General features: G+C 40.3%; 49 protein-coding genes, 3 tRNA genes and 4 rRNA genes (2 of these 56 cut by a window edge). 22 read left to right on the forward strand and 34 right to left on the reverse strand.

The features are described 5' to 3' along the window. The 4 genes from HQQ94_RS21810 to HQQ94_RS21825 form a co-directional block, all read left to right on the forward strand. On the forward strand, window positions 1–131 hold the 3' portion of the coding sequence (locus HQQ94_RS21810) for a transporter substrate-binding domain-containing protein (RefSeq protein ID WP_309247267.1). 598 nt of this gene lie to the left of the window's left edge; only the last 131 of its 729 coding nucleotides appear in the window; its start codon lies off the left edge, out of view; the stop codon is at window positions 129–131. A 156-nt stretch (window positions 132–287) separates the two neighbouring features. Beyond that, complete coding sequence (locus HQQ94_RS21815; RefSeq protein ID WP_173296382.1) at window positions 288–1,898, forward strand: M91 family zinc metallopeptidase; 1,611 nt, start codon at window positions 288–290, stop codon at window positions 1,896–1,898. Between the two features lie 2 nt (window positions 1,899–1,900). Next, window positions 1,901–4,054 (forward strand): hypothetical protein, encoded by a 2,154-nt coding sequence (locus HQQ94_RS21820; protein ID WP_173296383.1) that lies wholly within the window; start codon window positions 1,901–1,903, stop codon window positions 4,052–4,054. A gap of 339 nt (window positions 4,055–4,393) precedes the next feature. Continuing rightward, window positions 4,394–5,203 carry a DUF1460 domain-containing protein gene (locus HQQ94_RS21825; RefSeq protein WP_217274091.1) on the forward strand — a complete coding sequence of 270 codons (810 nt, stop codon included), beginning with the start codon at window positions 4,394–4,396 and terminating at the stop codon, window positions 5,201–5,203. Between the two features lie 50 nt (window positions 5,204–5,253). Here HQQ94_RS21825 and HQQ94_RS21830 read toward each other — a convergent pair whose 3' ends face one another. Beyond that, the gene (locus HQQ94_RS21830; RefSeq protein WP_173296384.1) at window positions 5,254–6,885 is read right to left on the reverse strand and encodes a leukocidin family pore-forming toxin; all 1,632 of its coding nucleotides are present in this window, start codon (window positions 6,883–6,885) and stop codon (window positions 5,254–5,256) included. Between the two features lie 293 nt (window positions 6,886–7,178). Further along, the gene (locus tag HQQ94_RS21835; RefSeq protein ID WP_173296385.1) at window positions 7,179–7,568 is read right to left on the reverse strand and encodes a cupin domain-containing protein; all 390 of its coding nucleotides are present in this window, start codon (window positions 7,566–7,568) and stop codon (window positions 7,179–7,181) included. A 33-nt stretch (window positions 7,569–7,601) separates the two neighbouring features. Between HQQ94_RS21835 and HQQ94_RS21840 the strand changes: the two genes are divergently transcribed. Continuing rightward, window positions 7,602–8,480 (forward strand): AraC family transcriptional regulator, encoded by an 879-nt coding sequence (locus tag HQQ94_RS21840; RefSeq protein ID WP_217274092.1) that lies wholly within the window; start codon window positions 7,602–7,604, stop codon window positions 8,478–8,480. Window positions 8,481–8,507: 27 nt separating this feature from the next. On the opposite strand, the gene HQQ94_RS21845 is transcribed toward HQQ94_RS21840, so the two are convergent. After that, a complete protein-coding gene (locus tag HQQ94_RS21845) occupies window positions 8,508–8,831 on the reverse strand; it encodes a hypothetical protein (RefSeq protein ID WP_173296386.1) in 324 nt (107 codons plus the stop codon). A 411-nt stretch (window positions 8,832–9,242) separates the two neighbouring features. On the opposite strand from HQQ94_RS21845, the gene HQQ94_RS22790 reads away from it, so the two are divergent. Continuing rightward, complete coding sequence (locus HQQ94_RS22790) at window positions 9,243–11,687, forward strand: immunoglobulin-like domain-containing protein (RefSeq protein ID WP_173296387.1); 2,445 nt, start codon at window positions 9,243–9,245, stop codon at window positions 11,685–11,687. A 73-nt stretch (window positions 11,688–11,760) separates the two neighbouring features. Further along, window positions 11,761–12,006: an excalibur calcium-binding domain-containing protein gene (locus HQQ94_RS23175; protein WP_173296388.1), complete on the forward strand. Its 246-nt coding sequence runs from the start codon at window positions 11,761–11,763 to the stop codon at window positions 12,004–12,006. 22 nt (window positions 12,007–12,028) lie between these two features. Here HQQ94_RS23175 and HQQ94_RS21860 read toward each other — a convergent pair whose 3' ends face one another. From HQQ94_RS21860 to HQQ94_RS21870, 3 genes are all read right to left on the reverse strand, one after another. After that, window positions 12,029–12,382, reverse strand: coding sequence for a hypothetical protein (locus tag HQQ94_RS21860; RefSeq protein WP_173296389.1), 354 nt, complete (start codon window positions 12,380–12,382; stop codon window positions 12,029–12,031). Window positions 12,383–12,533: 151 nt separating this feature from the next. Further along, window positions 12,534–12,857, reverse strand: coding sequence for a hypothetical protein (locus HQQ94_RS21865; RefSeq protein WP_173296390.1), 324 nt, complete (start codon window positions 12,855–12,857; stop codon window positions 12,534–12,536). A 237-nt stretch (window positions 12,858–13,094) separates the two neighbouring features. Then, window positions 13,095–15,143 carry a S9 family peptidase gene (locus HQQ94_RS21870; RefSeq protein ID WP_173296391.1) on the reverse strand — a complete coding sequence of 683 codons (2,049 nt, stop codon included), beginning with the start codon at window positions 15,141–15,143 and terminating at the stop codon, window positions 13,095–13,097. Window positions 15,144–15,336: 193 nt separating this feature from the next. Here HQQ94_RS21870 and HQQ94_RS21875 point away from each other — a divergent pair, with 193 nt between their 5' ends. Then, window positions 15,337–15,852, forward strand: coding sequence for a DUF2975 domain-containing protein (locus HQQ94_RS21875; protein ID WP_173296392.1), 516 nt, complete (start codon window positions 15,337–15,339; stop codon window positions 15,850–15,852). A gap of 18 nt (window positions 15,853–15,870) precedes the next feature. Beyond that, on the forward strand, window positions 15,871–16,089 hold the full coding sequence (locus tag HQQ94_RS21880; RefSeq protein WP_173296393.1) for a helix-turn-helix transcriptional regulator: 219 nt from the start codon (window positions 15,871–15,873) through the stop codon (window positions 16,087–16,089). A 58-nt stretch (window positions 16,090–16,147) separates the two neighbouring features. On the opposite strand, the gene HQQ94_RS21885 is transcribed toward HQQ94_RS21880, so the two are convergent. From HQQ94_RS21885 to HQQ94_RS21895, 3 genes are all read right to left on the reverse strand, one after another. Next, window positions 16,148–17,131, reverse strand: coding sequence for a hypothetical protein (locus tag HQQ94_RS21885; RefSeq protein ID WP_173296394.1), 984 nt, complete (start codon window positions 17,129–17,131; stop codon window positions 16,148–16,150). Between the two features lie 16 nt (window positions 17,132–17,147). Beyond that, window positions 17,148–17,597, reverse strand: a complete 450-nt coding sequence (locus HQQ94_RS21890) for a type III secretion system chaperone (RefSeq protein ID WP_173296395.1) — start codon at window positions 17,595–17,597, stop codon at window positions 17,148–17,150. Window positions 17,598–17,843: 246 nt separating this feature from the next. Beyond that, a complete protein-coding gene (locus HQQ94_RS21895; RefSeq protein WP_173296396.1) occupies window positions 17,844–18,233 on the reverse strand; it encodes a cupin domain-containing protein in 390 nt (129 codons plus the stop codon). A gap of 33 nt (window positions 18,234–18,266) precedes the next feature. On the opposite strand from HQQ94_RS21895, the gene HQQ94_RS22940 reads away from it, so the two are divergent. From HQQ94_RS22940 to HQQ94_RS21905, 3 genes are all read left to right on the forward strand, one after another. Continuing rightward, complete coding sequence (locus HQQ94_RS22940; protein ID WP_302051861.1) at window positions 18,267–18,401, forward strand: hypothetical protein; 135 nt, start codon at window positions 18,267–18,269, stop codon at window positions 18,399–18,401. Beyond that, complete coding sequence (locus HQQ94_RS21900) at window positions 18,364–18,510, forward strand: helix-turn-helix domain-containing protein (protein ID WP_309247292.1); 147 nt, start codon at window positions 18,364–18,366, stop codon at window positions 18,508–18,510. Before HQQ94_RS22940 ends, HQQ94_RS21900 begins: the two co-directional genes overlap by 38 nt. A 64-nt stretch (window positions 18,511–18,574) precedes the next feature. After that, window positions 18,575–19,309 carry a metallophosphoesterase gene (locus tag HQQ94_RS21905; protein WP_173296398.1) on the forward strand — a complete coding sequence of 245 codons (735 nt, stop codon included), beginning with the start codon at window positions 18,575–18,577 and terminating at the stop codon, window positions 19,307–19,309. Window positions 19,310–19,813: 504 nt separating this feature from the next. Here the strand turns inward: HQQ94_RS21905 and HQQ94_RS21910 are convergent. The 4 genes from HQQ94_RS21910 to HQQ94_RS21925 all read right to left on the reverse strand — a co-directional run bounded on the left by HQQ94_RS21910 (window position 19,814) and on the right by HQQ94_RS21925 (window position 22,989). Then, window positions 19,814–20,104 (reverse strand): type II toxin-antitoxin system RelE/ParE family toxin, encoded by a 291-nt coding sequence (locus tag HQQ94_RS21910; RefSeq protein WP_254304126.1) that lies wholly within the window; start codon window positions 20,102–20,104, stop codon window positions 19,814–19,816. Continuing rightward, the gene (locus HQQ94_RS21915) at window positions 20,097–20,378 is read right to left on the reverse strand and encodes a type II toxin-antitoxin system ParD family antitoxin (protein ID WP_173296400.1); all 282 of its coding nucleotides are present in this window, start codon (window positions 20,376–20,378) and stop codon (window positions 20,097–20,099) included. The genes HQQ94_RS21910 and HQQ94_RS21915 overlap by 8 nt, the downstream gene beginning before the upstream one ends. 583 nt (window positions 20,379–20,961) lie before the next feature. Continuing rightward, on the reverse strand, window positions 20,962–22,614 hold the full coding sequence (gene groL, locus HQQ94_RS21920) for a chaperonin GroEL (protein ID WP_173296401.1): 1,653 nt from the start codon (window positions 22,612–22,614) through the stop codon (window positions 20,962–20,964). Between the two features lie 84 nt (window positions 22,615–22,698). Continuing rightward, a complete protein-coding gene (locus HQQ94_RS21925; protein WP_173296402.1) occupies window positions 22,699–22,989 on the reverse strand; it encodes a co-chaperone GroES in 291 nt (96 codons plus the stop codon). Between the two features lie 224 nt (window positions 22,990–23,213). On the opposite strand from HQQ94_RS21925, the gene HQQ94_RS21930 reads away from it, so the two are divergent. From HQQ94_RS21930 to HQQ94_RS21945, 4 genes are all read left to right on the forward strand, one after another. Then, a complete protein-coding gene (locus tag HQQ94_RS21930; protein ID WP_173296403.1) occupies window positions 23,214–24,554 on the forward strand; it encodes an MATE family efflux transporter in 1,341 nt (446 codons plus the stop codon). A 66-nt stretch (window positions 24,555–24,620) separates the two neighbouring features. Next, window positions 24,621–25,292, forward strand: coding sequence for a Qnr family pentapeptide repeat protein (locus tag HQQ94_RS21935; RefSeq protein WP_173296404.1), 672 nt, complete (start codon window positions 24,621–24,623; stop codon window positions 25,290–25,292). Window positions 25,293–25,360: 68 nt separating this feature from the next. Then, window positions 25,361–25,735 carry a hypothetical protein gene (locus HQQ94_RS21940; RefSeq protein WP_173292472.1) on the forward strand — a complete coding sequence of 125 codons (375 nt, stop codon included), beginning with the start codon at window positions 25,361–25,363 and terminating at the stop codon, window positions 25,733–25,735. Window positions 25,736–25,771: 36 nt separating this feature from the next. Then, the gene (locus HQQ94_RS21945; RefSeq protein ID WP_173296405.1) at window positions 25,772–26,140 is read left to right on the forward strand and encodes a hypothetical protein; all 369 of its coding nucleotides are present in this window, start codon (window positions 25,772–25,774) and stop codon (window positions 26,138–26,140) included. On the opposite strand, the gene HQQ94_RS21950 is transcribed toward HQQ94_RS21945, so the two are convergent. Together HQQ94_RS21950 and HQQ94_RS21955 are read right to left on the reverse strand one after the other, a co-directional pair. Beyond that, window positions 26,132–29,839, reverse strand: coding sequence for a response regulator (locus HQQ94_RS21950; protein ID WP_173296406.1), 3,708 nt, complete (start codon window positions 29,837–29,839; stop codon window positions 26,132–26,134). The genes HQQ94_RS21945 and HQQ94_RS21950 overlap by 9 nt on opposite strands. A gap of 403 nt (window positions 29,840–30,242) precedes the next feature. Next, complete coding sequence (locus tag HQQ94_RS21955) at window positions 30,243–31,637, reverse strand: PhoH family protein (RefSeq protein ID WP_173296407.1); 1,395 nt, start codon at window positions 31,635–31,637, stop codon at window positions 30,243–30,245. Between the two features lie 425 nt (window positions 31,638–32,062). Here HQQ94_RS21955 and rapA point away from each other — a divergent pair, with 425 nt between their 5' ends. Together rapA and HQQ94_RS21965 are read left to right on the forward strand one after the other, a co-directional pair. Further along, window positions 32,063–34,969, forward strand: coding sequence for an RNA polymerase-associated protein RapA (gene rapA / locus HQQ94_RS21960; RefSeq protein WP_173296408.1), 2,907 nt, complete (start codon window positions 32,063–32,065; stop codon window positions 34,967–34,969). 210 nt (window positions 34,970–35,179) lie between these two features. Beyond that, window positions 35,180–36,079, forward strand: a complete 900-nt coding sequence (locus tag HQQ94_RS21965) for a DUF3530 family protein (RefSeq protein WP_254304127.1) — start codon at window positions 35,180–35,182, stop codon at window positions 36,077–36,079. Between the two features lie 80 nt (window positions 36,080–36,159). Here HQQ94_RS21965 and HQQ94_RS21970 read toward each other — a convergent pair whose 3' ends face one another. Both HQQ94_RS21970 and HQQ94_RS21975 read right to left on the reverse strand, forming a co-directional pair. Beyond that, complete coding sequence (locus tag HQQ94_RS21970) at window positions 36,160–36,657, reverse strand: YqhA family protein (RefSeq protein ID WP_173296409.1); 498 nt, start codon at window positions 36,655–36,657, stop codon at window positions 36,160–36,162. A 116-nt stretch (window positions 36,658–36,773) separates the two neighbouring features. Further along, the gene (locus HQQ94_RS21975) at window positions 36,774–37,595 is read right to left on the reverse strand and encodes a crotonase/enoyl-CoA hydratase family protein (RefSeq protein WP_173296772.1); all 822 of its coding nucleotides are present in this window, start codon (window positions 37,593–37,595) and stop codon (window positions 36,774–36,776) included. A gap of 290 nt (window positions 37,596–37,885) precedes the next feature. Here HQQ94_RS21975 and HQQ94_RS21980 point away from each other — a divergent pair, with 290 nt between their 5' ends. Together HQQ94_RS21980 and HQQ94_RS21985 are read left to right on the forward strand one after the other, a co-directional pair. After that, a complete protein-coding gene (locus HQQ94_RS21980; RefSeq protein ID WP_173296410.1) occupies window positions 37,886–38,875 on the forward strand; it encodes a response regulator in 990 nt (329 codons plus the stop codon). A 13-nt stretch (window positions 38,876–38,888) separates the two neighbouring features. Further along, on the forward strand, window positions 38,889–39,851 hold the full coding sequence (locus tag HQQ94_RS21985; protein ID WP_173296411.1) for a sensor domain-containing diguanylate cyclase: 963 nt from the start codon (window positions 38,889–38,891) through the stop codon (window positions 39,849–39,851). A gap of 80 nt (window positions 39,852–39,931) precedes the next feature. Here HQQ94_RS21985 and rraB read toward each other — a convergent pair whose 3' ends face one another. The 6 genes from rraB to HQQ94_RS23180 all read right to left on the reverse strand — a co-directional run bounded on the left by rraB (window position 39,932) and on the right by HQQ94_RS23180 (window position 44,841). Next, window positions 39,932–40,360 (reverse strand): ribonuclease E inhibitor RraB, encoded by a 429-nt coding sequence (rraB, locus tag HQQ94_RS21990; RefSeq protein WP_173296412.1) that lies wholly within the window; start codon window positions 40,358–40,360, stop codon window positions 39,932–39,934. A gap of 112 nt (window positions 40,361–40,472) precedes the next feature. Then, window positions 40,473–41,195: a 1-acylglycerol-3-phosphate O-acyltransferase gene (locus HQQ94_RS21995; RefSeq protein ID WP_173296413.1), complete on the reverse strand. Its 723-nt coding sequence runs from the start codon at window positions 41,193–41,195 to the stop codon at window positions 40,473–40,475. A 190-nt stretch (window positions 41,196–41,385) separates the two neighbouring features. Continuing rightward, window positions 41,386–42,159: a metal ABC transporter permease gene (locus HQQ94_RS22000; protein WP_173296414.1), complete on the reverse strand. Its 774-nt coding sequence runs from the start codon at window positions 42,157–42,159 to the stop codon at window positions 41,386–41,388. Window positions 42,160–42,236: 77 nt separating this feature from the next. Then, window positions 42,237–43,142, reverse strand: coding sequence for a metal ABC transporter solute-binding protein, Zn/Mn family (locus HQQ94_RS22005; protein ID WP_173296415.1), 906 nt, complete (start codon window positions 43,140–43,142; stop codon window positions 42,237–42,239). After that, on the reverse strand, window positions 43,126–44,304 hold the full coding sequence (locus HQQ94_RS22010; protein WP_173296416.1) for a hypothetical protein: 1,179 nt from the start codon (window positions 44,302–44,304) through the stop codon (window positions 43,126–43,128). The genes HQQ94_RS22005 and HQQ94_RS22010 overlap by 17 nt, the downstream gene beginning before the upstream one ends. A 246-nt stretch (window positions 44,305–44,550) precedes the next feature. Beyond that, complete coding sequence (locus tag HQQ94_RS23180) at window positions 44,551–44,841, reverse strand: ABC-type zinc uptake system zinc chaperone (RefSeq protein ID WP_375335708.1); 291 nt, start codon at window positions 44,839–44,841, stop codon at window positions 44,551–44,553. Window positions 44,842–44,942: 101 nt separating this feature from the next. Here HQQ94_RS23180 and HQQ94_RS22945 point away from each other — a divergent pair, with 101 nt between their 5' ends. Continuing rightward, the gene (locus HQQ94_RS22945) at window positions 44,943–45,068 is read left to right on the forward strand and encodes a hypothetical protein (protein ID WP_302051862.1); all 126 of its coding nucleotides are present in this window, start codon (window positions 44,943–44,945) and stop codon (window positions 45,066–45,068) included. Between the two features lie 137 nt (window positions 45,069–45,205). Here HQQ94_RS22945 and HQQ94_RS22015 read toward each other — a convergent pair whose 3' ends face one another. The 10 genes from HQQ94_RS22015 to HQQ94_RS22060 form a co-directional block, all read right to left on the reverse strand. Beyond that, a complete protein-coding gene (locus tag HQQ94_RS22015; RefSeq protein WP_173296417.1) occupies window positions 45,206–45,541 on the reverse strand; it encodes a hypothetical protein in 336 nt (111 codons plus the stop codon). A 329-nt stretch (window positions 45,542–45,870) separates the two neighbouring features. Next, window positions 45,871–45,986 (reverse strand): 5S ribosomal RNA (gene rrf, locus HQQ94_RS22020). 18 nt (window positions 45,987–46,004) lie between these two features. Beyond that, window positions 46,005–46,080, reverse strand: a tRNA-Thr gene (locus HQQ94_RS22025). Between the two features lie 121 nt (window positions 46,081–46,201). Further along, window positions 46,202–46,317, reverse strand: a 5S ribosomal RNA gene (rrf, locus tag HQQ94_RS22030). 259 nt (window positions 46,318–46,576) lie between these two features. Then, window positions 46,577–49,499: ribosomal RNA gene (locus tag HQQ94_RS22035) — 23S ribosomal RNA — on the reverse strand. Window positions 49,500–49,975: 476 nt separating this feature from the next. Next, window positions 49,976–50,051, reverse strand: a tRNA-Ala gene (locus HQQ94_RS22040). A gap of 137 nt (window positions 50,052–50,188) precedes the next feature. Continuing rightward, window positions 50,189–50,265 (reverse strand) — tRNA-Ile (locus HQQ94_RS22045). 140 nt (window positions 50,266–50,405) lie between these two features. Further along, a 16S ribosomal RNA gene (locus HQQ94_RS22050) occupies window positions 50,406–51,952 on the reverse strand. Together the 16S, 23S and 5S rRNA genes with 3 tRNA genes alongside form the textbook arrangement of a ribosomal RNA operon. A 696-nt stretch (window positions 51,953–52,648) precedes the next feature. Continuing rightward, window positions 52,649–55,372 carry a preprotein translocase subunit SecA gene (secA, locus tag HQQ94_RS22055; RefSeq protein WP_173296418.1) on the reverse strand — a complete coding sequence of 908 codons (2,724 nt, stop codon included), beginning with the start codon at window positions 55,370–55,372 and terminating at the stop codon, window positions 52,649–52,651. Between the two features lie 59 nt (window positions 55,373–55,431). After that, window positions 55,432–56,331, reverse strand: coding sequence for a M23 family metallopeptidase (locus HQQ94_RS22060; protein ID WP_173296419.1), 900 nt, complete (start codon window positions 56,329–56,331; stop codon window positions 55,432–55,434). Between the two features lie 27 nt (window positions 56,332–56,358). Here HQQ94_RS22060 and HQQ94_RS22065 point away from each other — a divergent pair, with 27 nt between their 5' ends. After that, window positions 56,359–56,805, forward strand: coding sequence for a DUF721 domain-containing protein (locus HQQ94_RS22065; RefSeq protein ID WP_173296420.1), 447 nt, complete (start codon window positions 56,359–56,361; stop codon window positions 56,803–56,805). Between the two features lie 34 nt (window positions 56,806–56,839). Here HQQ94_RS22065 and lpxC read toward each other — a convergent pair whose 3' ends face one another. After that, on the reverse strand, window positions 56,840–57,671 hold the 3' portion of the coding sequence (gene lpxC, locus HQQ94_RS22070; RefSeq protein ID WP_173296421.1) for a UDP-3-O-acyl-N-acetylglucosamine deacetylase. The gene runs 86 nt beyond the window's last position; only the last 832 of its 918 coding nucleotides appear in the window; its start codon lies off the right edge, out of view; it ends in the stop codon at window positions 56,840–56,842.

Consider the following 57,671-nt stretch of genomic DNA (forward strand, 5'->3'; position numbering starts at 1 on the left):
TAGGCTTTACCGCTAAAGGAGGGGATAAATACCCATATATGGATGACTTTATTATGCAATTCAATAAAGAAATTTACATCATGAGAAGAAGTGGTGAGCTACAAAAAATTATTGATGATTTCATTAGATAACCTTTAGTATTAAAACCGCTAATCATCCATAACCCGCATCTAGATCAATTTAACAAAATCAATTAGCTGATATGTTATATCGATACTCATAATAAGTCTTAGATTTAATATTAAAAATATTATTTTTGATGACGCTTTTTTTGGATATTCGTCATTATGAACAGGTCAATACTCAGCATCTACCTATTTATTTTTTACAGTTTAATACTAATTCCTACTCATTGTTATGCCTCCTTATTTTTAACCCCCCCAGATGGAGAAAACATTATTGCAATTAATGATGCGGCTGGCGATTTATTTATTGTGACCTCTGGAGTTTACGTGCAGACCAATGATGAAGTTTTTCTACATGATATTTCAGCATTAATCAATCGATTAAAATCTTCAAAGTCTGGTCAAGCATTATTAAAACAAGTGGCGGAGTATGCTCCAATATCTCCTCCGGGAATCGAACCAGCAAAGGCTTTCGATTTTAACTCTATAAAAATGGATGTTAATGTCAATGTTATTATCAGACAAAGCACCGACGATAAAAGGTTTGTAGCAGAGCCAATATTAACCGACTTAAGTAAGATAACCAATGCTTCTAATGGTTTAGGTGTACCTACGGTTATCTACTTTGATACGCAGAACAGCATTTACCTCCCAGGAACGGATGAAGTGATGGATTTAGCTGTCGCACTAGGGCATGAACTTATTCACGCCAGAGATTACTTAAGTGGCGGAATACCTAAAGGTATTAGAACGCTTCACAATATAACATTACCACAATCACATCATGGTAGTGATGAGGTTATCAAGCTCAATGTGGATTTACAAAGAAGAGAATACGAAGCAACCGGCATCGCATATAGCAATGAGTCAGCTCTATCTTTAAATGCACTCACACCTACTCGTGAAAAATCTTTGCATATTAGACAACAATGGAAATCAGCATGGCGTAGTGCATTACAATCAAATAAAATAACGAGTGATATGTATCAACGTAACATTGCAAAAATAACCCCTTTTAAACATGAAAAACCCATCTCTGAATTCCATATTGCATCAGAGCTATCCGCGCCTAAACGTAACATGTATTGGCCTAAAGACTTGTATGATTATGAGCTCACTTCTGTGCTGAGTCCTGCAGAAAAGCTAACTCGTAAATTATTGACTAAATTTAATGGCCACGGCCAACTGAAGCATATAAAAAATAAAATAATGGAGATGGCTAGTATTGAAAAGAATACCGCAGTAACGTTTATCTCGCCTTATTTCTCAGGCATTAAACACCTAGGTTCGCTAAAAGAAACCGATAAGAAAATGCTGGCTTTTGCCGCTAAAAATAATATGAATGTAAAAATAATTTTACCACACAACTTATCAGGACAAACACTCATAGACGCACAAACCGATGTTATAAAAAGAAAAAACTTATATCATGCGTATAAAAAAGGGCTTGCGGTTAACAGGGCAGAATCTTCATTTACTACCGTATACTTTAAAGATGATCAATTCATTGATGCCGCATCTGATTTACATAAAATTCAATCTTTTACTCTAATAGGTGATAGCACTAATGATATCAGCTTAAAAATAGCGAAGGTACTACATCAAAAATTACGCAAACCTTTAATTATTTTACGCACCCCCGGAGAATACTTACCAATAGAACTGCTAAATCATTCTTTAGCCAAGGAGTGGGGGAAGCTTGCGAATAATAATGAAGTAACCTTAATCAGTTCTGCTGGTTTACCTCGATCAAAACGCTGCTGGAGATTATGATAATGGCACACTTTACCCAATATAAAACCCTCTTATGTTGTTTGGTTGTCTTCAGCTTACCTAGCTTATCAATGGATAGTTGTCAGTTTACCTCTATCTCCAGTAACAATAACTCAAATTGGCTTGAGTCAATTAACCAAGAGTTTTCTGGGTTTACAGCTAGCTCTAATTATGAAGACATTCCATCGCTATTACTGGGGACCACGAATGAATCCAGCCTCCCAAAACAATGGCAGTTAACTGAACAAATATTTACACGTGGGCCCAACCCTGATGCACTAACACCAATAGCAAATGAGCAGCTAACAGGTATTAAACAATTACTAGGTGCATATTACCCTTCTGAGCGTTTTTTAGTTGCATTAGGGGGACTGAATCTTGTTGCTGATGTGGCTATTTTAACAAGCTGGTTTGTTGATGTGATCACAGCATTTGAAGATGAAAGCTCATCAAATATACATCTACTCGCGACGTTTTTTTCTATCGTACCGATTATTGGTGATAACCTAGGTTATTATGATTACTTATCCCAAATAAAAACCTCGACTTATATTGTAAATAAAATAAATAACTTAGAGCATTACTCTTATAATATTTCCATACCAGAACTGGCCAGTTTGAGCAGTGAACAGTCAAAGCTACTGACGCATTATCAACAATTCCAACAGCATATTGAGACTCAATTTCAACGATTAGCAGATATTCAAATCTTGCATCAAGATAGCTTATACAGAGCAAAAGTGATGGAATATGAACATGTACTTGATAACCAATTCACTCACTTTGATCATGAATATTTTAAAACCAGTTTATGGATAATAAACAGTCGTCCTAATGATACATTTGGCTTTGCACATTGCCAAAATGAGTTAATAAATGTTAATGAAATCACCACTAATTTTCGCCTTTACACTACCGTTAACATCAATGAACGCATTGCTGCATTACGACTGTGCCAATACGATAATATTATATTGGCATTACAATCTCTATGGTATAAACAATCAAACCCAACGTTAGTTGAAGCTAGAAATTCATTATATTTAGCAGATTCACGCTTAGTCGACATCACGACTCTACACTTATCTCAAGCACGCGAAATTTATCAAGAAAAATTACTCTTAAATCTGCAGCAAACACGTGAACAACTATTATCACAACCCAGCATAATGCAATACCAGCAACAACTTTATACCAAGGCTCGCTATAATGCGATAACTGAGTTTTCACTGACTTATTTTAAACGCTTACCCAATGCCGAAGAGCTTTATACTGGCGAATTCTGGTTCGGTGAAGATGAATGGATTTGTGGCCTTTATACTTGCAACATATATGATAATCGTAAAAGAATTAAATTTATTGAATCACAAGACAGCACACTTAATACAATGAAACAGGATATTATCACAATAGATATTCATGCTTATTTAGCCAATAAAATCGCTCAAGGTTGGTCAGAACAAGAGCTAATGGATCCGTTAAAAAATTTGTGGAACCAATGGATATCTCGACATCAACAGCACATGAGCGATCGTCCATACAAAGGCAATATATCTTTACGCCAAACGCTCGAGCAATTTCCCAAACTGCATGAAATTTTACTGACCATAAATGAATCAATATCAGATGACGCAGCTGTAGATAAATTAACACTCCAAATGTATCAAAGCATTGGAACTAATGACTTTAGCTTAGCTTGGGATGATTTTGGTGATTTTATGTTTCCAGTATTGTATCAATTACACCAAAGCCAAACTGAAAATATGTTACCACTGTTATGGCAAAAAAAAATCTGGGAAAACACTCAACATGGAATGTTATTCAATGCCATGTTATCAAAACCTTACCTTTACTTATCCAGCGCACAGTGGGCTAAAGAACTACCTGGCCATGAAGCACGAACACAAAATAGCCTCTGGTATCTCTATCAAGGACAAACTGATGTGACCTATTTAACACAGTCATCTAATATCGACATTAACGATAATGTATATTGGAAAACGATCCTCAGTCAGCTGGCTTTTATAGCCGATTCTCCAGAGCTTCGCTGGAAACCAACGATTAGAAAAATATTACTCAATAACTTTGACCAACTCAATGAAGCACAAGCATTAATTACATTCGTTCAAGAAACGATGAATAAAAAACAGGAGTGAACACTCAAACAACCAACGCTAGACACCTTAAAGAATCAACCCTTAGGCTTAAATGCAAGTACCACTCCCAGCACGCTACAAAAGTAATGCTGATGTGGAAAAATTAAGAGCGCCTATACTTAATGTTATTGCGTTACCTTACTCAGAATGAGAGTATTTAACCAGTTAGCATTGGTGTTTTTCAAGCTAGTTGACACTCTATCGTCGTTGCAGCAAAGTGACACAAAAATTTAGGCCATGTTCCTGTATCCAGAAGCTTATGAATAATCGATACATTGTGAGTGAAAAACGATTCAGACCACCATCTAACCTTCAAAAAATTTCAGAGGGAATGGTGCAATGAAGTCTAGATTTAACCTACTACTAATAGTATCTTTACTGTCACATTTTGCCTTTGCAGGAACAAATATTCATTTGGCAAGCATTGATGAACATATACTCATCAAGCTGATGTCAGCTCACGTAGGTCAAGATGCAGGCACCTCGATAAAAAATGCGTCAGCCATATTTCTTGGTACTCCTTATGGAGCAAATCGCCTTATCGGTTCAAACACCGAAAAAGAACAATTAGTAATAGACTTAGGTCATCTCGATTGTTTTACGTACCTTGATTATGTCGAATCCTTGAGACAATCCGACAGTATGCTTACTTTTTTTGAAAACATTATTAATACACGTTATTCATCAGGGCAAATAGATTACCTTTCAAGAAAACATTTTTTCTCTGATTGGATCAGTGACGATCACCATAACATCACTGACGTGACTAGCCAAATAAGCCCCAAATTTAATACCGTTACCAAATATTTGAACCAAAAAAACAATGGTGAAACCTATATTGCAGGACTTAATATGTCACCAAGAAAAATCACCTATATTCGTGGAGTCGATGTTAATCATGCCGTGATTTCTAAGCTGAAAGACGGTGATTATATCGGCATTTACACCAATATCAATGGACTTGACGTCACTCATACAGGCATATTTATACGAGATAACAATGGCCCTGTTCTGCGGCACGCTTCCTCAAGCAGTGTTAATAGAAAAGTTGTGGACTCGCCCTTTATTGACTATGTCAAAAGTAAACCTGGGATCTTAGTTTATCGAGCGCAAGGGATTAAAAAAGCAAGCATAAATTTAGCTCCATAGTATTTGTGGTGTTAGTTTTAAAGACATAAAATTAACACCACAATAAATAGTTAATCGACATTATGTATAAATGACATATTGCGAGATAAGTACTTTCCTACATTATGCTCACCCTGCCATATCTCAACCTCAGGCACAATGTCACCTTCAATAATATATTGATTTCCATCATTGTCAGTATTAAATAATACCGAACTAAAGCGATCTTTTTGTTGCCAATTCCAAATTTGATCTAAAGATAAATGACAAAGTGAAAGATCAGGCAGTGAATCTCGTGCTAAACAATAATTCTGATGTTTTGCTGAGACATATCTTCCATATTCATCATATAAAAAGGCCTGATTTAAATCATTAATTTCACAATTCTTATATTCAAGTGTCGCAGTATCATCTCCAACTGACAAACATAAATCTTTTGCAGATGACTGTAAATTAACTGTCGTCGTGCCAAGAAAAGCAGGTGATTCCCAATTTATGTCAAATTCAATAGGAGGCAGTGTCGTCTGATAGGATAATTCATCCATTAGCATATATTCATAGTAAAAAAGAATATGACGTGATTCTGATACGGTTGCTTTATAGAAAATAGAGGTATCAATATAAAATTTACTTGTACCAACAGTACTGCCATCGACGCTAAACAGGCTATCAAGGCCAGGCGAGAAACCAGCATACAAAATTGGTGATAACTTACTGAGGTCTAATGGATTAGACCTGCTTGAAAATAATGATGTTTTATAACCACATCCCCTTAACACACTGCTTGTATACCTCAGTAAATCGCAAGCTTCTTCAAATCCCTCTTGCTGAAAACGAATATTTAAGCCGTTATAATATGGGTTACTGATCACACCTAAATCTTGTGTACTAAAGGTCATTGTCACTGAGTCACTAACTGAATATTCAGCAGAGGCACCAAAATCTTTAGGGCTTTTTAAGTTAAGACTCACCTTAAAGTTTTTTCCTATCGTATGACGTTCAGAATAATTTTTATTTTGATTTTCAGGAAAATAACTCTGTAAAGTAGGCATTTCTGATGCCGTAAGTTGTTCAGCATGAATGTCAATGTTGACGCTATCAAGATAAGCATTCGATAAATGTGACCAGACCCCCCTCACTGACTTATTAACATTTTGAAGAGAATCAAATACATTTTTACTCAAATAAATACCACTGCCAGCCCCTACACCACCATTATCTAAACTAATACGGACATACTTATTATCAATATCACTAGATAATGAGTTAAAAGGTTTGCTTCTGAAAGTAGACACTCTAAACAATAAATTAGCTTCTCCATTACATGCACTTAATGGATACAAAGATAAATGACAACCATCGAGCGTAGCAATCTGTCGCACTAAAAAATCATCATTAATAAAATTTTGTTTGTTTGTATCAACGCTAGTTAGGTTCTTTTTTATCTCATTTATTTTTTTAAAATCCACTTCATTATAAATAAGATTATAGACCACTAACCCTTTTTCTCTCGTTATCTTTACATAGGGAGAGTTAAATGAGACATCATCAGGTCTCAATTTCTTAGACTCTAGGTTGTTTGAATATTTTTTTAATTTTTCTTGATTATCGACTCTATTATAAAAAATATCATTTGATTCCGCATTAATGAGAAAGCTTAAACACAATAGTATTGTTATAATTAATGTCTGTATTATTATCATATAATTTAACCAACTTATTATTCAACCATAAAAAATCACTCACTACATTAAATCAAACCATTAAATATATGGCACAACAAAATGCATCGCGGAAGCCAAACTTAACAACAAACGACCACAAAAATCAACATAAAACGATGTTAATAAACACTAAGTGAGTATAAACGAATAAATTTATAGCTTTATATTTAAGTAAAAAATAAATATTTGATGAGATTTAGGTATTCACTTAACTCATTAATAAAAAATTACCATACCACCACCGTTAATGTCTGCATTTACTTTTATCAGCCCTATATCCAGATATCATTGGTCGCAGTTTGATCACTTACTGCCCCATCGTCTGTATTCAAGGTATTTTTAGGCTCAACCAATACCATTCTCACTTCATGTTCAGCATAAGGTTTGTGAACAACACCTTTAGGTACCACGTACATTTCACCGGCAGCAACCGTGATGTATCCATCTTCAAAATCTATTCTTAAGCTTCCTTCTAAGACAATAAATGTTTCGTCAGTGTCTTGATGGGTATGGAAAATAAAATCACCTTTAATTTTTACTATTTTGAATTGATAGTCATTCATTTCTGCAATCACTTTTGGCGCCCAGTACTCTGAGAAAAGGTTAAGCTTTTCGGTGAAATTGATTGCTTGATAATTAACAGTTGGTTCACAATTTGACATAACTAAACTCCTAAATTATTGATGAATAATGTAATGAGTAGCTATTTAACACCATTAGATTCAAACCGTATTGAACGTTTGTGCAAAACACCATTAGTCGATGCAATGCACAGCACAACACCTTTTGAAGGTGTTGAACTATTACAGGCATGGTTTGCAGCTGAAGCCTACGATAAACATAGACATGATACCTATGCGATTGGCTTAACCGATCTTGGAGTACAATCCTACGATTACCGAGGCGAAAAGCGGGTAAGTACCGCTGGCAAAGTGATGGTTTTACACCCTGACGAGTTACATAATGGCCATGCAGGATCTGATGCAGGCTTTGGTTATCGGATAGCCTATATAGATCCCGCTTGTATTTCTGATGCGGTTAATATCATTGTCGGTCGACCCTGTCCACTGCCTTTTGTAAAAGAAACAGTATCCGACAATAAAATACTCGCCAATGTTGTGCAGTTTTTATTTAACTCGGGTACCAAAATAACGGAAACGCTTGCTAAAGATGAGATAATTTTACAACTGGCAAGTGGCTTAATTGCCGCCGATCCTGACTGTGCTCGATTAACCAAAAAATACACTGTTGATGACCACGCAGTTGGTATCGCTCGCGAGTATTTATCACATAATCATCATCGGGTTATTCATTCAATCGAACTTGAGTCTATTACCGGTTTGACACGCTATGACTTAATCAGACAATTTAAAAAAGTGCTCGGTACAAGTCCATATCAATATTCTATTCACCGCCGCCTAGCAACCGCACGGGACTTACTACAACAAAACATGTCGCTAGTTGAAACCGCATTAGCAACAGGGTTTTGTGATCAAGCCCATTTTAATAGAATGTTTAAATCAACCTATGGCATAACACCAGGACGTTATACTGACATTATCAGTGCTAATTAATGCTTGGTTATTCGTGGGATCTAAGGATTACTGCTGTGGCAGTTGTGCTGCCAATTGGCTTTGATTGTCAGCAATAACCTTGGCAATTTCAGCATCGCCACCATGTAACCACTCAAAGCACCGTTGATGTAAAATAGCCATAAGATATTCATCATGTATTTTGTATGATTCTTCACCAGGATCATCAAGGCTTTTCTCTTCATTAGCCCCCATTAAGCCAGCCTGCTCTACAGCCCTATTAATTAGTAGACTGCGATTTTCTAACAACATTTTAATGTCTTGTAATAATAGTTCGCTACTCTCACTCACTAGCTCACGCCATAAATCTTGTTGCTCTGGGGTTAGTTGCATAATGAATACCTCTTTGCTGACGACCTTAATCACTGTTTGTAATAAGGTGCAATACGCAAATCTTAGTTACAAATAGTATCAATAGAACTTGTTTTTATATAATTTAAAATCAACAATTATCATTTAATCATTTACTTACAATCACTTATGAAACTGCATCTATAAGCCACATCTTAACTATAACTATTACTCATAAAAACCAACAATTTTTATTTTGATTTATCACACAATTAAACGTAAATTACTTTCGACCAATGACAGCGCTGTCAAAACGAATTACCTCCGAGTCAGCACCGCTTATATTTCATGTTTTTAGCATGAAGATTAAAGGTCACTGCTTACTCCAGTTCTTAATGCTGGGTCATCCGCTTTACTCTGTCACTTTATGTTGTATGGGAGTTTAAAATAACAATGAACAAGACAAAAATAAGTAAAATCGTACTTGCCGTATCACTCGCACTGGGAGGCGGAATTTTTTCGCAATCGGTACTTGCAAATGCAGGTCAAAACATGGTTAACCCAACAGGAAATATTCTCGAAGGTTACTGGCACAACTGGTGTAATGTAAACGGTGGTGACGGCTATCAACAAGGTGCATCTGCCTGCATGGCATTAAAAGACATACACCAAGATTACAATGTCGTTATGATCGCTTTTATGAAAGTGTTTGCAGGCCAAACAGGACATATACCAACTTTTCAACTCGATACATCTTTAATGTCAGAGCAAGAATTTAAAGACCAAATTAGCGATTTAAATGCCCAAGGACGCTCTGTATTACTCTCGTTAGGCGGCGCAGACGCACACATTGAATTCCAAAAAGGCGATGAAAGCGCATTTGCCGAGGAAATTATTCGCTTAGTTGAGTTATATGGTTTCGATGGCTTGGATATCGATCTCGAACAAGCTGCTATCACCGCCGCAGATAATGAATATGTCATCGTAGAAGCTTTGAAAACAGTAAAAGCGTATTACCAAGAACAGAGCAAAAACTTCATCATTGCTATGGCACCTGAATTTCCTCATTTAAGAGGTGTGTATAATAACTACATAGAAGGTCTGGATGGGTATTATGATTGGATCAGCCCACAGTTCTATAATCAAGGTGGTGATGGTGTAAATGGCGATGGCACAGGTAAATGTGGTTGGTGGATAGCGCAAAACAATGATGAATGTAGAGAAGAGTTTATCTATACAAGCGCCTATAATATTTCTCAAGGTCTTGATGGATTTATAAAAATCCCTCATGACAAACTAGTATATGGTATTCCTGCAAATAAAGACGCTGCTGCTACTGGTGAAGTTAAGAACCCTCAAGATTTGTTTAATGCTTTTGCACATCTAGAAAATGAAGGTTTAGCCCTACGTGGCATCATGACTTGGTCTATCAATTGGGATATGGGCAAGGATTCTGCTGAAAATGCTTACAATAGCCAGTTTGTTAACACCTACGGCCCTTTTATTCATGGCGGTAGTGGTGATACCCCCCCGGTGATATCTGGTACTCAAGATACTGAAATCTCAATTAACACCCCGTTTGATGAAATGAATGGTGTCACTGCCTCAGATAAAGAAGATGGCGACCTCACCACAAGTATTACTCATGAAGGTCAGGTTAATGAAGCACAAACGGGGACCTATACGATTCGTTATCACGTCGCTGATAGTGCTGGCAACCCTGCCGATGAAACGCGCTTAATCACAGTAATAGACAACGGCGGTATCGTCGGTACTGCACCTGAAATTCATGGCATAGAAGATACTACATCAGTTCTTGGGCAGACCTTTGACCCTAGGTTAGGCGTATCTGCCATGGATGCTGAAGATGGCAATATTACTAACCAAATAGTCATAGAAGGTGATGTTAATATTACCCTTGAAGGCGCCAATGCATTAACTTATCGTGTTACTGATAATGATGACAACGAAACTGTTGAAGTGCGTAATGTCGAAGTGATTAATGAAGCCCCTGAGCTCGATGGTATTGAAGATGTGACTCTTTCTGTCGGGGAAAGCTTTGAGCCTCGTCAAGGCGTAACGGCATCGGATTCTACCGATGGCGATTTAACCAGTGATATTGAAATCGAAGGGAATGTTGACACCAATATTGCTGATATTTACACCTTAATTTACTCTGTTGCCGATCATAACGGTTTAATTACCAGCCTAAATCGTAATATCACCGTCACTGAACAAGGTCAATGTGGCGATGTTAATGCATATCCAAATTGGACAAGCAAAGACTGGGAAGGTGGCGAATTTAATCATGCTAATACTGGTGATTTAATGAGTTATGAGAGTATTATTTATGAAGCTAAATGGTACACAACATCTATTCCTGGTAGTGATGAGAGCTGGACATTAGTTGATAATTGTCAAACCGATGGCAATCAAGCACCAACCGCTATTATTGAAGGGCCAACAACGGCCAAAGTTGACGAGACGATAGTCTTAAATGGCGAGAGTTCTTCAGATGAAGATGGCACAATTGTCAGCTATCAATGGGCTTGGAATGGTGATTCCATGACAACGGAGCCTAATTTTAGCATCGATTTTGACGCACAAAACTTAGGTGAAAATATTTTCACTCTCACTGTGACTGACGATAAAGGTACAGACAATACGGTAGAGCATATCGTCACTGTGACCTCTGACGACGGCGGTCCAGAGCCTGGAACCTGTGATGATATTCCAGCTTATCAAACTTACGATCCTGCAACTAGCAATGGTATCTACATGACTGGAGACATTGTTTCCCACGAAGGTAACAAGTACGAGTCTCTTACAGATAACTTATATAACATCGAACCAGGCACTGCTGATCACTGGTGGAAGCCACTTGGTGCTTGCCAATAACATTGATTATTAAAATCTAGTGTAAGCAAAAGCCCGATAGCAATATCGGGCTTTTACTTTTAAATATAAAGCAATGGAAGTAGAATCAAGTGCACCCACACAGATAGACAAGAAGTTAGCCGAGACACCAACCACAAAAAAAATCGAATGGATTCAAACTAAAGAACTTTTTAGTTGCGAAGAAGGAAAACAGCACTGTAGTCAAATGCGTTCCTGCAGCGAAGCTAAATACTACCTATACCTAAAAAATTGTCCCTACACTAAAATGGACGGCGATAGTGATGGCATCCACTGCGAACGGCAGCATTGCTCACATTAAAACAAGTCAGCGCTTCCCCAACTTAAGTCAGTAGCTTACTTTTAACGCCCCTATAAACAGCTAAAACTTGGTCGTGTTTAGGTTTATATTCAGCAAAAAATGACAAACAAACTAGCGCACTATCTTGGTAACCTTCAGGCAAAGCCACTTTTAAATCCTTAGCAATGATCTGCACATAAGCCAATTGTTTCTCTGTCGGCAATTTAAGAGCATCAGGAATAGCTGATTGAATCGCCTCAGTAAGTTGCATAGTAAACTCAGGCCATGTATCCAAATCAATCGTCGTTTCTTCTGTTAAATATGAAAACTTTTTTTGTTCTTCCGATAAGCTATAAGCAAAACTAACATTACCTACTGCAAACTTAACTTGAGTCATGCGCTATCCTTAATTTATATTCTCACAATCACTAATTATCTCCAAGCCTACACTTACGTTACCAGCACTTGAATTAGTAATAGACTCCAGATCCACTGTCTGCAGCCTCTTTTTTTCACCCATAGTTTATCACTCATTGAGTCGCTGCTATTTACCCCCATACATATAATTTAAAATATAACAAAGCTAACGTGGCCACAATCAAGCCTAAAAAACCTAGAAAAACAGTCACTTCTCTCGGTTGATTATCTATTATCTCAGAAAAAATAATGACGCTGAATGAGACTATAGGCACGGTACCGTAAAGGCCACCCATTCTCGAACCTAATGGAATCTCAGTATTAAAAACTAGTATTAAATAAATTCCCATCAAGAGATGAGCAGCAACCACACTTTTGGTGATATTTTTTAAGAAAAACCAATATATAACAGCCATACTGGCCGATGGAGCAAGTAGTAATAAGAACATAGACAAATTGATTAATTCCTAGAATTCAACATGACTAAAAAAGCGGAATCCGCTGGTCATGATAACATCAAATTATGTGCTAACTTAACGCTATTCTGACATCTATCTTATAGTGTACCTTGTCAGTGTAACATTTAAAAACTTGTTCCCTTAACAACTGGCTACCCTCTTTTTTATTGGTAAAAAGCACAGAAGTCACATAGATGATAAAGCAAAGCTCCTAATCATTAGGAGCTTTGGCTATTATAAACGACTCACATCAACCTTAAGAGTATCGAGATGCTCTGCCAGTGTTGGCATAACTCTCTCCCCGACATTACCACCTAAGTGTTTAGCGAAAAACTGCTCCATAGCCATTATATAAGCCAATTTATTATCACGTTTACTAAAACCATGTCCCTCATCTTTTGCCAAAATGTATTCTACTGGCAAACCGTGTTTATACATTACTCTAGCAATATTATCTGACTCAATTTGAGTCACTCTTGGATCATTGGCTCCTTGAACTAACATAAGCGGTGTCTTGATGTTATCGACAAAGTTAATGGGAGAGCGAGCCTGCATATCGACTCTATCTGTCTCTATCTCGGGATCACCCACAGCACTGTAAAACTGTCCTAGATAAGGTCTAAAATGAGCAGGAAATGACTCGAGTAAGGTAATTAAACTCGATGGTCCAACATAAGAGATTGCAGCCTTATACAATTCTGGTGTAAATGTGGCTCCCGCAAGTGCAGCGTACCCGCCATATGATGCCCCCATGATCCCTAACCTTTCTTTATCAGCTATTCCTTGATTAACTAAGTAATTAGCACCATCAGTCAGATCGTTCTGCATACTCCCTGTACCCCAATTCTTATTACCTAAATTAAGAAAACGTTTACCAAAGCCTATCGAGGCACGAAAGTTAGGCTGCAATACTGCATATCCACGGTTTGCCAGCAGTTGTGCGATTGGATGAAAGTAACCTGAGCTTAAGGTCCAATAGTCTCTGGCCCAAGGTCCACCATGAGGAAGAATAATAGTCGGTAAATTTTTGGTTAAGCCTTTCGGCAAGGTTAAATAAGCTTGAATGCTTACCCCATCTCTAGCTTGATAAGTGACAGACTGACGTTTAGATAATAACTCAGGCTTAATCATCATCTCTTGCTTCAGCAATATGCTAACCTCACCTGTTTTAACTGTATATCGGTAATCACTGCCCATATCCACATCACTAGCAACGTGAAGCTGCCATTGACCAGTTTTTTCATTTCTGTTGGTGATGGTTATCTCCACATCCGCAGGGAAATAATCATTAATTTGCTGCCAATGTTTAGCAAAAGTATTATCTAGTGGATAAGTGCGTAATCGTCCGCCGTAATACGAGACAGCTAATGGTTTACCTTTATCATTAAAGAGCACTTCATAGACATCTGACTCATCCTCAGGATCTTTATGCAAAGTAGTGAGCTTCGCTTCTATTATATCCCAACGTAGCAGTTCTTGTTTATCACGCCCATCGATATCGGCACTAATATAAATCTGATGACTGCTCTCATCAAAACTCAAAATATCAATACTTTCTCCAAACTGAGCCTTAATTAAACTCGTCCATTTCCCTGCCAAGTTAGCGTACAGCTCGGCTGTATTGTCGGGATTACTGCTAGTACCCAATACGGGATCGCCTTGCTTATTGAGCTCTACAGAGGAGAAGCCGTAGGTATTTGAAAAAATATTTGTCATCATACCGGAAGTGACATCGAGACGATAAATATCCTCCTGGTCAGCTTTATCTTGATTTGATCTTAAAATCAAGGAGTTTGAATTTTCTTTTAGCTGCTTAAGTAGCTCATATTCCACCTTCTTGTTACTGGTTAAAGCCGTTACTTTTACAGCAGGCTTAGCTTGACTGGTATCCAAAGTGAGCTTATATACCTGAGTATTTTCATTTCCAGCTGTATCTCGTAGGAAAAAAATATCATTGCTGTCAATTGACCAACGAAAACTATGAATCGGATCTTTTGATGTCGTTATTGCAAAAGCCGCATCGAGCTCGGCTCCCGCTGGCATAAGATAGATATTTTTTGCCCCCTGATACTCTTTAAAAAAAGCCAGCCATTTACCATCACTCGATACCGTAAGCTGACTGATGTCTTGTTCATTAAAAAATGATTCAATCGGAATTAACGGGACTTGCTGAACCTGTTCATTTGAATGTGATGGCGCAGATGTCTGCGAGCAACCCGTTAGCAGCAAACTCCCTGCAATTGCTGTCCATAATAAAGTCGGTATTATTTTTTTGGTAAGCATTATTTAATCCTTTAATGGCGATTGATAGCGAGGTTTCATCTGCTATCACGGCTAAAAGTATCTTTAACCCAAATGGTAAAACAAGCTTAATACAATATTAAATTATTGTAAAACGATAATTTAATATTATTTAACAATCAAAGCTTTCTGTCTGATATAATCATTATCACTCACGGATAAGGAACGGATATAAATGAATCCCAATATACAAAAGTTGATGAATATCAGTGGTTTTTTTAGAATATTTGTCTTAATTGCTACCGCCATTATGGTGGTTTATCTTGGTTATAATTATTTAATCGAAGATCAGATCCGCTTCTCCACTAGCCATCTTTTTCTCGAATTATGGAATGATGAAAGAGCCAACAAAGAGATACTACTAGCCATTCGCACACCACTATTTATCACCTTGCTTATTGGCGTTTACTGGTTACAAAAGCTGCTCGGTTATTATCAGCAAGGGCATTTTTTCGGTAGCGAGTCAATGAGTTGTTATTTGTGGTTGATATGGATAAAAGTGTTTGATTTTGTAATAGAAATAATCCAGCAACTTGTGACAGGCTATTACCATCAAACATTTTTTGAGCACACTAATATTGAACTAACCATAGATTTTGGAAAAATAACCACCGTTTTACTGATGTTGATTATCGCTTACCTACTTAAAGCAGCAAAAGAAATTGAAGCTGAAAACAAAGAGTTTATTTAGATAATGGACCATAATACTATGGAAATTATAGTTAATTTGGATGTAATGATGGCAGTCCGTAAGGTGAGTTCTAAGGAGCTCGCTAAGGCGATAGGCATTACCGAAGCAAATCTGTCTTTGCTAAAACGAGGCAAGGTCAAAGGGGTACGCTTTGAGACCTTGGCCAGTATTTGCTGCTACTTAGCCTGTCAGCCTGGGGATATCTTGGAATATCGCTCAATAGATGAGGCTTATTGACAAAATAGCTATCATTCAGCAGTTTAAAAACTGCTGAATATCGTTTAACAACAATATATTAATCGTCTAACTTATGACTGTCGAAGACAACTTCAGTCGGTGGGAACATGTTACTGATTGGCGGACGCTCTTTTGTCCCAAACATATTAGCACCGAAGGCTGTCGAAGCCCAAGGATCGACAATCGATACGTCACCCCAAGTCTTGGGGTCGCTAATATCACTGCCCTCTTCTCTCCCCACTAATACATAAAGATGAGTGCTTGAATGTCCGCCCTTGAAGGCAACGACCTCAACTTTTGGGTTAGCCGTTGGGCTACCCGATAACCCCTCTAATAACTCTGATGCTGCAGAAAAAGCGAAGGTAGAACAGCAACCTGCTTGTGCTCCTTTTACTGCATCAGCTATACCTTTAAGCATCGATTCTGAAGGTGTATTACCTCCCTTGATGGCAATAGTCATTCCAGTCGATTTCATCGCAGCTTTGTGATCTTGAGCCTGGCGTCCCTTATCAGCAGCTAAAGATGCTAACCTTGGACCGGCTTTATTTTGATAAAAACTTGATTTTTTATCACCAAATGTACCTATGTCAGTACAGGCAAAATCACCGAACTTCTTTAAATCATTCTGATGAGCCTTCACCATGTCCAAACCCGTCTTAAAAGTCTGGTTGGACTTGGAGGTTTGAGCCACTTCACTCGACTCTTGAGCCGACGGCCAACGAGATGGCGTACTTGCTAATGACTCTAAACTCTTTAAATTCCCCATCGTTATCGCTTTACTACCATTTTGTACATTCTTAAGCATGGCTTCAGCTTGAGGCTTTGGAACGCCTTGCTTAACTAATAGGTTAACAACAACCTTTTTAGCATTTGTCTGGTGCTTTAAACGTGCAGATTTCGAGGTGTTTTTAGGCAGCCCCTGTTTTACGTAAATTTCTTTTCCACTCGCTCTTAATTCCTGACTATCTGCAGCGGTAGCTGAGTGAGTCGAGAGATCTTGTGTTAGTTGGTTCAAAGAGGCCAAATTAGAGGTGTTTATCATAGTGAGATTCTCTCGGTTAGACTAAAAAGATGTTATGGTTATCATTGGCTTTGGCTGCTGGAGCCTCTTTTTTTTCCAAGATAAAATGAGACCAGCTGATAGCGAGTTCCTTTAACTGCTGTACAAGGTTGGCAAGATGACTGATATCCACATTCAGGTGAGTACTGACCTGCAGGACAACGTCACTATTATCTGGGTTCAAAGCGAATTGAACCCCACCGGTATCCTTATAGAGAAAGTTATATTCGAGCAGTAACTTAAATAATTTTTGTTCATTATCATACTCTTCAATCACCATAGCCGAAGAAATTAACAACTCCTCCTGACCGTCTAGATATTGAATATCCATTTCTTGTTCATCGTCAAAAACAAGTGTCCAAAACTCGTCTTCATGGTTAATTATCCTGTTTAGCTCTAGTGAAGGGCCAAGTTCAGATAAGAGTAGATTGATCTTGTTTACAAACATGATTGGTCCTGATGATCTCTTTATGAAATTAATAAAGTTTTATCGTTAAAATAAAGGTTAGGCGTAAATAGAATACTCAATTTCCCCTGAGCTATTGGAGTGTATTATCAGTATTTCCTAGCTACGCATCTTTATACAACAGTCACGATTTTTGTATTTTTGGTCAAAAATCATCTTCAAACCACAAAGAAAAAAGCATCAACGAGTCAAGTTCGATTATTATTAATATCAGTCTTTCATCGGCACCTATATCCAAATATCATTGATCGCTGTTTTTTCGCTTACTGCCCCATCGCCTGTATTCAAGGTATTTTTAGGCTCAACCAATACCATTCTCACTTCATGTTCAGCATAAGGTTTGTGAACAACACCTTTAGGTACCACGTACATTTCTCCAGCTGAAACTTTAATGTATCCATCTTCAAAATCTATTCTTAAGCTTCCTTCTAACACAATAAATGTTTCGTCAGTGTCTTGGTGGGTATGGAAAATAAAATCACCTTTAATTTTTACTATTTTGAATTGATAGTCATTCATTTCTGCAATCACTTTTGGCGCACAGTACTCTGAGAAAAGGTTAAGCTTTTCGGTGAAATTGATTGCTTGATAATTGACAGTTGGTTCACAATTTGACATAACTAAACTCCTAAATTGTTGATGAATAATGTAATGAGTAGCTATTTAACACCATTAAATTCAAACCGTATTGAACGTTTGTGCAAAACACCATTAGTCGATGCAATGCACAACACAACACCTTTTGAAGGTGTTGAACTATTACAGGCATGGTTTACCGCTAGTTGAAACCGCATTAGCAACAGGGTTTTGTGATCAAGCACATTTTAATAGAATGTTTAAATCAACCTATGGCATAACACCAGGACGTTATACTGACATTGTCAGTGCTAATTAAGCTTGGTTATTCTTGGGATCTAAGGATTAACGTTTATCAAACCGAGGCTGGAGTAATACCATAAGTGCAACAGACTAAAATTTATCAAGTTAGCGATTGCCACGTAACAGATAACGATGTACATCGTTTAATCGATTGCTTACACCATATAGAGCGTGCACAAGATTGTGATGTATTATTGCTCACTGGTGATATTGTTTGCAATCCCACTCTTGAACTTTACCTCTGTGTCGTAAAGGCGTTTGAAGATATTATTTCATGTGAGCATGTGTTTGCTCTCGCAGGTAACCACGATGATATTCATTTAATGAAGCAAGCCTTTAAGGGCAGTAAAATCAAAATAACCGATAAATTTAATATGGGTACTTACCAGCTAGTTTTTATCAATTCGAGTGATAAACCGATATCAAGCGAGGCCACTTTAGGCGCAGGGCGAGTGAGTAAAAAAGAGCTGTCTAAATTGAAAAAAATGACCAGGCATAAGCCATCTATCGTGATCATTCACCACCCTATTGTCGAAGTCGGTGCTTTATGGTTCAAAAATATCGCAATAGAAAATAGAGCTGAGGTATTGAAATCGATTAATAATAAGGTGTTTTCAATATTATGTGGCCACGGACACGCCTTTATGGTTAATGATTTTCATGGCGGAAAACAGTTTATGGCCCCCTCAACTTCATATGGATTTGATCATCATGTGGATGAATATAAAACAACCGATGACTACGGTCTATTATGTATAAAAATCGATGACACACTGACATCCATAAAAGCCACCCCGATTTATTTGAATAAGTAGTCGCATTCTATCGAGAGCATTTTACTTGTAAACACATCTCAATTTCGTCAACAAGTAGTGTGGCTTTAGGTCAAATAACGGTAACTGACAAAAATTACATCATGCCGCCCATATCAGGTGCGCCAACAACATCTTGAGTGACTTCACGGACCATAGCTTCGGTCGTGATCATTAGACCTGCCATAGACGCTGCAAACTATAATCCATAAAAAAACAACACAGGTAGATTTATTTATTCAAAAATGGCAACTCTACACCATTTCTCTAAATCACAAGTCATAAACAGCAAAAAGCCCCAATACCGTTAAGTATTGAGGCTTTCATCTATTTGTCTTTAAACTTTTAAGGGCTTTAGACCAGCAAGGCATTTTGCGCAGGGTAAATCGTGTTAGAGCAAGCCGCTCTTCATTTAATAATTGAAGACGAGTATCTATTTTGGCAAGTTTATTAATATGGTTTTCAGGCATGATGATAATTTACCTTAATAAAGTTTACCCAATACGGCTAGAAATGTTTCGAGGGATCCATGCGTTGATGAAGAATACGAGCAACATCAATACCGTTATCACTGATTTGATAGAAAACAATATGTTTTTCTACAGGAAAGCTTTTAGCGCCGTCATAAACGTCACTTCTTTCTCTACCAAAATCAGGGTATTGAGCTAGCTTCAATAACGCTGCATCAATAGTTTGAGCATACACCTTTGCCTGTCTGCTTCCCCAAGATTCAATCGTTGATGAAAGTATTTTGAATAAATCATCTTTGGCTAAGGGAGATAATTTATAACTAGACATTGTCATTATTACTTGCTGACTTGTTATCTACTGAAAGAGAAGCTTGTTCAAATATATCCATCACACTGTGCGTTGATACCTCGCCAGCAGCTAGCTGTTCGAATCCTTTAGCGACTTCTTCACGTAATATTTCAAGTTGCTGATTTTTAGCAACGTCTTTCTCAAATAGCATTCTTAATCCATCACGGATCACTTCACTTGCTGAGGTATATAAACCATCAGACACTTTTTCAGTAATTCTTCGTTCGAACTCTTTACCCAAAGTAATATTCATAATTAACACTCCAACTATTATCTTATCACATTATGCGCATTATATGCTCATAGTTCAAGTTCGAGTTCAAGTTCAAAGGTTAAAAAATAAACAATAAAAAGCCCTGACACCATTCGATATCAGGACTTTTTATTCGGTTTGAAGCTCTTAAGTGTTTAGGGGCTTTAGACCAGCAAGGCTGCTTGCACAGAATAAATAGTGTTAGAGCAAGGCGCTTTACCGCGACGTTTAGCTTTCTTAAACCAGCGGTAAAGGAACACTGCTACTTTAACAATAGACAGCAAAAAGCCCCAATACCGTTAGGTATCAGGGCTTTCATTTATTCGGTTTGCAGCTCTTAAGTGTTTAGGAGCTTTAGACCAGCAAGGCATTTTGCACAGGGTAAATCGTGTTAGAGCAAGGCGCTTTACCGCGACGTTTAGCTTTTCTTAAACGAGCGGTAAAGGAACGCAGCTATCACCGATTTAAACCAGCAAATTTGCGCAGGATAAATTGATTATGACAAGGCGCTTTAAGCGACGCGTAGTCTTTCTTACGCGAGCGAAAAGGCAACGCAGTAAGAATCAATTTAAACAAGCAAAAATTACATCATGCCGCCCATGCCACCCATACCGCCCATTCCACCCATGCCGCCCATATCAGGTGCACCACCAGCATCTTGAGCGACTTCACCGACCATTGCTTCGGTGGTGATCATTAGGCCTGCAATAGACGCTGCAAACTGTAATGCGCAGCGCGTCACTTTAGTTGGGTCAAGGATGCCCATTTCTAGCATGTCACCATAAGTGTCATTACCGGCGTTGTAACCGTAGTTACCCGTACCGTTCTTAACGTTATTAGCCACAACTGAACCTTCTTCACCAGCGTTAGTGGCGATTTGACGAAGCGGAGCTTCCATAGCACGTAGTGCGATAACCACACCGTGCTTTTGGTCTTCGTTAAGTACGTCAATATCAGCAATCTTGCTTGCAACACGAACTAGCGCAACACCGCCACCAGCAACAACACCTTCTTCAACGGCTGCGCGAGTTGCGTGTAGTGCATCTTCTACGCGAGCTTTCTTTTCTTTCATTTCAACTTCTGTGGCTGCACCAACCTTGATAACAGCAACGCCGCCAGCAAGTTTAGCCATACGCTCTTGAAGTTTTTCTTTATCGTAATCTGAACTTGAATCTTCAGCTTGGATTTTAATCTGTGCAACGCGTGATTGGATTTGATCCTGCTCACCAGTACCATCGATGATAGTGGTGTCATCTTTAGTGATGATAACGCGTTTAGCTGTACCCAAATCTTCTAGGGTTGCTTTTTCAAGCTCTAGACCAATCTCTTCAGCAATAACAGTACCGCCAGTTAGAATAGCGATATCTTGTAGCATTGCTTTACGGCGATCACCAAAACCTGGGGCTTTAACTGCAGCGACTTTAACGATACCGCGCATGTTGTTTACAACCAGTGTCGCCAGTGCTTCGCCTTCAACGTCTTCAGCAACGATAAGCAATGGCTTACCTGTTTTAGCTAGACCTTCAAGGATAGGTAGCAATTCACGAATGTTAGAAATTTTCTTGTCAACAAGCAAAATAAATGGGCTTTCTAGCTCTACACTGCTGGTATCAGGTTTGTTGATGAAGTACGGTGATAGGTAACCACGATCAAACTGCATACCTTCAACAACATCAAGTTCGTTTTCTAACGCTTGACCTTCTTCTACTGTGATAACACCCGCTTTACCGACTCTTTCCATTGCTGTTGCAATGATTTCACCGATTGACTCATCAGAGTTCGCTGAAATAGTCGCCACTTGTGCAATCGCTTTAGATTCTGAACATTCTTGCGACAATGATTTAAGTTCAGCAACGGCAGCAATCACTGCTTTGTCGATACCGCGTTTAAGATCCATTGGGTTCATGCCAGCAGCAACGGCTTTAAGACCTTCTGTGACAATAGATTGTGCTAAAACGGTAGCAGTAGTGGTACCGTCACCGGCAGCATCATTGGCTTTAGAAGCAACTTCTTTCACCATTTGTGCGCCCATGTTTTCGAACTTATCTGCCAGTTCGATTTCTTTGGCTACTGATACACCATCTTTCGTGATCAGTGGAGCACCAAAGCTTTTATCTAATACTACGTTACGACCTTTAGGTCCCAATGTGACTTTAACTGCATTTGCTAGCACGTTAACACCTGCAAGCATTTTTACGCGTGCATCGTTACCGAATAATACTTCTTTAGCTGCCATCTTTAATTGTCCTTTAAATTTTTTTAAATGACCTATGGCTTATGGAAAAGCCATAGGTATTGGAAAATGTCTAAACGAAGTGATTTAGCTCACTACAGCCATAAGATCTGACTCTGACAGGATAAGTACTTCTTCACCATCAATTTTTTCTTTCTTTACGCCATAACCTTCATTGAAAATCACAATATCGCCGACGCTAATGTCAAGTGGTTGTACAGAACCATTTTCAAGAATTCTACCGTTACCTATAGCAAGTACTTCACCACGAGTTGATTGCTCAGCTGCGCTACCTGTAAGTACGATACCACCTGCTGACTTTGACTCAACTTCAGAACGCTTAACTATGACACGGTCATGTAATGGACGAATATTCATCTATGGAACTCCTAATGATGTTATGCCCAACAAAAGTTGGCAGTTTTAGTTAATACAGCAATAAATTAATGCTAATTGTATCGCTTGATGTTCAATATATGGGGGACATCTAATTCAAACCCAAGGCCTTTATAAAAAAAAACTCTTTTTTTTAACGCAGTTTTATAAATACCGCCTCAATACTGATAGAATTGACCTCCTTCAGTTACAAGGCAACATGTCCTATGAAAGACAGACACGGGCTACTTACACAGCCAATTAGTCGTGTACTGCTAAATATGAGCCTCCCAAACCTAATTGGTATTTTAACCATTTTGGGATTCAGCCTCGTCGATACGTTATTTATCAGTCAATTAGGAACTGAATCTCTCGCTGCGATAAGCTTTACATTTCCCATTACTTTAGTGATTTCAAGTATCGGAATTGGGATTGGGGCGGGAGTATCAACTAACTTAGGCAGGCTTATCGGCAGTGGCCAAGCACCTGAAGCTAAAGTTTTTTTACATGATTCTTTGCTGCTAAGCTTCTTGTTAACCAGCATTATCGCTCTGTTTGGTAGTCTTTATATCGCGCCCTTATTTAGCTTGCTTGGTGCCAACAACACCAGTTTGCCACTGATTGATAATTACATGGTTACCTGGTATTTCGGCGCACCTCTTTTAGTCCTGTTAATGATAGGAAATCAAGGTCTTCGTGCCACGGGTGATACTCGTTCCCCTGCAAAAATAATGATGTTAGCAGCATTAATTAACTTGATTTTAGACCCCTTGCTTATTTTCGGGATCGGACCCTTCCCACGGTTAGAAATTCAAGGTGCTGCCATTGCCACGGTGATCTCTTGGGGAGTTGCCCTAGCACTATCGAGCTATCTATTGGTGTTTAAACGTCATCTAGTGGAATTTGCGGGCTTCAATATCAGTCGACTCAGATGTAATTGGAAGAAACTGGCGCACATTGCCCAACCAGCCACTCTAATGAACCTAATGAACCCGTTAGCCAATGCGATGATCATGGCCATGTTGGCACGTATCGATCATAGTGCAGTGGCCGCCTTTGGAGCAGGAACCCGCCTTGAATCAGTACTCTTGACTGTCGTGATGGCACTGTCATCTAGCTTAGTGCCTTTTATTGCGCAAAATCTAGGGGCTGGTCAGACAAAACGTGCTCGTGATGCGCTATTATTATCGCTTAAATTTATATTACTGTTTCAGACCTTACTTTACCTACCGCTATTTTTATTTGCAGAGCCAATCTCAAGACTCTTTAGTAGCGATTTGCAAATTATCGAATGGCTGAGCTTCTATATCATTGTGATCCCCGCAGCCTATGGTCCATTAGGTGTGATGATCTTATTGGCAACGTCGCTTAACGCTTACCATAGACCCATGCATTCCTTGATACTTAATCTCTGTCGCCTGTTCTTGATCATGTTACCATTGGCTGCATTAGGCTCATATTTAGGCGGAGTCAAGGGCTTGTTTTTAGCACTGCCTATCGCCAATACTGGGATTGGTATTGCCTGTTATATATTGGCGACCAAAATCTCGGAGCCTGCAAAAAAATAAGGCTTCCTACGACGAGTATTGATGACCTTCAGCAACATCCATTGTCTTCCATTAATAGGACTTTCTATGCAAGCCAGTCACCGAATATTCAAAGACAGAAACTTCAGCGAAGACGACCTGCAAGATGCTATCTTCGAATATTGTGAGTTTTATCGCTGTGACTTTAGTCGCGCGGATCTCAGCGATGCTAGCTTTATTGGCTGTAAATTTGTCGATCCAAATCCTAACCCAGAGTGTCAATTAAATTATTGCCGATTTAATTATGCCAACTTAACCAATACCAGTTTTAAACAGTGCCGGTTAAATATGGCATTATTTATCGGCGCTACGTGTTTTGGCATAGAAATACACGAATGTGATCTGCAAGGTGCCGACTTTGGACGAGCCAGTTTTGCCAACCACATTACCCATAAGACTTTCTTCTGCTCGGCCTTTATTACGGCGTGTAATCTCGCCTATACCAATCTAGAAGATGCCTTACTGGAAAAGTGTGAATTGTTTGATAATCGTTGGAATGGCGCTAATCTACTGGGGTGCTCAATGAAAGGATCTGATCTCAGTGGCGGTCAATTTTCACCTTCCCAGTGGGGAACCTTCGAACTTGAAGCGTGTAATTTGTCACGAATAGAGCTCGAAGGGCTCGATCCTCGCAATGTGAAACTGGAAGGCGTGATGATCAATCAATGGCAGCAAGAACAGCTATTAGCTCCCTTTGGGCTTATCGTTATACCCACTTGAAAAATGTGACTCTATTTACGTGCTAATGTAACCTCCATTCTACTGAACAGCAATAAACGGTGAAAATAATGAAAGTGACCTATATTATCTCCAGACTACTATTAAGCATGGCGCTCATCCTAGGCAGTACCCATTTGAGTATTGCCGCTCAACAAGATTGTGACACCACGAATACAACTTACCTTACTGGTATTATGATAGAGGAGATATCCATAGCATTAGATAATCCGGACCTATCAAGTTCATTAATCACTATTATGAAATACGGCACAGACTCTCGCTATTATGTGATGATCCGCGGGTGGCTAACTCAAGAATTAAACGGTGTACAGAGTCAATTAGATGCTATCGGTGAGAAACAGCAAGATAGTGAACATAAACAAAAATTCACTGAAAAAGTTTACTTTTTAAAACAAGCTATCCGTCGAATCGATTTAGAATAGCTAATCCACTCCCTTATATAACACGACGGAAAACTTATGAAAAAAGCCACTAAAGCCGTACTCATCTCAGCTTTCGTCTGTCCAGGAGGAGGCCATTTTTACTTAAAATGCTACAAAACCGGTACCTTACTTTCCATTGCCACTCTAGGCACCATAGTCTACCTGCTTAACCAAGCCGTTTCACGAGCCAGAGAAATTTCAGAACAGATAGTTAGTGGTCAGATCCCTTTAGATATCAATATTATCTATCCTCTTATCACTCAGCAACCAGTAGCAGAACAAGCCTTATGGAACAATATTGCCGGTTTTGTGCTTGGTATTTCTTGGGTAGTAGGGGTTATAGGTGCATACAGACAAGGCACTGTCGTCGATAAAACTGAAGACAAAACAGACACCTTAGTCTAGCGCCTCACCCTTATTATTAATCCAATAACGTAACGTGTCGAACAGTTCATTTAACACTATTGGCTTGGTGATATGGGCATTCATACCTGCAGATAAACTCTTCTCCCTATCACCTGACATGGCATGTGCAGTCATCGCAATAACAGGCAGCTCCGACGGACTGTAATGCTTACGTAGTTCTTTCGTCGCGGTTAATCCGTCCATAATTGGCATCTGAATATCCATCAGTACAGCTTCATACTGATTATTTTTAACCATATCCAAGGCTATTTGACCATTATCGGCAACGTCCACCTCATAGCCCGCACTCTTTAACAGCTCTGTAGCCACTTGTTGATTAATAAAATTATCTTCTACTAGTAATATTCGACCAGTCACCAGCTCAACAGCCTCTACCACTAACTCATCAGCAAGATTGAGCTTAGGCTCATCGACAAAAGCTGAAATAATCTCATCAAAAAGCGCAGAGGCTTTAAATGGTTTTTGTAACATGGCGTAAATACCAGATTTATCCACATCCTCTTTTAATGGTTCTGCTGCATAGCCTGTCATCATCATAATAACTGGACGTTTCTCTAAGCGACCATCAGCGACCATACGATCTAGCTCTGCGATCACAGCAATACCATCCATCTCAGGCATCATCCAATCAAGCAGTAACAAATCAACCGACGATTTACCTAGTTTATAAATGGCCTCTGAGCCACTCGCAGCGGTATCAACCTCGAACCTAAAATCTTGCATGATTGTCGAGTAAATCTGTAACGCCGTCGGATTATCATCCACGACTAGCGTTTTCAGACTTCCCACTTTGTCTGGCACTATCATGGGTTTAACTTCTGCTTCTTCAGCGATTTCAAAGCTAATGGTGAAACTGAAAGTACTACCTGCTCCCATTTCACTTTGTACCTGCATAGTGCCCCCCATCATAGACACCAAATGTTTACTGATGGATAAGCCCAAACCCGTCCCTCCATACTTACGAGTCGTTGAACCATCGGCTTGAGCAAAAGCATCGAACAGGTGATCTTGCTGCTCTTTACTGATCCCTATGCCTGTATCACGCACCCAAAACTTAAGGGTAATACGATGATCTCGCTCCCCCACGTCCTCACAACCCAATTCAATCTCACCACTTTGGGTAAATTTGACTGCATTAGAGAGCATATTGATTAAGACCTGTCCAAGGCGCAAAGGATCACCTTCTAGGATAAGTCCGGCTGTCACTGGAGCATATAATAGTAATTCAACTCCCTGCTCCTGTGCCTTTAACGCATTAAGATCTAAAGCATGATCCAGCACCTTATCTAATGGGAAAGAAACACGTTCCAGCTCCAACTTACCCGCTTCAATCTTGGAGAAATCGAGAATATCATTGATAATCCTCAGTAATGACAAAGCAGAAAAACCTGCTTTATCAAGGTAATCTTGCTGTTGAGCTGTCAATGAAGTTCGTTGTGCCAGCTCCAACATGCCAATAATGGCATTCATTGGCGTACGGATCTCATGGCTCATATTAGCCAAAAATTCACTCTTATACAGATTAGCAGACTCAGCATCTTGCTTAGCTTCTAACATCACCACCTCGTTACTCTTGTGACGAGTGATGTCCTTATGAGTGCCTACCATTCGCTTTGGCTCATTGTTGACTGTAAACTCAACTACTCGGCCACGAGATAAAAGCCAATGATACTGCTCAGCTTTACCTTTCATTCTAAACTCTATTTCAAAAGCCCCTATCGGATCTGCCAAATACTCTTCTCGGTACTCTTTAACACGAATACGATCATCTGGGTGAATCAATGCATCTATGGTCGATACCAAAGCGGGGAACTCATTACTCTTATACCCTAGCATTGAATAATATGCCGGATTACAGATGATCTGCTCAGAATCAAGATACCAATCCCATAATCCATCCTCAACCGCATCCATAGCAAGGTGGTAGCGCTCTTCTGAGAGCCTTAACTGCTCGGCAGATTCATATTCACGGGTCACATCACGCCACACAGCAATCAAGCCAAGTAGCTCACCACGTCGATTATAAAATGGTAATTTGAGCGTATCTAAAAGAACTGGCTTGCCTGCCAAATCGACCTTTTCTTGATAACGTAGCGGCGTGCGTTCAGACAACACGCTTTCATCTTCAGCCTTAATGCGTATCGATTGCTCTTTGGTAGTGAGCCTGATGCTCTCCTGGCCGATCATTTCGCTCTCGGTATAGCCCAACATACGTTCAGCCGACTTGTTACAGCCTAAATATTTCCCTTCTTTATCTTTAAAGACAATTGCTTCTGGTATAGCGTCGAGCAAGGAACGTAATAATGCGTACTCTCGTTCTCGACGTTCAGTTGTTTCTTTGAGCCGTTCTGTACGTCGTGCGACTAGCTTGTCTAAACGGCGGTTCTGTTCAGCCAAGTGGCGAGTATACTGTTGATTCTCTTCAAAAATACGGCTAACAAGCTGAAACCAAGGCTCCCAGCCTTGGGTCATCTTCTCTGGTGGCTTTCGCGGTTCTTGTGAGCAGCCTTCTAAATGAGTCAATAATTGAGATGCGGGGTTAACAAAAGAGCGGCGTGTCTGCCAGTGGACAATTGTCACCAGTACCGACAGTGCCAATACCACTAAAATAAATGTTAGTTCTAATTTTTCCCACGAATCTTTAAACAGATCATCTTCATCTTGCAAATAGAGGAGTCGCCATGGTGCATTTTGCAAAGCAACAGAGTGGATATAGTAACCGTTGCGTATGATCCCATCATGAGCATCAAATAACTCAGACTCTGGCAATGAATGTAGCTCAGATGGGATCTTTTGGCTGATATGATAGACACGACCAATATCTGAACTATCGTCATCACTGTGAGAAAGAATATTGTTCTTTTGATCCAATAAGATCACTGTACCTGGCATTTTAAAATAAAGGCGGATCTGTCTTGCCAATTGTGACAAGGTCATGTCCAGGTTTATTGAGCCTATGAACTCGTCTTGCAGGTAAATAGGGATGCCTAATGTCGTTAAGAGCTCTTTATTATTAGGGTCTATATAGGCTGGCCCCCAGAATACACTTCGTTGAGGGTTCAAAGCCGGCGTAGCTAACTGAAATTGATTCTTATTAAGCAATTCCTCACGGAACTTTTGTTCATCTGCAGGCCAAGGATAATAAGACATGATCCTGCGTTTTGATATGTAGTAAATAGAGGAAGCTTTAGGTGCTGCTTCTGTCGCAACAGGAAAAGAAAGCGACAATTCAAACAACATCTCTAACTCTTGATAAAACTTATCACTGCGACCATTTAACGAGCCCGCTCCGGTGATCCGTCCCATGTTCGTGAAAGGTTCACCAGTTTTGGCATAACTGGGCTCCAACGTAAAGTATTGACCACCTTCATTAAATTTTTCATACTGGGGTAATCTCTCTTTACGCACCAGTTCACCGAGTTTTAAATGATCAACGGCAACATTACGTAAACTTTGTACCGCACGAATACTCGATTCTAACAGTAGATCAACTTGCAATACGTGACGCTCAACTTGTTCTTCTCTTTGCTCCATCACCTGACTTTTCTGGCGTTCGAAAAAAAACCAAGCCGTCACCAATGCCATGATAATCACACCAATATAGGTATAAAAAACAGCACGGTTATAATTCTTTTGTATCGGAGACTTCAGTTGAAGATCCGGCTCAGTCGTTTTCATTCTTGACCCTTGAGTAACACGAGAGCACCTAGGCACATCCCTGCCCAGATTATAAATTCATTACTTGGTATACTATCAGTAAGATACCTGATTAGAATACATAATCTTCGCATAATCAGCTCAGTAAACTAAGATTCATCTCTTAAAGTAAACAAGCATAATATAGCTTGTTCAAAAATTAATTCATCTGTTACCTAATCGCTAAAAATGCATACAGCACAATACAAATGCGACCTTAAAATATAAAAATAATACCTTCACGTTTAATGTTAAAACACAAAGACTAAAAAGGCCTCATTACCATACAAGATAATCAAAGGCCTAATTTAAAATACCCAAGCGACTTCAAGATGCTTAATGTTAACTCTTTAAGTCAATTGAGTGTAAAACCAACAAGACAAACTTATAAATTCTCTTCAGCAAACTCAGCAAGACGAGAACGCACCACGCCATTGAGGTAAATATTTGCACTACCTTCGAAATTTTTAAACCGTTCAACAATATAAGTCAACCCAGAGGTAACTGCAGTCAAGTAGTTAGTGTCGATTTGAGCCAAGTTACCACTACAGATTAACTTTGTTCCCTCCCCCATACGAGTGATCATTGTTTTAATCTGTGATGCGGTCAGATTTTGACACTCATCAAGAATAACCACGGAATTCTGAATCGAACGACCACGCATAAAGTTAATCGATTTAAACTGAATGTTAGCCTTGTCCATAATGTAATTCATACTGCCACTAGGATTAACATCATTTTTATGCAGCACTTCTAAAGTGTCCGTTATCGCTGCAAGCCAAGGTGCCATTTTCTCCTCTTCAGTACCGGGTAGGAAGCCTATGGACTCTGCAATTTCAGGTGTATTACGCGTGACAATAATTTTATCGTACAGACCCCTCTCTACCACCATCTCAAGCGCGGCGGCTATTGCCAATAACGTTTTACCACAGCCTGCGGGACCGGTTAAGATAACCAAATCAATATCGGGATCAAGTAGAGCTTGCATCGCCATGCCTTGATGGATGTTTTTAGGACGAACACCCCAAGCATCTAAGTTCAGCAATCTATCTTTACCTAAATCAAGCAGATGCAGATCAGTATCTGTTTTTTCAATGACACGACCACAGAAATTTGAGTCTTTATCCATTAAATATTGATTAACATAAAAGTTCTCATCACCAATCTCTGTAATCGGCACAGTATGTACTGTGTGGCGCCCCTGAACCGTTGTCGTGACATGCTCTTTACGTTCCCAAAAATCACCATTAAATTGATGAAAACCTTTCGTTAAAAAGCGAATATCATCGATGAGCTGATCAGTACGATAATCTTCAACAAGTAAAATCCCCGCACCTTTTGCTTTAAGGCGCATATTGATATCTTTAGTGACGAGAACAACAATACGAGGATCGTGTATTTTTTGCAGATGAAGCGCGGTATTAATGATACGGTTATCGTTATTATCTCCAGGAAGAGACGTTTTTGTCATCTCAAGTTGATGGTCGGGAAAGATAGCGAGTGACCCAGATACGTCACCGTGATCTTCACGACGAGGAAGTTTAACTCCTTGAACTATCTCCTCTGGGGTGGTGGTTCCTCCGAGGATATCCTCTAGTGCTCTAATAGCCACTCGAGCATCACGGCTTACATCTCGCTTTCTGTCCTTTATCTGATCTAGCTCTTCCAGAACAGTCATAGGAATCACTACATCGTGTTCTTTAAATGAGTATATCGCTAAAGGTTCATGTAGTAATACATTGGTATCCAGTACAAACAACTTTCTATCGTCTTGTTGCATGGCGCCTCCATAATTTCCATTAAACTTTCGTTGAAATCTAGGTCGATGCTGCCCTGTTGTGTGAATCTAAATTTGCATTTATAACTTAATAATAACCTACACCTCTACAGCCTGAAGTTATAAAATAATTTAATCCTGTTACACATCAAATAAATGATAAAAATGCCTATCATCTAAATCCATACTGACACTATTGCAGTATAGCTTCAACCACTTAGTTGCAACTTTGTATAAGCAATAAAAACCAAAAAAGAACTTTTTAGCTACAATCGAGGTAAAATAATACAGAATTAGTTTAATTAAACAGCCATTATTTTAAATCCATAAAAACTCACCCAACTAAGATTTAGCATTCGACATAAATGCGCTTAATGTTATAAAATGCGCTCCCTCCGTGATTTCCCCTGTAAATGAGAATATAAGTAATGCCCTTTTTCTTAGGCCAACGCTGGATAAGTGACACCGAATCTGAACTGGGTTTAGGCACAGTCGTCGCTGTGGAAGGCCGTATGGTCACCGTAATGTTTCCAGCAACTGATGAGAACCGTTTGTTCTCTAGAGCTGATGCGCCATTAACGCGTGTTATTTTTAATCAGGGTGATAAAGCTGAAAGCCATGAAGGCTGGAGTTTGACCGTTAGTGAGGTTGAAGAGAAAGATAATCTTGTTATCTATCATGGGATTCATAATGAGACTGGTGAGCAAGTCTCATTAAGGGAAACACTACTCAACCACAATATCCGGTTCAATAAACCTCAAGATAGATTGTTTGCTGGCCAAATAGACCGCCTTGAACGCTTTGGGGTTCGCTATCAATGTCAGCAACTAAGAAATAAATTAGCCACTTCCGATCTACTTGGTCTACAAGGCCCTAGAGTTGGTCTTATTCCACATCAACAATGGATAGCACATGAAGTCGGGCAACGGTTTGCACCTCGTGTTTTACTTGCCGATGAAGTCGGGCTCGGTAAAACCATTGAAGCTGGCCTTATCATACATCAGCAACTGCTCACGGGCCGCGCTGAACGTATTTTAGTGATTGTACCGGACACGCTACGCCATCAATGGTTGGTGGAGATGCTACGTCGTTTTAATTTAAAATTCTCTGTATTTGATGAAGACAGATGTATCGAAGCTTATGCGGACAACGATAACCCTTTCTACACAGAACAGCTGGTTATTTGCTCTTTGGAATTACTACGTAAAAAGAAGCGGTTAGAACAAGCATTAGATGCCGACTGGGATCTCATGGTCGTTGATGAAGCGCATCACTTAGAGTGGGCTGAAGGCGCGCCTAGTCGTGCTTACCGTACAGTTGAAGCATTAAGTGAAGTGATCCCAGGTGTTTTACTATTAACAGCAACACCAGACCAATTAGGCCATCAAAGTCACTTTGCACGCTTGCGACTACTTGATCCTGATCGCTTTTATGATTATGAAACCTTTCTTAAAGAGGAAGCAAATTATGCCGATGTGGCCAGTATCACAGATGCGCTCACCAGTAATAAGCCACTCGCACAAGACATAATAAATAGTCTCAAAACACTATTACCTGAAAAAGATATCAGTAACAGCATAGACTTAATTCAAGCCAGTGATGGTGATATCGATCAGCAACACAATACGCGCGATGCACTGTTACAGGATTTACTCGACCGACATGGAACGGGTCGTATTTTGTACCGTAATAGCCGTGCTTCAGTAAAGGGGTTTCCAACACGGATCTTCAACGCCCACCCGCAGAAAATGCCAGCACAATATGTCACCGCAGCACGTGTGGGAGCTATGATGAATAGCCACTTAGACACCGCTGGCAAGGTAAAACAAGCGCTAAGCCCAGAAAAAATATATCAAGACTTTGAAAGCACAAGTGCTAGCTGGTGGAAATTTGATCCAAGGGTTGATTGGTTAATCGATTTTTTAAAAGAAAATCGTAGAAAGAAAGTACTCATTATCGCCAGCCAAGCTGAAACCGCGCTGAGTTTAGAGGAAGCATTACGTACCCGAGAAGGTATACAAGCCACCGTCTTTCACGAAGGCATGTCCATTATCGAACGTGATAAAGCAGGAGCTTACTTCGCACAAGAAACAGGGGGTGCACAAGCACTTATCTGTAGCGAAATTGGGTCTGAAGGTCGTAACTTTCAATTTGCTAGTCAATTGATTTTATTTGATTTACCATTAAATCCAGATCTCTTAGAGCAACGTATTGGCCGCCTAGATCGTATCGGGCAAAATAGTGATGTAGAGATACATGTTCCTTATTTACAAGATACTGCACAAGAATCACTAATGCAGTGGTATCACTTAGGTCTTAATGCTTTTGAGCACACCTGTCCAAGTGGACATATTCTCTTTAACGAGTTTTCTGAACAGCTTCTTAATATTTTAATAAACCAAGATAAAGAAGCTTTAGATCAAGTATTAATTGAAACGCAAACTCGTTATACAGAACTCAAATCTGTTATGGAACAAGGACGCGATAAGCTACTTGAGATCAACTCTCACGGCGGTGAAAAAGCAAATAAACTCGTGAAAGCATTAGCTGAACGTGATGAAGATACCAACCTAATTGGTTCTGTTATCAGGCTATGGGACATTATTGGAGTAGAGCAAGAAGACAGTGGTGAAAATGCTATCATATTGCGCCCAAGTGAACATATGATGTTCCCAACTTATCCAGGTTTACCTGAAGATGGAATAACCGTCACCTTCAACAGAGACATTGCACTGTCACGAGACGATATTGCGCTTATCACTCAAGAGCATCCGATAGTGCAAACAGGGTTAGATCTGATCACGTCATCAGAAACAGGGACAACAAGTGTCGCAGTATTGAAAAACAAGTCTCTACCTGCTGGCACTCTCTTCCTTGAGCTCATTTACATGGCTGATGCTTCTGCACCTAAATCAAGTCAACTGTACCGATATTTACCGCCAACACCAATGCGAGTGTTACTGGATAAAAACGGCAATAACTTAGCCGATAATGTCAGCTATGATAGCTTTAACAAACAACTCAGTGCTGTCAATCGTCACATTGCCAGTAAACTGGTTAATGCATCACAAAGCGTACTACACCCGTTACTGGCTAAAGGAGAAGAGATAGCCTCAGGCCAATTAACACTATTAGCTAATGCTGCTCGAACTAAAATGACGTCCCAGCTCACAGGTGAACTCGATCGCTTGCAGGCATTAAAAGCTGTTAACCCCAATATTCGTGATGAAGAATTAGCACACATACAACAACAAATGGCAGAGCTTACCACGTATCTCGATGCAGCCGTATTGCAACTTGATGCCATACGCTTAATTTTGGTCAGCCACGCTTAAAATCGATTCAAATCATTTATATCACGCTTCTTAGTTACATCACTAAGAAGCGTTTTTTTACCTACAATTTATACCAATCAAACCAGATCCATTAAGTTATTTAATTTTCATTATTTATCACGTTTGAACTTTATAGAAATGAATCCTATTTAAGGTAATTGGTATTATACTTGAGCAAGACATAAGTTGATTCATATAAGAAGCTTTTCTATGAATATTCACAAAGTCAGGTACTTACACTTTCCAGTATATTTTTTAATAGCCGCATGCACTTACAACATATTAAACATGAGCTGCTGGGCTGCAGATCCAGCAAGTAATAAACTTAAATATCATTACCTTCCACCAGAAGAGGTCATTACCATCGAAGTGGGAAAACAGCAGTCTGAAGTCTTACTAAAAAGCTGGGTAGGTAAAAAAGAACTCGGCACAGCAACCCTATTATCAAATCCTGGTATGAGTGCAGATTCTGCCGGTCTCCAAGCATTTTTAAGACGGCAGCTACCACATACTGGTTGGACTAGCATAGCCCTTACACCACCGAATAAGATACCAACACCTAATTTTTCAACCGCTGCAGCAGAGATCCCAAAAGTAGGACAACTCGACAATACACAAATTAACACTGAACGTACTCAGCAATTTTCACAAAAACAATGGATGAAGATCCGAGAAAAACAAGAAGCCTTTATCGTGGCAACCATGGGGAAATTAAATGATATAGCAAGTCCTTACCCAGGTAAAAAACTCCTGATCGCCACCAACCAAGGTGCAGGATTTATGATTTCAATCCTAAGTAAAAATCTACTACCAAAACCAGATATTTTGGTTATCATTAACCCTTTTATGACAACAAGCTCAGAGAATCAAGCCTTATCTACATTACTGGCAAAACTCGATATTCCTGTGCTTGATATTCAGTCTCCAGATGGTCATCTTGCTTCCCAGAAAACCATCACGAGTCGACGTATACTCTCCCCTCCAAATGAGCCTTACCGCTATAGCCAACAACTTATGCAGCTTAACCTTAATCACCTAGAGGCTTGGCAAACCTGTTTAGATTTAATCGAAGGGTTTTCTCATAGAATTAACAAGGCTTATCCGAATTAAAAAAAATCAGCAAACCTTTCGATAACCGGCTTGTTCTACAACAGAGCTAAAACACACATGTTTAACTGCATTAAATTGGGTTACTTATTGTCTTTCGTTAACATCAAAGCCAACGCAACAAACACGATAATTAATCCCATATAAAGCAGTTCTATCATACTCTGAGGCTTCATTTCGATAAAATAAGAAAATAGCTTGATGATCAACATCATCAAAATCACTTTACCTAGCTTACTTTTAAGAGAGTCAATACTGCTTATGACTAAAATTTTACCACCCACTTTACTTTTTTCTGCTGCTGCCAGATTATTAATAAAAAGTTCATACAGTCCAAAAGCAAAAATCAATAATATAGCTCCAAGGAGAAAAGTGTCTAAAATCTCGACAACCACCATCACTAATGTGTTTCGTACTTCATGCCCCCCTGTCAATACATAAGTCCAGATGAGATCTAACATGTAGAGTACGTCTTTCAAGCCCATAAGAAAGATAACAAATGCAGCAACAATACATGATAATACTCCTAGCATTACCGAGTACCTGCTACCCCACAATATACGCTCAAAAAAAGTTCTCATTAGTCAACTCGGTCAATAGTAAAATCACCCCCCAAATTTTAAAGCTTATTCTCTTCTCCAACACAATGAGATAAAAAAGATGTGATCTTACGTATTATAATGATGAATAGAGATAGTCACCAACCGGACTGCCTATCTTGATAGTCAGCCTTGACCTTAATCTCTTTGTGATCTTGATGATTTCGTTTAGCGGCAATCAGTCGATTCTTGCCCATAATTAATCTAATTTGACTGATGGATTCTCGCGATAATAAACGTCTGACGCTAGCAGTCCAGCTCTTGTTAATGCTCATCTTAATTGCAGCATTCGCATCTGGAGAAGTCTGACTTATTTCACTTGCCATCTCTTTTGCTCGCTTCATAGGCTGCTCTGAAATTTCAGTAAGTAAGCCTTTCTCAAGTGACTCTTGAGCAGATAACACTTTAGCTGTCATCGTTAATAACATCGCTTGATCTTTACCTACTAGCTCCCGAAGTGATATTAATCCTGCCATATCAGGCACGAGCCCCCACTTGGCTTCCATGATTGATAATTTAGCATCGGGAGATGCAATGCGCATATCTGCACCAAGTGCTATCTGCATGCCTCCACCAAAACAACAACCTTCGATCACTGCAATAACTGGTATAGGCAAATCGCGCCAGCCACAGGAAACCCTCTGAGCTAAATTGGCATTTCCCGGTAACCACTTAAAGAGCAAACGAATAGCGTGTAATGGCGAACTCATCACACTTTTTACATCCAAACCCGAACTAAAATTACCTCCAGAGCCTGATAAAATCACGATTTTGATGGTACGATCTCTTCTCAAACTATAAATAATACTATCTAGCTCTTTAAACATTTGAAAGTTAAGTGCATTATATTTTTTAGGCTGTACTAACGTTACATACGCAATCCCATTATTTTTCTCAAATTGAACAAACTCCTGTCGCATCATATTTCTCCCTCCAAACTGGTCAGTCCAGAAATCAGGTTATCATACTTACGCTATTTATCTAACTAGAGCCCATGTATAAATAAAATTACCCTATGCTACAAAATGACTGCTTTGCCTCAGTTTTTCTGGTGATATCATCGCTAACAAAAGACGACTTATGAAATTAAATGTGAATACCACCTGAAAAAAACAAAAAATACTGCCATCTTTTTTCAACGATTGGCGGGCGAGTTTACTAATAAGTGTTATCTTTGAATATATGGGCAGATTAGGATGATAAAAGAAAAATGCCAATCCCAGTACTCATATGCGATGATTCTTCGCTTGCCAGAAAGCAAATGGCGAGAACACTTCCCAAAGGGTGGGTAGTCGATATTACCTTTGCCAATAATGGTGCTGAAGGTATTGCAGCGATAAAAGCAGGTAAAGGAGAAATTGTTTTCCTTGACCTCAATATGCCTGTAATGGATGGGTATGAAGTTTTAGAAAGTATTCAGAAAGAAGATTTACCCGCACTCGTTATCGTCGTCTCTGGCGATATTCAAACCAAAGCACACGAAAGAGTCAAAGCCCTAGGTGCACTAGATTTCATCCAAAAACCTGTCAGTGCAGAATCCATCAGTAATATACTCCAAGAATATGGGATATTAACCGAAACCTTAGATGAAGAAATAGTCGATAGCCCGATGATTAAGGTTGATCTACGTGATGCTTGTCAAGAAATAGCTAACATTGCAATGGGACAAGCGGCTGATTTGCTGGCTAAACTACTGGATGTTTTCGTTCTTTTACCTATTCCTAATGTCAATGTTCTTGAAGTTAGTGAGCTAACCATGACATTAAAAGCCACTGAAGATAAAGTCTCTGCCCTCTGCCAAGGGTTTATTGGTGCCGGTATCGCCGGAGAAGCCTTACTCTTATTTCATGACTCCTCTTTTAAAGATATGGCAAAACTGATGGGACTAGAACACCCAGAAGACACAAACACTGAAATGGAGGTAATGATAGATACAGGGAATGTATTAATCGGTGCTTTCTTAAACGGGATCTCTGAGCAACTCCACATGAGATTCAGCCAAGGTCACCCTATCGTGCTGGGTCGACACTGTACAATCAACGATCTCATCAATGATAATTCAGAGAAATGGTCCCGAACGTTAGCAATGGAAATTAACTATCGAATTGAAGGTCATGATATTCAGTGCGATCTTCTCCTTCTGTTTACTGAAGACTCGTTACCGACGCTTAATTTTAAGCTCGCTTACCTGATAGATTAAGTTGGATCTGTTTATGTCACATGACCAAAATGCAATGAACGAACTCCACTGGCTAATCGACATGGTACAAACAATCGAAGTCGGCTTAGTCGTTCTTGATAAGAACTTTGATATCCAACTTTGGAATGGTTTTATGGAAGATCATAGTGGCGTTGAACCCAACGCAATCAAAGGGGAGAATCTTTTCACTACATTTAACGACCTTCCAGCAGCTTGGTTAAAACAGAAAATGGAATCGGTATTTCTCCTTAAAAATCGAGCTTTTATCAGCTGGGAACAACGTCCTTATATCTTTAAATTTAAAAACTATCGACCTATTACCGGCCGTGCCGATTTCATGTATCAAAATGTCACCTTACTGCCACTCTCCTCACTAACAGGCCAGGTAACGCATATCAGTATGATCATCTATGATGTCACTGATGTTGCCGTTAATAAATTGCAAATTAACGCAGCGAATGAACGCTTAGAATACTTAAGTCAAATCGATGGTCTAACTCAACTTAACAATCGTCGATACTGGCAAGAATGCATGCAAAAAGAATTCGATAGACATAAACGCTATGGCGATGAGACAACTTTAGTGATGTTCGATATTGACGACTTTAAAAAGGTTAATGATAACTACGGTCACACAATAGGGGACAAAGTTATTCAGCATATTTCAGCGCTTTTAAAACAATCTTTACGCGAAACCGACAGTGCAGGTCGCTATGGTGGAGAAGAGTTCTCGGTCGTGCTAGCAAAAACATCTGCAGCAGACTCTCTTGTATTTGCAGAACGATTGAGAAAAAAGATTGAAGAAACGGCTTTAGTTCATGAGGGACAATCTATTAATGTGACTGTCAGTATAGGGATATGCGACATACAGGATGGAATTGAAAATAGTGCCCAATGGCTCAATTTAGCCGATGAAGCTTTGTACAATGCCAAGGAGTCAGGGCGAAATAAATGTGTTACTCATAAACAAAAATAACTTTCTGTCATTTTGCTTTCACCAGTAAAGTTAAAAATACCCATATCCATGAGTATTTTTATAGGTTATCTCAAGTAATATTAATGAAGAGGCTGCTTATCACTCTCTTCGAAGTCGTCCTCTTCAAGGTCATCCTCATGGATTTCTTCACCATTTTCATCGATGAAATAAGTCCCCCAACCGTCATAATCAACTTTCTGTTTAGCTGCTAGGTGCAATAATGCTTCGCACGCTTTATCAAGTAAGTCGACATTGAGTAAATGATGCGCAACAGCATCAAAACAAAAAATAACAGAACCATCATCAAGTTCCATTTCTTCTGCATCACTCACCTCAAAACCAAGTTTAAATGCGTCAACGGCTGTTTTTTCTAAACGATCAAAATTATTCGATGAGAAATGATGTTCAATTGTATACTCAGCAGTAGCATTTGAACCATCATTTAAGATAGCCGCTACTATTTGCTGATTTTCTTCTTGCTGTGCCTTAATTAAACGATCGATTGACATGAACAACTCCCAGTAAATAAACTTTAAAGATTATACACCCAAGGTAAGCGACTTCAAACCTAGGAACAAAAAAGCCCCCATCAAATGGAGGCTGAATATGCATAATATCGAATTACTTTGCCATTAAAGCCGAAGCTTCTTGATCCAGCTGAGTCAATCTCGTCGACATCATCACGTGAATACGTTTTGACAACTCTTTCACTTGAGATTTAGCCAAGCCCTTGGTTTCTATTGGTTCCATCATTTCGATAATCACCACACCGTTATTCCAACGATTTAGCTTAATATGCCCTTGATTAGATGCCAACACAGGCACCATAGCAACCCCTGCTTCTATTGCAGTATGAAATGCTCCAGATTTAAAGGGTAATAATCCTTTACCACGAGATCGAGTACCTTCTGGAAATATCCAGATAGAAAGACACTTGTCTTTAATTTTTTTGGCAGCTTGCGTCATGGTTTCAAAAGCTCTATTTCGATTTTTTCTATCGATGAGTATATTGCCAGACAGCCAGTAAATTTGACCAAAAAAGGGAACCCAAGCCAAACTTTTTTTACCTAAACTAACCGTACCTTTAGGCACTGCAGCTGTGTGAGTAAACATATCAAAATTATTTTGGTGATTAGCCAAAAATACACAAGGCTCAGTTGTCGCTATACTAGGCTTACGCACAATAACCTTAATACCCACGACAGGCGCAGCATAGGAGAAAACTTTAGCTAACATGTGTACATTGTCACGATGCTTAGGTCTAAATATACAAAAAAGACTACAAAAAACAAATGCTAACAGTAGCATAACTGCCAAAACTAACGTTCTTAGGATTATAAGCACAGCTGACTCCCTTGGTACCTGTGGCAACAGTATAGCCAGCAAGATGATACTACTCAATAAAATGTTTTATACCAAGCCATAAATATTAGCTTAGCAATACACTTGTAGCCTGAATGCATTGACCCAAGCAGTAGAGAGTCTAGCTGAGAAAGATTAACTCTGGTTTAATTCTGAATTAAATTTATCTTGATCACCTTTTGAAAGTCAGTATTGTATTACCAAACAGCAATCTGAATAAGATAGTACTTATCGCTAATGTTGCAACAATGGCAGCGCCACTAGGAAGATCGAAGCTAGCAGAGATAAGCAATCCAGAGATATAACCCACCAAGCCAATCAGATAAGCTGCTGGCAATTTATGCTTCATTTTGTGTTTGTTAACTGCCAATGCGGGCAATATCAAAGTACTAAATACTAAATAAACCCCCACTAACTCAACAGATAGTGTAATAACCAACGCAAACATGATGTAAAAGCCACTGCCATCAAGTAAAGCAGGTTTACAGTAAATTAAACCCAAAATACAAATAGAAACAACTGTGGGCAATATCAATTGAGACCAATTAACCCAAAGTATTTGTCCTGACATCAACTGCTTCAACATCTCAGCACCATGAGGATCATTAGACAACATCAACATGGCTGTCACTGCCGCTAATACATAGAAGCAGCCGATAATAGCTTCGAGCTCATCAGCCATTCGTTTTGACAACCAGGCAATAAAGCCCGCTCCAGCAAGCGCAAATAATGCAGGCATCCATACATGAGAAAATGCTAGGTGCTCAATATCATGATTAAGATGAGCCACAATTGCACCTAAAGCAGCAACTTGAGCAATCGCCAGATCAATAAAAATAATACCGCGTTTTAATACTTGTTGACCCAAGAGAACATGAGTCGACAAGACTAAAATCCCAGCAACTAAAGCTGGAAGTAAAATAGAGAGCAAGTCAGTATCAAACATAATTAATACTCTTTCTTTAATAGAAAATAGGTACCAAGAAGACTTGGTACCTTAGTTAGATATGATAACCAGCTAGGTTAAATTTTAAGCAGCAAATCAATCACACTATCGTATAGGCTAAACAAATCTTGACTCTGCTCGTTTCCACCTACTGACATAGGCAGAACCTTTACAGGCAAGTTTGCTCGCTCCCCTAGCCAATTCGCACCTCTTTCACTCTGGTAAGATGCAACAATAATCGCCATTACATCTCCTGTAGCTGTGCGTTTAAGTAAGCTAGCAAGATGACTACTACTTGGTGGCAAGCCAGGTTTAGGCTCTAAATCACCAACCTGTTCCATACCAATCCAGTCAAATAGATAACGAAAACTAGAATGGTATGCTATGACTTTTTTTCCTTTTAGCGATGCAGCTTTAGCTTCCCAATCAGGAATGGCTAGAGACCACTTATGACTAAACACCTTCAATGCTGCTTGATATTGATCCTGTGAATCAGGATCAAGAGAGATAAGCTTAACTGTCAAAGCTTTTGCCACCTCTAACATTCTATATGGAGAAAAATGCAAATGTGGATTACCTAGGGCATGTACATCACCCATACTGCGATCAACAGATTCAAGCTTATCTAGAGTATCAACATGTTCTGCTGCAAAAAATAACCCATGATCTGTAGAGCGGACATTGGCATTAGATGACTTCATTTGCAGCATAGGCAACCAACCAACTTCTAGATCTGCACCAGCACAAACAGCAAGATCCGCTTGGCGCATCTTAGCAATTAAACTAGGTCTTGCCTGGACTTGATGAGGATCTTGCAGCGCTGTTGTTGCCGAATAAATTTTAGCATCAGGTGCTAATTCTTTCACCAACGCCGCATATTCAGGCTCACAAGCAAAAATGTTAAGTCCAGCGTTAGCCAAGCTTGAGTAGCCCATGCTTAACGCAAGTGCCGCGACTTTAACTAAGTTAGAATTGATGTGCACCGTGAGCCCCCAGAGTCATTACATATTGAAGAGTGAAGACATTATCATCCTCAATGCCGTCAAAATTGGTTCCTTTTTGATTAGTATATTGCAGACGAACCGTTGAAAAATGACTGTTATGCCAAGCTAAACTTAATTCAGTCTCTTCTAGCTTTTGAGGATGAAAGTGATCACCGTGCATTTCTTGAGTATCGACTTCACCATAACGTAAGCCCGTAGACCAATTAGGTGATAATTGGTATACACCACTTAAGTACCAACCTTGCTGATCATCAACATTTTGGGTGCCTAAATTAGCTTCACCACTTCCTTGTAATGGCGTAAAATCTGTGACTTTAAAATACTCACCACTCAAAGTAAGATGTTGATATTTATAGTTCCCATTTGGCGCCCACTTATAAACAAAGTCAGCAATATAGGTATTCTCACCGGTATATTGTGCACTATGACTATGCTCATGCTCTTCACTTTCATGTTCATCGCTTTCATGCTCATCAGCAGTCAAGCGACCGTTCTCATTACGCATATAACTCAAGCCAGCAAGCCATGAACCATTTGCACCAATATCACCACCAAACTTAGTATAAGCGGTATAAACACCAAGTTCTTTATACTCACGTTCATTATGTTCATCGGCTGCACGCATACTGTCGCCCTTAAAGGCTTCAATACCCATAGCTAAATAAAGATCTGTTGCTGCGACATAATTTAAACGAACACCATCATCAAAATAATGACTGCCTAAAAAAGCACGGTACGCTGCAGGTCTATCGGAAAATGAATCTGTGTGAACATGCTGGTTATTAAGATAACCTACATCAGATAAAAAACGACCTGCGCGGATTGAAAAACCACCAGGCATAGCCAATGTTTGAATAAACCCCTCTTCAAGACCTAACTCAGTTTCACCTTCGTGCGATTCAACAACGGCCGTTAGTTTACCGTAAAACATATCATCGATATTGGCACTCAGCGCAAGTTCTGTATGCCCTAAGCCAAAACCTTCAACTCGCTCGGACATAGGCCGTTCGGTATTTTGATAATAACCATCAAGCACTGCGCTAATAGCAGGGTTCGTCAGTGTTGGGCTTTCAGCCCATGTAGATGTTGAAATAAGTGCGCAAGCAGCCGCGTATGCTGCGTGATAATTAATAGTTTTCATTTTTTCTCCAAAATACAGCCGTTCTCAGCGCCTTAAGGAACTGTGAACAAAATCAAAATCTTAAAATAGATAAATGTTAAATTTATGTCATTTAATTAATATCAACCGATACAAATAACGTTGAAATTTTAGATCTAAAGCTCACTGGAACTAAATCGAAAATAGCTGTCATTCGGATAGAATTACAGTATTTTTTATTTAGCAACACACAAGAAAATCAAAAAACAACAATATTGATCATTGATATTAAGCTGATAAAGGAGGGGCGCGACTGTGGAAAAAACTTGTATGTTCAAAGCGGTGCTCATGTATAAGAACAGAACTAACTTCAAAGGTCTGAAGACTGACAGATAAATTAAAATTATTCGTCAGTAGTAGTTTATTAAGTTGATGCTTATGAAAACAAAGTGTGCAGTGATTTTGAGACCCACTATCACTGATATGCTCTACACTATGGGCTGAAGCGGCAAAGGACAGGCAGATCAATAGGGCTGAAAGCCATATTGCTATACCTCGTCTAACACCATCAACCACCATAAAAAAAGCCCATCGTTATTAAAATTAAGCAAAATCCTGCATAATGTGCTACAAAGCCTAAGTTAAGTCAAGTTACAACTTAAATAAATAGGGTCACTAATATGTTAGCGTTTTTACGTCAAAATGGTAAAGTATTCTTTTGTGCTGCGCTTTTTATTGCTGCAATTGGCTGTGGTATCTATTATGTCGATGCAGCTCTTGAAGGACAAGTTCAACTTGTTGAGTAATCTGCACTCTGGCTGACAATTCACTGCTCACTAGTGGCTGGTTTAACTCAACACTGCTTCTTGTCTGTGCCCATGCATAAAGCAATCAACTCGACTGATGAAGACTAGCCATTTAGATTGGTTTCATGACTCGGTTACTAACGGTATTTCTGCCTATGCTCACTATCATCAATAGCCTTATTAGCTGGTGCCTCCGTCACTTTTAAATGATCCATCATATGACTAACAAGCAAAATTATCACAGCAATAATTGCAACCGGAGTCGTCAAAGTACGCATTTCTGGAGAAAAATAGCCATAAATTAACATGCCAAGTCCCAAGTAAAAACCTAACATCTTAAGTCGGGAAAGTATGGGGTTTTTACCTAACCACGCATCACAATGTGGGCATTGAATCTGTGCATTAAAACCTTTACCACGTTGATTTATAACATTACTCACGCCAAAAATCTGATTACAGTGGGTACATAACACGACATAACTCCCTAAAAAAATAACGGCAGTAAAGCTAATTTTAACAGAATCAAACAACGCAGAACAAAAAGTGCAAAGATAAGGTACCTGTCATCTTCTGACTTAATCTCAGCAACATTTCATCAGCAACATCTATCTACGCTATAAAGAGCTTCAGTCTCACTAGGTGAGATCTTTATGCTCCCCATGACCAAATGCTTATTATTTCAATTTAAACACGAAAAAGCCCGTTGTATTAACAACGGGCTTTAAAATTCTCTTAAGAAGAGAGTTTGTCTTCACTACTCTTTATAACACTAAGTAAAAGTAAAAATGAAAACTAAAGTGGCGTCTGGAAATGACCTACTCTCACATGGGGAAACCCCACACTACCATCGGCGCGATTGCGTTTCACTTCTGAGTTCGGGATGGGATCAGGTGGTGCCACAATGCTATGATTTCCAGACAAATTCTGTATTAAAATTGGTGCTGATACCCAGAATCGAACTGGGGACCTCATCCTTACCAAGGATGCGCTCTACCGACTGAGCCATATCAGCATTTATTTCTTATAAATAACATAGTCTTATGTAATAAACACATCAACTCACTGCAATGTTATTGTCTAAATAGTTTTTCACTCATCTCAGTACAAAGAGTCAAAGTGAAAACGAATTAGGCGCCTGGAAATGACCTACTCTCACATGGGGAGACCCCACACTACCATCGGCGCGATTGCGTTTCACTTCTGAGTTCGGGATGGGATCAGGTGGTGCCACAATGCTATGGTTTCCAGACAAATTCTTACTGGTTAATTATTCGTCTCACGGCATTGTTTCCTCGCTCCAGTGCTTGTGTACTAAAGTACACGCCGCGCTTCACTCGTTACGGCTTTGTCAGCCAAACAATTTCCTGCGTAATTAACCAAATAACTAAATTCGAAAAGCTGTTAAATAAATATAATTGAGTGTAACTTAAATCAAATTGGTATTCTTTTTCGCTCTGTAATCACTCATTAACCACAAACTTCTTAGAAGTAAAACCCATCTGGGTTGTATGGTTAAGCCTTACGAGTCATTAGTACAGGTTAGCTCAACGCCTCACAACGCTTACACACCCTGCCTATCAACGTCCTAGTCTCGAACGGCTCTTTAAAGGGATTAAATCCCTAGGGATGACTCATCTTAGGACTCGCTTCCCGCTTAGATGCTTTCAGCGGTTATCGATTCCGAACGTAGCTACCGGGCAATGCTATTGGCATAACAACCCGAACACCAGCGGTTCGTCCACTCCGGTCCTCTCGTACTAGGAGCAGCTTCCTTCAATCATCCAACGCCCACGGCAGATAGGGACCGAACTGTCTCACGACGTTCTGAACCCAGCTCGCGTACCACTTTAAATGGCGAACAGCCATACCCTTGGGACCGACTTCAGCCCCAGGATGTGATGAGCCGACATCGAGGTGCCAAACACCGCCGTCGATATGAACTCTTGGGCGGTATCAGCCTGTTATCCCCGGCGTACCTTTTATCCGTTGAGCGATGGCCCTTCCATTCAGAACCACCGGATCACTATGACCTACTTTTCGTACCTGCTCGACGTGTATGTCTCGCAGTTAAGCTGGCTTATGCCATTGCACTAACCGTACGATGTCCGACCGTACTTAGCCAACCTTCGTGCTCCTCCGTTACTCTTTGGGAGGAGACCGCCCCAGTCAAACTACCCACCAGACACTGTCCTCAACCCCGATTCAGGGGCCAGAGTTAGAACATCAAAACTACAAGGGTGGTATTTCAAGGTTGACTCCATCAGAACTAGCGTCCCAACTTCATAGTCTCCCACCTATCCTACACATGTAGGTTCAATGTTCAGTGCCAAGCTATAGTAAAGGTGCACGGGGTCTTTCCGTCTAGCCGCGGGTATACGGCATCTTCACCGCAATTTCAACTTCACTGAGTCTCGGCTGGAGACAGCGTGGCCATCATTACGCCATTCGTGCAGGTCGGAACTTACCCGACAAGGAATTTCGCTACCTTAGGACCGTTATAGTTACGGCCGCCGTTTACCGGGGCTTCGATCATGAGCTTCTCCGAAGATAACCCAATCAATTAACCTTCCGGCACCGGGCAGGCGTCATACCGTATACTTCCTCTTGCGAGTTTGCACAGTACTGTGTTTTTGATAAACAGTTGCAGCCACCTGGTATCTGCGACTCCCGTCAGCTTAAAGAGCAAGTCTTATCACCAACAGGAGCGTACCTTCTCCCGAAGTTACGGTACCATTTTTGCCTAGTTCCTTCAGCCGAGTTCTCTCAAGCGCCTTGGTATTCTCTACCCAACCACCTGTGTCGGTTTGGGGTACGATTCCTACTAACCTGAAGCTTAGAAGATTTTCCTGGAAGCATGGCATCAACTACTTCATCACCTTAGTGACTCGTCATCAGCTCTCAGCATCGCAATTTAATGCGTATTCCCGGATTTGCCTAAGAATACTGCCTACTACCTTAAACGCGGACAACCAACGCCGCGCTAGCCTAGCCTTCTCCGTCTCTCCATCGCAGTTAGCAGAAGTACGGGAATATTAACCCGTTTCCCATCGACTACGCCTTTCGGCCTCGCCTTAGGGGTCGACTCACCCTGCCCTGATTAACATTGGACAGGAACCCTTGGTCTTTCGGCGAGGGAGTTTTTCACTCCCTTTATCGTTACTCATGTCAGCATTCGCACTTCTGATACCTCCAGCGTGGGTTACCCCTTCACCTTCTACGGCTTACAGAACGCTCCTCTACCGCGTACATCAAAGATGCACACCCGTAGCTTCGGTGTATTGCTTAGCCCCGTTAAATCTTCCGCGCAGGCCGACTCGACTAGTGAGCTATTACGCTTTCTTTAAATGATGGCTGCTTCTAAGCCAACATCCTAGCTGTCTAAGCCTTCCCACATCGTTTCCCACTTAGCAATAACTTTGGGGACCTTAGCTGACGGTCTGGGTTGTTTCCCTTTTCACGACGGACGTTAGCACCCGCCGTGTGTCTCCCGAGTAGTACTCATTGGTATTCGGAGTTTGCAAAGGGTTGGTAAGTCGGGATGACCCCCTAGCCTTAACAGTGCTCTACCCCCAATGGTATTCGCTCGAGGCGCTACCTAAATAGCTTTCGAGGAGAACCAGATATCTCCCGGTTTGATTGGCCTTTCACCCCCCATCCACAAGTCATCCGCTCATTTTTTCAACATAAGTCGGTTCGGTCCTCCAATTGATGTTACTCAATCTTCAACCTGCCCATGGATAGATCACCGGGTTTCGGGTCTACACCTTGCAACTAAACGCGCAGTTAACACTCGGTTTCCCTACGGCTCCGCTATTCGCTTAACCTCGCTACAAAATGTAAGTCGCTGACCCATTATACAAAAGGTACGCAGTCACGGTTTCTTACCCATAAAGAGTTGAACCGCTCCCACTGCTTGTACGTATACGGTTTCAGGTTCTATTTCACTCCCCTCACAGGGGTTCTTTTCGCCTTTCCCTCACGGTACTGGTTCACTATCGGTCAGTCAGGAGTATTTAGCCTTGGAGGATGGTCCCCCCATGTTCAGACAAGATGTCACGTGTCCCGTCCTACTCGTTTTCATCTATGGTTAGTTTTCATGTACGGGGCTATCACCCTGTGCCGCTGTGCTTTCCAACACATTCCACTAACACCCCATAGACTTAAGGGCTAATCCCCGTTCGCTCGCCGCTACTAGGGGAATCTCGGTTGATTTCTTTTCCTCCGGGTACTTAGATGTTTCAGTTCCCCGGGTTCGCCTCACGACACTATGTATTCATGTCGTGATACATGCTTATGCATGTGGGTTTCCCCATTCGGATATCGTTAGCTCAAATGCTTGTTACTAGCTCGCCAACGCTTTTCGCAAGTTACTACGTCCTTCATCGCCTCTGACTGCCAAGGCATCCACCGTATACGCTTAGTCACTTAACCATACAACCCACATAGGTTTTTATTCGCTTGCTACTTTGCCCTTATGCGGTGTTACTCAAGTTCGCTTGTCAGTTATGTAGCGTTGCTACATGCCTTTCTCGCTCACTTTCGCGCCTTGCCTAAGACCAAACTCGCTGCGCTAATATTATCTATTGTTCAAACGGGTAGTTTGAACGAGATGTATCGCAACTAATGGTGTTTACTTTCGCCAAAAGAATACTCTTGAACTCATTACCCTAAGGTAAATCATTCCGCACTTGATTTAAGTGTTTGAGAACTCAATTATTTATTTTCGCATTAATGCTATTAACAACAAACAACCTATAACATAAGCCATTCACTGTCCCTTTCACATTAACACTATCAGCTTTCCAAATTTTTAAAGAGCGGGCTTAAAAAAGCCAAAGATAAAGTATTAGTTTATCTTTGGCATCTCTATCCAATGCATGTATATATTGTATTAAAATATAATTAAATGGTGGAGCTATGCGGGATCGAACCGCAGACCTCCTGCGTGCAAGGCAGGCGCTCTCCCAGCTGAGCTATAGCCCCATTTACATGCAGTCAAACAAAATATATACGTTTACTTATTACTAAGTTATTACCAAATCGCTTCTTAACAATGCCAACAGTGACGACGTTTAGCTTTCTTAAACGAGTCACTTCCCAACGTAGGAAAGGAGAGATTTTGGTGGGTCAGAGTGGACTTGAACCACCGACCTCACCCTTATCAGGGGTGCGCTCTAACCAGCTGAGCTACAGACCCATTTATACTTGCATTCTTATTAATAGCTTACTGCTTTAAACAAGAGTACGTCGTCTAAATAGACACGTATATTTTTTTGCTCTTTCTTCTATCAAGTAATCTGTGTGAACACTCAGCAAATATTGAGTTAGTCGTATAGGTAAGGAGGTGATCCAGCCCCCAGGTTCCCCTAGGGCTACCTTGTTACGACTTCACCCCCAGTCATGAACCACACCGTGGTAAACGCCCTCCCCGAAAGGTTAAGCTATCTACTTCTGGTGCAGCCCACTCCCATGGTGTGACGGGCGGTGTGTACAAGGCCCGGGAACGTATTCACCGTGGCATTCTGATCCACGATTACTAGCGATTCCGACTTCATGGAGTCGAGTTGCAGACTCCAATCCGGACTACGACCGGCTTTGTGAGATTAGCTCCACCTCGCGGCTTTGCAACCCTCTGTACCGACCATTGTAGCACGTGTGTAGCCCTACTCGTAAGGGCCATGATGACTTGACGTCGTCCCCACCTTCCTCCGGTTTATCACCGGCAGTCTCCCTAAAGTTCCCGGCATGACCCGCTGGCAAATAAGGATAAGGGTTGCGCTCGTTGCGGGACTTAACCCAACATTTCACAACACGAGCTGACGACAGCCATGCAGCACCTGTCTCTCAGTTCCCGAAGGCACCAAACCATCTCTGGTAAGTTCTGAGGATGTCAAGAGTAGGTAAGGTTCTTCGCGTTGCATCGAATTAAACCACATGCTCCACCGCTTGTGCGGGCCCCCCGTCAATTCATTTGAGTTTTAACCTTGCGGCCGTACTCCCCAGGCGGTCTACTTAATGCGTTAGCTTGGGAACCCAGTAACTAAGTTACCAAATTCCGAGTAGACATCGTTTACGGCGTGGACTACCAGGGTATCTAATCCTGTTTGCTCCCCACGCTTTCGTACATGAGCGTCAGTCTTTGTCCAGGGGGCCGCCTTCGCCACCGGTATTCCTTCAGATCTCTACGCATTTCACCGCTACACCTGAAATTCTACCCCCCCTCTACAAGACTCTAGTTCCCCAGTTCCAAATGCAATTCCCAGGTTGAGCCCGGGGCTTTCACATCTGGCTTAAAAAACCGCCTGCGTACGCTTTACGCCCAGTAATTCCGATTAACGCTTGCACCCCTCGTATTACCGCGGCTGCTGGCACGAAGTTAGCCGGTGCTTCTTCTGCGAGTAACGTCACAGCTAGCCGCTATTAACGACCAACCTTTCCTCCTCGCTGAAAGTGCTTTACAACCCGAAGGCCTTCTTCACACACGCGGCATGGCTGCATCAGGCTTTCGCCCATTGTGCAATATTCCCCACTGCTGCCTCCCGTAGGAGTCTGGGCCGTGTCTCAGTCCCAGTGTGGCTGATCATCCTCTCAGACCAGCTAGGGATCGTCGCCTAGGTGAGCCATTACCTCACCTACTAGCTAATCCCACCTAGACTCATCTAATCGCGGAAGGCCCGAAGGTCCCCTCCTTTCCCCCGTAGGGCGTATGCGGTATTAGCAGTCGTTTCCAACTGTTATCCCCCACGACTAGGCAGATATCTAGGCATTACTCACCCGTCCGCCGCTCGACGCCTGATAGCAAGCTACCTTCGTTTCCGCTCGACTTGCATGTGTTAGGCCTGCCGCCAGCGTTCAATCTGAGCCATGATCAAACTCTTCAATTAAAGTTTTTTGCTAAACCCCGTTAAGGACTCAGCGGCTCAATGAATTCTGATGTCGTTGACAACACTCATAAGAGTATTAACAACGATTGTACATATTGATTCAAACTAGGTTCGAACCTATGAACACTCATTCATTGAGAAATTTTTTGACTGCCTCACTTTTTACTAGAAAAAAGAGGCAGTTTCGAATAACTCAATACCTGTGAGTGTCCACACAGATTACTTGATAAATTGTTAAAGAGCGTTAGTACCAATCTTTCAGATACTGCCGTTAGACGCTAGGTCACTGGCTTGAGGAGGCGTATTCTACACTCTCCATCGTTGCCGTCAAGTGTTTATTTTAATAAGTTTTTCAAGCGATGCTTTCTCATACAAACGACATCAATCTATAACCTAAAAACACTATCGGCAGACTATGCATATTAATTCAAACATAGTCAAATAACACGGTTAAATTTTACAACTAGTAGCAATACATTTTCATTAGCTTAAAAGCCAACTAAATCATCTGCTTTACCGTGTTACTGGTTGCGCATTATAAGCAGTTGAAAGCAGAGTACAAGGTCTTTTTAATAAAAAATGATTTTTTGACATATTGTTTTTCTAATCACATCTTATCCACAACAAACCCCAAGCCTACACACAAAAAAGCCACCTCAATGGGTGGCTTTAATAAAAACAGTATGGGCCACTTAATTAAGTAAGCTTACCGTGGCACTGCTTAAATTTACGATTAGAGCCACAAGGGCAAGGATCGTTACGTCCAACCTTCTCGCCCTCTCGCACAGTGGGTCTATGAACTGCAATGGTTTCTGTTTCTTCTACGCCAACTAAAGATTCAGCTGCTGCATGTTGATAGTCAAGCTGGATTTTAGCTTCCTCTTGACGACGACGCTCTTCCATTTCTTCGACATCAGATTGAGCCTGAACCTGTACTTTAGATAACACGCTAATCACATCATGCTTTAATGATTCTAGCATTTGTTGAAATAACTCAAACGACTCGCGCTTATATTCTTGTTTAGGGTTCTTCTGCGCATACCCACGTAAATGAATACCTTGGCGAAGATGATCCATTGCAGATAAATGCTCTTTCCATAGACCATCCAACGTCTGTAGCATGACTGCTTTTTCAAACTGACGTAAGACCGATTCGCCAACCATTTCTTCTTTGGCTTGGTATGCTTTGACCCAAGTATCAACAATACGTTCTCGTAATGTTTCTTCGTGTAGATCATCTTCTGAATCTAACCACTCTTGTATTGGCATTTTAAGCCCATACTCTTGCTGAAGCCGTGTTTCCAACGTTGCGATATCCCAAAGCTCTTCGACTGACTGCTTAGGAATATATTGGTCAACTAAATCATTAACCACATCAGCTTGAATATTAACGATTGTTTCCTGAATATTTTCAGCATCCATTAATTCGTTACGTTGAGCATAAACAACTTGTCGCTGATCATTAGCAACATCATCAAATTCAAGTAATTGCTTACGGATATCAAAGTTACGAGCTTCGACTTTACGTTGTGCATTTTCGATAGCACGTGATACCCATGGATGCTCAATTGCTTCCCCTTGTTCCATACCAAGTTTCTTCATCATAGAAGAAACGCGTTCTGAAGCAAAAATACGCATTAGACTATCTTCCATAGATAAATAGAAGCGTGATGAACCTGAATCACCTTGACGACCTGAACGTCCACGTAATTGATTATCAATTCGACGAGATTCATGACGTTCTGTACCAAGAATATGCAAGCCACCAGCAGCGACAACTTCGTCATGCCTTACTTGCCAATCAGATTTTATTTTTGCTTTTTGCTCAGAAGTAGGATTATTAAGAACTTCAATCTCCATATTCCAATTACCACCAAGTACGATATCGGTACCACGACCCGCCATATTAGTCGCAATCGTCACAGCACCTAAGCGTCCTGCTTGAGCGACAATATCTGCTTCACGTTCATGGAATTTAGCATTCAATACTTCATGGGGGATCTTTTCTTTCTCCATTAAACGAGCAAGCAGTTCAGATTGCTCAATAGAAACTGTACCAACAAGTACAGGCTGCCCACGCTCACGGCAACCTTGAATATCTTCAATAATTGCAGTGTATTTTTCATCTGGTGTTAAGTAAACAAGATCAGCATGATCTTTACGTACCATAGGTCTATTTGTCGGAATAACAACAGTATCTAATCCATAGATGTGTTGGAATTCAAATGCTTCAGTATCAGCAGTACCTGTCATACCCGCTAGCTTTTCATACTGGCGAAAGAAATTCTGAAAAGTAATTGACGCTAAGGTTTGGTTTTCATTTTGAATATTAACTAACTCTTTCGCCTCAACAGCTTGGTGTAATCCTTCAGACCAACGCCGCCCAGGCATAGTACGTCCTGTGTGCTCATCGACAATAATAACTTCATTGTCTTTCACAATATAATCAACATCTTTTTCAAATAAACTATGTGCACGAAGTGCGGCGTTTACATGATGAAGCAGTGATATATTCGCTGCTGAATATAAAGAGTCTCCTTCGACTAGCATGCCACGCTCAGTTAAAAGAACTTCAACCTTCTCTTGGCCACGTTCAGTCATATGAACTTGCTTAGCTTTTTCATCGATAGAATAATCACCATCACCGATCTCATCTTCCGTATCTTCTTTTTCTTGACGGATCAGGTGCGGAATAAGCGTATTGATTTTTGTATACAATTCAGAACTATTTTCTGCAGCTCCTGAGATAATCAAAGGTGTTCTAGCTTCATCAATTAAAATTGAATCAACTTCATCAATTAAAGCATAGTGCAAGGGGCGCTGAACACGCTCTGTTGGCGAAAAAGCCATATTATCGCGTAAATAATCGAAACCGAATTCATTATTGGTACCATAAGTAATGTCAGCATTATATGCGTCTTTCTTTTCTTGCTGACCAAGACCGGCGACATTGATGCCAACAGAAAGTCCTAAAAACTCAAACAATGGGCGATTATTTTCAGCATCACGACGGGCTAAATAATCATTGACGGTAATAACGTGAACACCTTTACCAGTCAACCCATTTAAGTATGCTGGAAGTGTTGCCGTCAATGTTTTCCCTTCACCGGTTCGCATCTCTGCAATGCGATTGCTATTAAGCACCATGCCACCGAGCATCTGAACATCGAAGTGACGCATTTCAAATACACGCTTAGACGCTTCGCGCACAACGCCAAAGGCTTCAGGCATGACATCATCGAGAGTTTCCCCTTTGTCTAAACGAGTGCGAAAATCAGATGTCTTAGCCTTTAACTCTTCGTCAGTTAGTTTTTCATAATCATCTTCAAGGACATTAATCTTAGTGACAATATTGCCAAGAGATTTAAGTGTACGATCGTTACGACTACCAAATAATTTTGTCAGTAATTTACCAAACATCTGAACCACTTTTAAGTTGTTGGCTTAGTCCCTGTCGAGTCTGAAAGCCTTATATTATATTAACCTGCCTTGCGGTAGACATACTTCAGCGGATCTATCTGCTGCCCACCCCGCAACACTTCATAATGCACATGGGGCCCAGTCGAACGACCAGTACTCCCCATCTTGGCAATATTCTCACCTTTGGCGATGACATCACCTACAGTTACTAACAAAGACTTATTATGTCCATAGCGAGTTAGCAGACCATTACCATGATCTATTTCTACTAACTCACCATATCCAAACATTTTGCCTGCCCAAGTGACAACACCACTAGCGGTTGCAATCACATTGGTTCCCTCTTTAGCTGCGAAGTCAATACCTTTATGCATTGTTCGCCGTCCATTAAAAGGGTCATTTCGTAAACCGTAAGGCGATGATAACCATCCTTTGAGGATGGGCTGCCCTGATATGTAACGTTCTTCATCTATATGGAGATTAGATGAAACAGTTTCAAGTATTGAAAGCTGAACATTACTATTATCTATTCTTGATACTAACTTATCCATATCGACAATAAGTTGTTCCAGCTCGATGCCTGCACCTAATTCACTTAGGCCACCAACACCGACAGTAGAAGAAAAATCAAATTGATCTTCTAATTTATTATTCTTAGCAACTTGCAGACCTAAAGCTTCAAGACGAGTTAGCTTAGCCTGCATAAGAGCAACATGTGTCACTAATACAGTTAATTGTGACTCAGTTGCGCCTTTGAGCTCGATAAGCTGTTGCTTTTGAGCCTGTCGAGCCGCACGTTCACCGTCGGTATTCATTTGCTGTTGCTGAACGAGTTTTGCACCGTACTGATATAACCCAGTCCCAGCTGCAATCAACAGCACTGGCAACAATAACCAACGTTTTCCTGGCTGCCATCTAGTAGCACCATTTCGACCCTGAATAAAAACTGTTACACTCATTGCTTAACCAAGCCATTTTATTATCATATGAAAAAGCCCCCGCAAGACCTGAGTCAGTTACTTCACCAACGTGGGCAATTACCCAATATAGCTGAAAAAGCTGAACTATTAATGCACTTAGAGCATTACGTAAAAAAAGTGCTTACAGGTCCAGTATCTGAGCAACTTAAAGTCGCTAATTTCCGGCAGGGTGTGTTAGTAATTGAAACAACAACTGCGGCATGGGCTGCGAGGATTAACTTTCAAAAAGCTAACATTCTACAACAATTACAAGCCGAAACCTTACCTATGCTCTCTGCTATCCAAGTTAAAGTCAACCCAAGTCTATTAATGTATGCTGCAAGAGCAACAAAAAATAACAATCAGATCACTAAAATTGCAGCAACACACATAGAGGCATTAGCTGAACATGCCGGTGGCTCTCTTGCTATAAAACTAAAACGGCTAGCTGCATTAGCCAGCCGTTCGAAGTAATTTTAACAGCAGTAGATAATTCCAATTTATTAAATTAAACAAATACTGCTTCTGTCGGAACAGAAAAGGTCACTGGAGCTTCATCGGCTTCAAAACTAACCAACTCCCACGCATCTTGTTGCGCTAGTAAAGCACGAACTAATTGATTATTAAGTGCATGTCCTGTTTTAAAAGCACAAAACTCTCCAACTATTGCATGACCTGCAACATATAAGTCACCGAATGCATCTAAGATTTTATGCTTAACAAATTCATCCTCATAACGCAAACCATCGGGGTTAAGGACTTTATATTCATCAAGTACCACAGCATTATCCATACTGCCACCCAATGCTAAATTATTCGCTCTTAAGTATTCAATATCACGCATGAAACCAAATGTTCTTGCTCTACTAATGTCACGAACAAACGCAGATGTTGAAAAGTCCATCACCACATGTTGCTGGCTACGGGCAATTTCAGGGTGATTAAAGTCAATGGCAAAATCAACTCTAAAACCGTTAAATGGTTTTAATTCAGCCCATTTATCACCATCTTCGACACGTACAGTATTTTTGATTCTTAAATATTTTTTAGCCGCTGATTGCTCTTTTATCCCTACTGATTGAAGTAAAAACACCCATGGACTTGCGCTACCATCCATGATTGGGATCTCAGGAGCATCGACTTCAATTAATGCGTTATCGACGCCTAAACCAGCTAAAGCAGCAAACAAATGCTCAATAGTCGAGATACGTACGCCATCATCATTCACTAACGCCGTACACATAGTGGTTTCACGAACTTGATCAGCCTTAGCTGGGATAAACACAGCAGGCTCCAAATCAGTGCGCACGAGTACGATCCCAGAATGAACCGGCGCGGGC

The sequence above is a fragment of the Shewanella sp. VB17 genome, assembly GCF_013248905.1.
Taxonomy (GTDB): Bacteria; Pseudomonadota; Gammaproteobacteria; order Enterobacterales; family Shewanellaceae; genus Shewanella.

Excerpts from the sequence above, each read along its gene's own strand:
- HQQ94_RS23180 (WP_375335708.1), bottom strand. The coding sequence starts at position 44,841 with ATGGTGGTTGATGGTGTTAGACGAGGTATAGCAATATGGCTTTCAGCC.
- HQQ94_RS21950 (WP_173296406.1), bottom strand. The coding sequence starts at position 29,839 with ATGAAAACGACTGAGCCGGATCTTCAACTGAAGTCTCCGATACAAAAG.
- HQQ94_RS21970 (WP_173296409.1), bottom strand. The coding sequence starts at position 36,657 with ATGAGAACTTTTTTTGAGCGTATATTGTGGGGTAGCAGGTACTCGGTA.
- HQQ94_RS22940 (WP_302051861.1), top strand. The coding sequence starts at position 18,267 with ATGAGTAGCTATTTAACACCATTAAATTCAAACCGTATTGAACGTTTG.
- rapA (WP_173296408.1), top strand. The coding sequence starts at position 32,063 with ATGCCCTTTTTCTTAGGCCAACGCTGGATAAGTGACACCGAATCTGAA.
- HQQ94_RS21955 (WP_173296407.1), bottom strand. The coding sequence starts at position 31,637 with ATGCAACAAGACGATAGAAAGTTGTTTGTACTGGATACCAATGTATTA.
- HQQ94_RS22010 (WP_173296416.1), bottom strand. The coding sequence starts at position 44,304 with ATGAAAACTATTAATTATCACGCAGCATACGCGGCTGCTTGCGCACTT.
- HQQ94_RS21840 (WP_217274092.1), top strand. The coding sequence starts at position 7,602 with ATGAGTAGCTATTTAACACCATTAGATTCAAACCGTATTGAACGTTTG.
- HQQ94_RS21890 (WP_173296395.1), bottom strand. The coding sequence starts at position 17,597 with ATGTTTGTAAACAAGATCAATCTACTCTTATCTGAACTTGGCCCTTCA.
- HQQ94_RS21875 (WP_173296392.1), top strand. The coding sequence starts at position 15,337 with ATGAATCCCAATATACAAAAGTTGATGAATATCAGTGGTTTTTTTAGA.
- HQQ94_RS21880 (WP_173296393.1), top strand. The coding sequence starts at position 15,871 with ATGGAAATTATAGTTAATTTGGATGTAATGATGGCAGTCCGTAAGGTG.
- HQQ94_RS21870 (WP_173296391.1), bottom strand. The coding sequence starts at position 15,143 with ATGCTTACCAAAAAAATAATACCGACTTTATTATGGACAGCAATTGCA.
- groL (WP_173296401.1), bottom strand. The coding sequence starts at position 22,614 with ATGGCAGCTAAAGAAGTATTATTCGGTAACGATGCACGCGTAAAAATG.
- HQQ94_RS21910 (WP_254304126.1), bottom strand. The coding sequence starts at position 20,104 with ATGTCTAGTTATAAATTATCTCCCTTAGCCAAAGATGATTTATTCAAA.
- HQQ94_RS21815 (WP_173296382.1), top strand. The coding sequence starts at position 288 with ATGAACAGGTCAATACTCAGCATCTACCTATTTATTTTTTACAGTTTA.
- HQQ94_RS21830 (WP_173296384.1), bottom strand. The coding sequence starts at position 6,885 with ATGATAATAATACAGACATTAATTATAACAATACTATTGTGTTTAAGC.
- HQQ94_RS22060 (WP_173296419.1), bottom strand. The coding sequence starts at position 56,331 with ATGAGTGTAACAGTTTTTATTCAGGGTCGAAATGGTGCTACTAGATGG.
- HQQ94_RS21825 (WP_217274091.1), top strand. The coding sequence starts at position 4,394 with ATGAAGTCTAGATTTAACCTACTACTAATAGTATCTTTACTGTCACAT.
- HQQ94_RS21930 (WP_173296403.1), top strand. The coding sequence starts at position 23,214 with ATGAAAGACAGACACGGGCTACTTACACAGCCAATTAGTCGTGTACTG.
- HQQ94_RS21860 (WP_173296389.1), bottom strand. The coding sequence starts at position 12,382 with ATGACTCAAGTTAAGTTTGCAGTAGGTAATGTTAGTTTTGCTTATAGC.
- HQQ94_RS22945 (WP_302051862.1), top strand. The coding sequence starts at position 44,943 with ATGTTAGCGTTTTTACGTCAAAATGGTAAAGTATTCTTTTGTGCTGCG.
- HQQ94_RS21925 (WP_173296402.1), bottom strand. The coding sequence starts at position 22,989 with ATGAATATTCGTCCATTACATGACCGTGTCATAGTTAAGCGTTCTGAA.
- HQQ94_RS21845 (WP_173296386.1), bottom strand. The coding sequence starts at position 8,831 with ATGCAACTAACCCCAGAGCAACAAGATTTATGGCGTGAGCTAGTGAGT.
- HQQ94_RS23175 (WP_173296388.1), top strand. The coding sequence starts at position 11,761 with ATGGAAGTAGAATCAAGTGCACCCACACAGATAGACAAGAAGTTAGCC.
- HQQ94_RS21975 (WP_173296772.1), bottom strand. The coding sequence starts at position 37,595 with ATGCGACAGGAGTTTGTTCAATTTGAGAAAAATAATGGGATTGCGTAT.
- HQQ94_RS21965 (WP_254304127.1), top strand. The coding sequence starts at position 35,180 with ATGAATATTCACAAAGTCAGGTACTTACACTTTCCAGTATATTTTTTA.
- HQQ94_RS21940 (WP_173292472.1), top strand. The coding sequence starts at position 25,361 with ATGAAAGTGACCTATATTATCTCCAGACTACTATTAAGCATGGCGCTC.
- HQQ94_RS22790 (WP_173296387.1), top strand. The coding sequence starts at position 9,243 with ATGAACAAGACAAAAATAAGTAAAATCGTACTTGCCGTATCACTCGCA.
- HQQ94_RS21895 (WP_173296396.1), bottom strand. The coding sequence starts at position 18,233 with ATGTCAAATTGTGAACCAACTGTCAATTATCAAGCAATCAATTTCACC.
- rraB (WP_173296412.1), bottom strand. The coding sequence starts at position 40,360 with ATGTCAATCGATCGTTTAATTAAGGCACAGCAAGAAGAAAATCAGCAA.
- HQQ94_RS22065 (WP_173296420.1), top strand. The coding sequence starts at position 56,359 with ATGAAAAAGCCCCCGCAAGACCTGAGTCAGTTACTTCACCAACGTGGG.
- HQQ94_RS22000 (WP_173296414.1), bottom strand. The coding sequence starts at position 42,159 with ATGTTTGATACTGACTTGCTCTCTATTTTACTTCCAGCTTTAGTTGCT.
- HQQ94_RS21820 (WP_173296383.1), top strand. The coding sequence starts at position 1,901 with ATGGCACACTTTACCCAATATAAAACCCTCTTATGTTGTTTGGTTGTC.
- HQQ94_RS21885 (WP_173296394.1), bottom strand. The coding sequence starts at position 17,131 with ATGATAAACACCTCTAATTTGGCCTCTTTGAACCAACTAACACAAGAT.
- HQQ94_RS21980 (WP_173296410.1), top strand. The coding sequence starts at position 37,886 with ATGCCAATCCCAGTACTCATATGCGATGATTCTTCGCTTGCCAGAAAG.
- HQQ94_RS21935 (WP_173296404.1), top strand. The coding sequence starts at position 24,621 with ATGCAAGCCAGTCACCGAATATTCAAAGACAGAAACTTCAGCGAAGAC.
- HQQ94_RS21835 (WP_173296385.1), bottom strand. The coding sequence starts at position 7,568 with ATGTCAAATTGTGAACCAACTGTTAATTATCAAGCAATCAATTTCACC.
- HQQ94_RS21945 (WP_173296405.1), top strand. The coding sequence starts at position 25,772 with ATGAAAAAAGCCACTAAAGCCGTACTCATCTCAGCTTTCGTCTGTCCA.
- HQQ94_RS21915 (WP_173296400.1), bottom strand. The coding sequence starts at position 20,378 with ATGAATATTACTTTGGGTAAAGAGTTCGAACGAAGAATTACTGAAAAA.
- HQQ94_RS21985 (WP_173296411.1), top strand. The coding sequence starts at position 38,889 with ATGTCACATGACCAAAATGCAATGAACGAACTCCACTGGCTAATCGAC.
- secA (WP_173296418.1), bottom strand. The coding sequence starts at position 55,372 with ATGTTTGGTAAATTACTGACAAAATTATTTGGTAGTCGTAACGATCGT.